The sequence below is a fragment of the Shewanella sp. SM95 genome (assembly GCF_025653595.1).
Lineage (GTDB): Bacteria > Pseudomonadota > Gammaproteobacteria > Enterobacterales > Shewanellaceae > Shewanella > Shewanella oncorhynchi.
On record NZ_JAKKSE010000015.1, the window covers coordinates 57,672 to 115,342 of the forward strand.

46 protein-coding genes (1 of these 46 only partly in view) are annotated in these 57,671 nt (G+C 45.9%); 34 read left to right on the forward strand and 12 right to left on the reverse strand.

Annotated features, from left to right (window positions below; all coding sequences use genetic code 11):
* Window positions 1–199 precede the first annotated feature (199 nt).
* Complete coding sequence (locus L5M29_RS15815; RefSeq protein ID WP_263168679.1) at window positions 200–1,099, reverse strand: radical SAM protein; 900 nt, start codon at window positions 1,097–1,099, stop codon at window positions 200–202.
* Window positions 1,100–1,168: 69 nt separating this feature from the next.
* Between L5M29_RS15815 and L5M29_RS15820 the strand changes: the two genes are divergently transcribed.
* Complete coding sequence (locus L5M29_RS15820; protein WP_263168681.1) at window positions 1,169–1,960, forward strand: hypothetical protein; 792 nt, start codon at window positions 1,169–1,171, stop codon at window positions 1,958–1,960.
* Here L5M29_RS15820 and L5M29_RS15825 read toward each other — a convergent pair.
* From L5M29_RS15825 to hsdR, 3 genes are read right to left on the reverse strand one after another with little or no spacing between them, the layout of a single operon-like run.
* On the reverse strand, window positions 1,949–4,948 hold the full coding sequence (locus L5M29_RS15825) for a glycosyltransferase family 2 protein (protein ID WP_263168684.1): 3,000 nt from the start codon (window positions 4,946–4,948) through the stop codon (window positions 1,949–1,951). The genes L5M29_RS15820 and L5M29_RS15825 overlap by 12 nt on opposite strands.
* Entirely contained in the window at window positions 4,926–5,762 is an 837-nt protein-coding gene (locus L5M29_RS15830; protein ID WP_263168685.1) for a glycosyltransferase family 2 protein, read from the reverse strand. Before L5M29_RS15830 ends, L5M29_RS15825 begins: the two co-directional genes overlap by 23 nt.
* A gap of 6 nt (window positions 5,763–5,768) precedes the next feature.
* A complete protein-coding gene (hsdR, locus tag L5M29_RS15835) occupies window positions 5,769–9,341 on the reverse strand; it encodes a type I restriction-modification system endonuclease (RefSeq protein WP_263168687.1) in 3,573 nt (1,190 codons plus the stop codon).
* Window positions 9,342–9,697: 356 nt separating this feature from the next.
* Between hsdR and L5M29_RS15840 the strand changes: the two genes are divergently transcribed.
* Genes L5M29_RS15840 through L5M29_RS15850 form a run of 3 tightly spaced genes read left to right on the forward strand, consistent with a single transcriptional unit; the run spans window position 9,698 to window position 14,395 of the window.
* Entirely contained in the window at window positions 9,698–11,821 is a 2,124-nt protein-coding gene (locus L5M29_RS15840; RefSeq protein WP_263168689.1) for an AAA family ATPase, read from the forward strand.
* Between the two features lie 10 nt (window positions 11,822–11,831).
* On the forward strand, window positions 11,832–13,490 hold the full coding sequence (locus L5M29_RS15845; RefSeq protein WP_263168691.1) for a VWA domain-containing protein: 1,659 nt from the start codon (window positions 11,832–11,834) through the stop codon (window positions 13,488–13,490).
* Between the two features lie 23 nt (window positions 13,491–13,513).
* A complete protein-coding gene (locus L5M29_RS15850) occupies window positions 13,514–14,395 on the forward strand; it encodes a hypothetical protein (protein WP_263168694.1) in 882 nt (293 codons plus the stop codon).
* Window positions 14,396–14,711: 316 nt separating this feature from the next.
* On the opposite strand, the gene yjjG is transcribed toward L5M29_RS15850, so the two are convergent.
* Window positions 14,712–15,392, reverse strand: a complete 681-nt coding sequence (yjjG, locus tag L5M29_RS15855) for a pyrimidine 5'-nucleotidase (RefSeq protein WP_263168696.1) — start codon at window positions 15,390–15,392, stop codon at window positions 14,712–14,714.
* A gap of 295 nt (window positions 15,393–15,687) precedes the next feature.
* Between yjjG and L5M29_RS15860 the strand changes: the two genes are divergently transcribed.
* Together L5M29_RS15860 and L5M29_RS15865 are read left to right on the forward strand one after the other, a co-directional pair.
* On the forward strand, window positions 15,688–16,587 hold the full coding sequence (locus tag L5M29_RS15860; protein ID WP_263168697.1) for a LysR family transcriptional regulator: 900 nt from the start codon (window positions 15,688–15,690) through the stop codon (window positions 16,585–16,587).
* A 165-nt stretch (window positions 16,588–16,752) separates the two neighbouring features.
* Window positions 16,753–17,112 carry a hypothetical protein gene (locus L5M29_RS15865; protein ID WP_263168699.1) on the forward strand — a complete coding sequence of 120 codons (360 nt, stop codon included), beginning with the start codon at window positions 16,753–16,755 and terminating at the stop codon, window positions 17,110–17,112.
* On the opposite strand, the gene L5M29_RS15870 is transcribed toward L5M29_RS15865, so the two are convergent.
* From L5M29_RS15870 to L5M29_RS15885, 4 genes are all read right to left on the reverse strand, one after another.
* The gene (locus L5M29_RS15870) at window positions 17,095–19,422 is read right to left on the reverse strand and encodes a restriction endonuclease-like protein (RefSeq protein ID WP_263168700.1); all 2,328 of its coding nucleotides are present in this window, start codon (window positions 19,420–19,422) and stop codon (window positions 17,095–17,097) included. The genes L5M29_RS15865 and L5M29_RS15870 overlap by 18 nt on opposite strands.
* A 33-nt stretch (window positions 19,423–19,455) precedes the next feature.
* Window positions 19,456–21,318, reverse strand: a complete 1,863-nt coding sequence (locus tag L5M29_RS15875) for an McrB family protein (RefSeq protein WP_263168702.1) — start codon at window positions 21,316–21,318, stop codon at window positions 19,456–19,458.
* Between the two features lie 9 nt (window positions 21,319–21,327).
* Window positions 21,328–22,578, reverse strand: coding sequence for a DNA cytosine methyltransferase (locus L5M29_RS15880; protein WP_263168704.1), 1,251 nt, complete (start codon window positions 22,576–22,578; stop codon window positions 21,328–21,330).
* 665 nt (window positions 22,579–23,243) lie between these two features.
* The gene (locus tag L5M29_RS15885) at window positions 23,244–24,365 is read right to left on the reverse strand and encodes a Fic family protein (protein ID WP_263168706.1); all 1,122 of its coding nucleotides are present in this window, start codon (window positions 24,363–24,365) and stop codon (window positions 23,244–23,246) included.
* Between the two features lie 429 nt (window positions 24,366–24,794).
* On the opposite strand from L5M29_RS15885, the gene L5M29_RS15890 reads away from it, so the two are divergent.
* Window positions 24,795–25,628, forward strand: a complete 834-nt coding sequence (locus L5M29_RS15890) for a sulfotransferase (RefSeq protein WP_263168708.1) — start codon at window positions 24,795–24,797, stop codon at window positions 25,626–25,628.
* Window positions 25,629–25,676: 48 nt separating this feature from the next.
* Here the strand turns inward: L5M29_RS15890 and L5M29_RS15895 are convergent, their stop codons facing one another.
* The 3 genes from L5M29_RS15895 to L5M29_RS15905 all read right to left on the reverse strand — a co-directional run bounded on the left by L5M29_RS15895 (window position 25,677) and on the right by L5M29_RS15905 (window position 29,485).
* Entirely contained in the window at window positions 25,677–26,741 is a 1,065-nt protein-coding gene (locus tag L5M29_RS15895) for a phosphotransferase enzyme family protein (protein ID WP_212600297.1), read from the reverse strand.
* On the reverse strand, window positions 26,734–27,606 hold the full coding sequence (locus L5M29_RS15900; RefSeq protein WP_263168710.1) for an NTP transferase domain-containing protein: 873 nt from the start codon (window positions 27,604–27,606) through the stop codon (window positions 26,734–26,736). The genes L5M29_RS15895 and L5M29_RS15900 overlap by 8 nt, the downstream gene beginning before the upstream one ends.
* A gap of 166 nt (window positions 27,607–27,772) precedes the next feature.
* Window positions 27,773–29,485, reverse strand: coding sequence for a hypothetical protein (locus L5M29_RS15905; RefSeq protein ID WP_263168711.1), 1,713 nt, complete (start codon window positions 29,483–29,485; stop codon window positions 27,773–27,775).
* A gap of 252 nt (window positions 29,486–29,737) precedes the next feature.
* Between L5M29_RS15905 and gmk the strand changes: the two genes are divergently transcribed.
* The 27 genes from gmk to L5M29_RS16040 all read left to right on the forward strand — a co-directional run.
* Window positions 29,738–30,361, forward strand: a complete 624-nt coding sequence (gmk, locus tag L5M29_RS15910) for a guanylate kinase (RefSeq protein WP_105251162.1) — start codon at window positions 29,738–29,740, stop codon at window positions 30,359–30,361.
* A 58-nt stretch (window positions 30,362–30,419) separates the two neighbouring features.
* Window positions 30,420–30,698: a DNA-directed RNA polymerase subunit omega gene (gene rpoZ, locus L5M29_RS15915; RefSeq protein ID WP_007651394.1), complete on the forward strand. Its 279-nt coding sequence runs from the start codon at window positions 30,420–30,422 to the stop codon at window positions 30,696–30,698.
* A 42-nt stretch (window positions 30,699–30,740) separates the two neighbouring features.
* Window positions 30,741–32,846, forward strand: coding sequence for a bifunctional GTP diphosphokinase/guanosine-3',5'-bis pyrophosphate 3'-pyrophosphohydrolase (spoT, locus tag L5M29_RS15920; RefSeq protein WP_105251161.1), 2,106 nt, complete (start codon window positions 30,741–30,743; stop codon window positions 32,844–32,846).
* Between the two features lie 25 nt (window positions 32,847–32,871).
* Window positions 32,872–33,255, forward strand: coding sequence for a RidA family protein (locus L5M29_RS15925; RefSeq protein WP_006079838.1), 384 nt, complete (start codon window positions 32,872–32,874; stop codon window positions 33,253–33,255).
* A gap of 224 nt (window positions 33,256–33,479) precedes the next feature.
* Window positions 33,480–35,144 carry an AMP-binding protein gene (locus L5M29_RS15930; protein ID WP_263168713.1) on the forward strand — a complete coding sequence of 555 codons (1,665 nt, stop codon included), beginning with the start codon at window positions 33,480–33,482 and terminating at the stop codon, window positions 35,142–35,144.
* A 181-nt stretch (window positions 35,145–35,325) separates the two neighbouring features.
* Window positions 35,326–36,270 (forward strand): calcium/sodium antiporter, encoded by a 945-nt coding sequence (locus L5M29_RS15935; RefSeq protein WP_105251158.1) that lies wholly within the window; start codon window positions 35,326–35,328, stop codon window positions 36,268–36,270.
* Window positions 36,271–36,520: 250 nt separating this feature from the next.
* Window positions 36,521–37,225, forward strand: coding sequence for a hypothetical protein (locus L5M29_RS15940; protein ID WP_263168715.1), 705 nt, complete (start codon window positions 36,521–36,523; stop codon window positions 37,223–37,225).
* A 118-nt stretch (window positions 37,226–37,343) separates the two neighbouring features.
* A complete protein-coding gene (locus L5M29_RS15945; protein ID WP_263168716.1) occupies window positions 37,344–38,423 on the forward strand; it encodes a sensor histidine kinase in 1,080 nt (359 codons plus the stop codon).
* Window positions 38,423–39,019, forward strand: coding sequence for a DNA-binding response regulator (locus L5M29_RS15950; protein WP_113941110.1), 597 nt, complete (start codon window positions 38,423–38,425; stop codon window positions 39,017–39,019). Before L5M29_RS15945 ends, L5M29_RS15950 begins: the two co-directional genes overlap by 1 nt.
* A gap of 191 nt (window positions 39,020–39,210) precedes the next feature.
* Window positions 39,211–41,286, forward strand: coding sequence for an ATP-dependent DNA helicase RecG (gene recG, locus L5M29_RS15955; protein ID WP_263168718.1), 2,076 nt, complete (start codon window positions 39,211–39,213; stop codon window positions 41,284–41,286).
* Between the two features lie 203 nt (window positions 41,287–41,489).
* Entirely contained in the window at window positions 41,490–42,386 is an 897-nt protein-coding gene (locus tag L5M29_RS15960) for a DUF3014 domain-containing protein (protein ID WP_219255063.1), read from the forward strand.
* A gap of 337 nt (window positions 42,387–42,723) precedes the next feature.
* On the forward strand, window positions 42,724–43,461 hold the full coding sequence (locus tag L5M29_RS15965) for a beta-ketoacyl synthase chain length factor (protein ID WP_113941113.1): 738 nt from the start codon (window positions 42,724–42,726) through the stop codon (window positions 43,459–43,461).
* The gene (locus L5M29_RS15970) at window positions 43,454–44,329 is read left to right on the forward strand and encodes a lysophospholipid acyltransferase family protein (protein ID WP_263168719.1); all 876 of its coding nucleotides are present in this window, start codon (window positions 43,454–43,456) and stop codon (window positions 44,327–44,329) included. Before L5M29_RS15965 ends, L5M29_RS15970 begins: the two co-directional genes overlap by 8 nt.
* A complete protein-coding gene (locus L5M29_RS15975) occupies window positions 44,313–44,567 on the forward strand; it encodes a phosphopantetheine-binding protein (protein ID WP_011787697.1) in 255 nt (84 codons plus the stop codon). The genes L5M29_RS15970 and L5M29_RS15975 overlap by 17 nt, the downstream gene beginning before the upstream one ends.
* 9 nt (window positions 44,568–44,576) lie before the next feature.
* Window positions 44,577–44,825 carry an acyl carrier protein gene (locus tag L5M29_RS15980; RefSeq protein WP_011787696.1) on the forward strand — a complete coding sequence of 83 codons (249 nt, stop codon included), beginning with the start codon at window positions 44,577–44,579 and terminating at the stop codon, window positions 44,823–44,825.
* Window positions 44,825–45,373, forward strand: a complete 549-nt coding sequence (locus tag L5M29_RS15985; RefSeq protein WP_263168721.1) for a hypothetical protein — start codon at window positions 44,825–44,827, stop codon at window positions 45,371–45,373. The genes L5M29_RS15980 and L5M29_RS15985 overlap by 1 nt, the downstream gene beginning before the upstream one ends.
* Window positions 45,370–46,734: an AMP-binding protein gene (locus L5M29_RS15990; RefSeq protein WP_263140738.1), complete on the forward strand. Its 1,365-nt coding sequence runs from the start codon at window positions 45,370–45,372 to the stop codon at window positions 46,732–46,734. Before L5M29_RS15985 ends, L5M29_RS15990 begins: the two co-directional genes overlap by 4 nt.
* Complete coding sequence (locus L5M29_RS15995; RefSeq protein WP_263168722.1) at window positions 46,727–47,113, forward strand: thioester dehydrase; 387 nt, start codon at window positions 46,727–46,729, stop codon at window positions 47,111–47,113. Before L5M29_RS15990 ends, L5M29_RS15995 begins: the two co-directional genes overlap by 8 nt.
* The gene (locus L5M29_RS16000; protein WP_263168725.1) at window positions 47,107–48,984 is read left to right on the forward strand and encodes a glycosyltransferase family 2 protein; all 1,878 of its coding nucleotides are present in this window, start codon (window positions 47,107–47,109) and stop codon (window positions 48,982–48,984) included. The genes L5M29_RS15995 and L5M29_RS16000 overlap by 7 nt, the downstream gene beginning before the upstream one ends.
* Entirely contained in the window at window positions 48,981–50,555 is a 1,575-nt protein-coding gene (gene hutH / locus L5M29_RS16005; protein ID WP_263168726.1) for a histidine ammonia-lyase, read from the forward strand. Before L5M29_RS16000 ends, hutH begins: the two co-directional genes overlap by 4 nt.
* Window positions 50,552–50,986 (forward strand): acyl-CoA thioesterase, encoded by a 435-nt coding sequence (locus tag L5M29_RS16010; protein ID WP_263168728.1) that lies wholly within the window; start codon window positions 50,552–50,554, stop codon window positions 50,984–50,986. Before hutH ends, L5M29_RS16010 begins: the two co-directional genes overlap by 4 nt.
* Complete coding sequence (locus L5M29_RS16015; protein ID WP_263168729.1) at window positions 50,983–51,732, forward strand: LolA family protein; 750 nt, start codon at window positions 50,983–50,985, stop codon at window positions 51,730–51,732. The genes L5M29_RS16010 and L5M29_RS16015 overlap by 4 nt, the downstream gene beginning before the upstream one ends.
* Before the next feature lie 2 nt (window positions 51,733–51,734).
* A complete protein-coding gene (locus tag L5M29_RS16020; RefSeq protein WP_263168730.1) occupies window positions 51,735–54,176 on the forward strand; it encodes an MMPL family transporter in 2,442 nt (813 codons plus the stop codon).
* 23 nt (window positions 54,177–54,199) lie between these two features.
* Window positions 54,200–55,489: an NAD(P)/FAD-dependent oxidoreductase gene (locus tag L5M29_RS16025; RefSeq protein WP_263168731.1), complete on the forward strand. Its 1,290-nt coding sequence runs from the start codon at window positions 54,200–54,202 to the stop codon at window positions 55,487–55,489.
* Window positions 55,490–55,493: 4 nt separating this feature from the next.
* Window positions 55,494–56,258: a DUF3261 domain-containing protein gene (locus L5M29_RS16030; protein ID WP_263168733.1), complete on the forward strand. Its 765-nt coding sequence runs from the start codon at window positions 55,494–55,496 to the stop codon at window positions 56,256–56,258.
* A gap of 28 nt (window positions 56,259–56,286) precedes the next feature.
* Window positions 56,287–57,504 (forward strand): beta-ketoacyl-[acyl-carrier-protein] synthase family protein, encoded by a 1,218-nt coding sequence (locus tag L5M29_RS16035; protein WP_263168735.1) that lies wholly within the window; start codon window positions 56,287–56,289, stop codon window positions 57,502–57,504.
* A gap of 4 nt (window positions 57,505–57,508) precedes the next feature.
* Window positions 57,509–57,671: the 5' end (the start) of a hotdog family protein gene (locus L5M29_RS16040; RefSeq protein ID WP_263168737.1), read on the forward strand. Its footprint extends 371 nt past the window's final position; 163 of the gene's 534 nt are visible here — the first part of the coding sequence; the start codon lies at window positions 57,509–57,511; its stop codon lies off the right edge, out of view.

Sequence of the window (57,671 nt, forward strand, 5' to 3'; positions counted from 1 at the left end):
ACATAAATAGAGATTGCGGTGAGCTTATGTCGATTCAATCGACATGTAAAGAAAACATGTTGACAAAACCTAGTTTAATCGACATGTTTGGATTATTTTGGGACTCATGTCGATAGCGTCAATATCAAAGGAGCGTTAGGACTGCCGTTTTGTGTTCAGTGACATGTAGAGAAATACTTATTTCTACAAGTCACTCATATTATTGGATGTCTATTCGTCTTTTAGCCCAATCTTGGTAATGCTTATCCCAAGAGCGAGAATTCTTTTGAACTTCCAAAGATGGACGTAATTTTTCAGGTACGTAGTGCCCATCATAAAATCGACCACACAATCGACAAGCAATGTCCATCAAATCTCTCATCTCATCACTAGGAGAGGGGAGCGATTGTCGGCCTCTGTGTAAGCCCAACACTCGATCTATTCCACCAGCAACTGCACAAGGATAATAACCTTGCGGAGTGAGCCCCATACCGCAGCTGCTTGCTATATCGCACCCGTTGCTATAATCGGCAAATTTGTATAAAACACTGTCCTGCGGAGCCATATTGAATGGCCCAAAACTCGGCTGAACATTACCGGTTTTATATGAGTTTTCAACCCATATACCTTCTGGTAGGTTTTCTAGCGCGGCATTGACCTTTCGACCATAACCGTTTGTGACCAACTCAATAACCGTGTCAGGATGATGGGTTTTCAGAACTAATAGTTGTTCAATTATGGATTGAAACTCTGGGTGTAAAGTCGGCTCGCCACCTAAGATCCTAATGCGTTTCCATGGTGTTTTTCGTTGTAATGATTGCTCAACAAAATTAACTATCTGGCTTAAATTTATATGAATATTATCAGGTGCTTGGGCGGAGGAACGATTGCAGTTATTACATTTTAAGTTACATTGATATGTAATATCGATTTCAATTAACTCATGCGAGGTATGATATTGCCCTCCCAGCATCATTGTGGAAAGCTTTTGAACCCTCACCCAACGTAGTATTTTTTTCACTGCAAACTTCGCGCGAACCAATGCGATATACTTAGTTGGGTAATCTTTCGGGTATCGAAAAGTTGTTTGATTGCTCTTTTGTAAATTCCAAATTTTCACGATGTACTTTTGCTCCTTGCTTGTAACTCATACTATGTGAGTTACGTAAATTGAAACTCGCGATTGATCATGCCCAACAGAAATGACTACCAACCATCAATGCCTTGGCAACTCATTGGAAATGGGCCTAAGAATGACACTTTTCATACGTCGTCATTACAATTTCATACTAACGTAGTGGTGTTTAACCATGGCTTTGAAGAGCTGACCACCGCAAGTCGCATTTATAATGCAATGCTAGCGAAATCCGATTCTCCTCGTTGTATAAATGGCATTCTGGCAACCAAATCATTTTCAATGCAATTAGCACAAAGCTATCTAGAGTTAAGTTCTGCTTTGAAGCAAATAGCATCGGTTGGACTAACTACACTGCATGCGCTCACTCAGACATCAGAAAAATATATTAATGTCATTGGTATGACATTACTTCCGTCGTTAGTGAAAACAACCTGTTGGGCACCTAATCAAGTTGTCCCAAGCCATTACCATAATTGGCTAGGTGAACGTCGCATTGCCCTTAATCTATGCCAACAGTTTCCCATTACATGGCCAGACTTAACGCTTAAATCGAATCCTATAGGGCATGATTGGATTGCAAATCCTGATCGCTTATTACTCGAATTACAGCAACAGCCTGCCAATACCAAAGCACTTGTTCGGCTATCAACTATCTCTGCAAAATGCTGGTTAGAGCACCTCTCCATAGACACATTGACTGCACTTGAGCCCTTATTCCATTTAGATCGTAAATCACATCGTTCCAAAAACTGGTGGCTATTCAACCATGAAGCATCTTTCGAAATCGCTCGGATTCAATATACTCTTGCATGGTGTCAACAATCCCTTTTGCTAAGTACCTAAGGGCGCTTTCGCAAAGATCTCTTCGAGTAGTTTGACTTGCTCGACCTTCAATGCTTTGGGGTATTCGCCTCGCTGGTGAAAGTATGTATAGCCCTGGTCCACGAACATAGGGACTTTTGCCAATTCAGTCATCGGCAACATAGTCGCATAATCCGTTACTGATGATATCCATTCGTTACCGTTCTTAAAGTAAGTGAGAGGGACTTTATCAAATAATGACTTTTTAAAAGCTCGTTGATGGGCCCAAACGTTACCACCACCTTTATACCTCACTTCGGTATATTCAGGTTTGTACAGCTTTAACGGTTTATTTGGCCTAAACATCGGCATATGCACTAGATCGGCCCCCTGATTCGCGGCGTTATAGATATTTTGCACTACGTCTTTACGCATTAAGCAATCATCTTGATCTAAGATCACTATCATGCTGTCATCGTTGGTGCATATTTCAGATATGGCGTAGACAAAGTTAGGTATATGTCCTTGGTGTTTTTCGCGACGAATGAGGGTCGTTTTAGACTTCAATGAGCCCAGAACTAGCGGGTAGTGCCAATTGTTAACATAGCCACTAGCATCATCGATTAACACAATGCCGAACGACTGAAGTGTCTGCGCTCTTAAGCTATCAAGGCATCGTACCAGCTTTTCAATAGCGGTATACCGCCCCTTTACTAAAAAGATAACGGGTTCATTTCTCGGCGGGTACCGCCAATCGGCATTGGCAACTAAGTCAAACTGTTCTTGTTGTGTGTTTGGATATAAACCTTGAGCTATACAATCTCGAACAACAGCAAAATCAATAAATGCCTTGTCTTCATTGCGAGGGTGAATGTAGAAAGCGTTAGGATCACCGCCACGTAACGAACACAAGTCATCTAGCTGCTGCCTAGCTTGCAATGCTCTATGCCAAGTTAAGGTATATTTGCCATTAGCAATTGGGTTGGCTATCGGCTGTAGCGCTTTCACTTTTTCGAGATCCAACAATCCCATTCTCACTTCGGGTGCAAACTCCCCGCTTTGCCCGAAATAAGGTAAAAAGTTATCCGTTGACTTAGGTATATTGAAGCCGACACTAATCACTTTTGGGTCTAGTAATTCGGTTTTCATTTCTGCCAAGTAATTATGTTGCCAATCTTTTCGCCCCACTAGTACGTCACAATCACACTGCAAAACATAACGCGTTTCAATTTGATCAAAAGCCCACAGTTGAGAAAAAAGAGGCGCTAGTTTCTCTGTGTGAGAGTGGGTGATCTTAGAGGTTCCAAACCATTGGCCGTAAGTCTCCTGTATTTGTGACTTGCAAGTTGGCGCAACAAGAATCTCATCAATAAGCTGCTCCCTAAGTAGTGTGTTGGCAGCAAGATTCAGTGTATTGAAATTACCGGGGTGAAACTGGCGTAAAAAAGGCCCCCGATAACTATCGAGCAGTAAGATGACTCGTTTAAATCTCAAGGGGTAGTTGAGCTGAGTAACAATATGACTGACTTGTGAGAATAATATCTCAGCATCTTGCGCACAGGCTTTAATGAGTAGAGTGGTCTCTTTGTCGTGGCAAGCTTTGAACCCTGTCAACGCTTGGGTGTTTACTAGGTGAACATGAGGATGCAATGCCTCAATCAGTGCCAAATAGAAGTCTGAAAAACCTGTCAGTTGCTGCAATGTTTTATCTTGAGCAATATATGATTCGCGCCTGACTAATTCTTCATCGGGTAGTTGTAATATGGCAATCGCATACAGGCGCGCCGCCATGTCCAGAAACTTACTTGATGTTAGGGGCTGAATGTCACTGCCTATATCAATATAGTGAAGGCTACCATCCGGTAGTTGACGAATATTATCTCTTTTAATATTCATACCGCAGATCCCTGCGGTGTACATTCCCTGCAGAAATTGGCCAATCACAACAGAGGACAAGGGCAGTTTGAGTTCTGTAGAGCCTAAATCTGGTGTACTGTAGCTCCAGCATTCCTGGTGCTTTCTCCACTCGACTTGCGGTACAAGGCTATTGTTGGGTAATGCCTGTTTAAGCCAAGCGACGTGCTCATCATTAATCGCCCATGGATAAAACTGTTTCTCTATTTTATTCCCATTTTGAATCACAATCCCTTCTTGCCCTGAGCCTAAATAGTCGTCATTGGACTCTATCGCTAACAACCATTGCTTTGCAACATAAGCCAAACGCTGGCGTTGCTCTTTCCAAAGATCTTTTTTCTTATTACTTTGGGTATCAGTCCCCCCCAAAGTATATATCGCATAGCAAGGATAACTGACAACTTCACCCGTAAACTGAGGTAATAACAACAATCTAGTAACAAACCAATGATCCTCAGCACTGCGAATATTTGGATAGCGCTCAGTGACCTTGGTGCTGATGAGTAAGTTACATGAAGGGAGTTCATTGCTCACTTTCCCCCGGCAAAAGTCGTCGATAAAAGCGACAAGTTTGTGAGGATTTAATAGCAACTCTGGGTCAGCTATGTTTATCTGAGGTAATGTCTTCCCATCGAGGATTAATCTATTACTCCCCAAGACGAAATCAACCTGTTTCGCCTCTCCTTTGACCCATAATGACTCAACACTTTTGAGATTGTCGAAGGCATCATCGGCATCAAGTCTAGCAACCCATTTCGCCTTGGACGTTGCTGCATAATCAAGTATTTGATTCCTCATCCTCGCTGGTGAACCACAAAAAGCACTTATTACCGTTACCGAAGGATGAGATCGCAGTTCTGCACAACAGCTCTGCCAGTTATCTGTTGATTGGTCGTCCACGATAATGATTCGTGCTTTGCGTTCAATAACGACGGTTTGAGATATCGCACTTATTAATGCTCTTGCTAGAGTATCTGCCTGATTGTGTAAGCCTATACCTATTATAATCGGCGCATTAACATATTCTGGGGCGCATAATTTATGCTTTACGATTTGACGTAATACTAAACCGACCGATGACTTGCGAGTAGTTTTAAGAGAATGTTCCAGCAACAATTCTAATATCCTTATTAGTGTTTATTTCATTCAATATTGTTTGCTCTGTGATATCGAACATCGATGACACTCTTTCAAAATACTGATGTTTTTGATTTTCATCCATGAGATAACCATGAAGCGCCATGAACTGAGCACAACCGATTAGTTTTTGTAGAGACCCCTTAGCGGATAACGCACTAGTGTGAACACCAACACTCCAAGCGACTGTAACTGCCTGTGTATAGGTCATTTCAACTTCTGGCAATGCCAATATCCTGATGGCTAAATCTTTATCATTGCTGCTCACCAGACCATCACTGAAGCCTCCGACGTTCTTTAAAAGTTTCAATCGACAAAAAGTATTTGAACCTTGCCAGCCAGGGTTACCAACTAAGAAGTCACTCCGCTGAACATTATTAGGAATGTTAGCGGAAACAAATTTTTCATCTCGAACAACAGAAATGCCTGATAACACAACATCAGCTCGCCCCTCCTTAGAGTGATTAATGCATTTTTCTAAGTGGTTTGGATGCCAATAATCATCGTCATCTAATATAGCGACATAGCAATCTTCGAAATGTTGATCAATGTAGGTTAACCCGGTATTCCAAGCACCAGCTGCGCCTTGGGCGCGCTGATTCACAAGAACTGTAATGTGAAAAGGTGCAACCACGACCTTAACGGCGGCAAGCTCTTGCTCTGTTAAGGCTAATTTATCAGTTACTAGTACGATTTTATTCGGTTGATAAGTTTGCGCTATAACTGAAGGCAATGAGACAGTTATAAGTGATTCAAAGCGCGGAATTGACGCGATTAATACAACGATGTCCATCAAGCGCTAGCCCACTTGCCACAGGTAATTGTTAAGCTCGTCCAAAATGGTATCGAGTTGGTCATTCAGCACGCTGTTAAAGCGTTTGGCACCACCGTCACTGGCAAAACGATTATTCACAAAGGCTTTATCAATCACAGCCTCATGCACCAATTGTTTTGCTAGGCGGTCTAGCCACTTACGTTGGTTTGGGTTCCAATCATGTTCGCTGTAAATGCGTTGCATGGCGTTATTCACCCGCTGGGCAAAGGGGACTAAGGCTTCATCCAATGCGGCTTGGCGAATATAACCGATAATACTGGCGGCGATATCTTGGTTAGTGTTTTTACGCCACGCACTTTGCAGGTGGGCTTCGCTATAGCCAGCCTCATCAAGCAGTAATTTGACCTCTTTTAGCTGAGCTCGGGTGAGATCTTTAGGTCGATTTACCACCACGGACAAGGCTGCTGATTGGTTAATATTTTGCTTAATGAAGTGACTGAAGCTTTCAAGGTAATCAGCGGGCTTTTCGTGTACACCGTAATTTTGCTGACGCTCTATGAACTCATCACGCCCTTCATAGATGATCGGCATATTGTCGCTGCCCACCAGATAACGGACTTCGGCTAACTGATTAATCAAACTTTGGTGCTGCTTAAAAAATTGTGCCGCTTCTCTGGGGCCAATTTGATGTAGATGCTGGTGGAGTTTCTCTGGTGCTACGCCCCATAACTCTTCAAGTTGCTCGAGCTTGGCTTTAAGCTCTGGCTTATTTTCGGCTTTTTTGGTCGCTTTTCGCATCACCCGCATCACTTTCTGCCCAAGTTGATTAAGCACGTCGTGGGCATGGCTATTGGTGTGACTATCTGCATCTGCACCAGAACCGACTTGTTCACCTGGGGTATTAAGTGCGCGTTCTAAAAAAGAATCGTCACTTAACTCGTCCACCAGCTGCTCAAGGGTGATGTTGGGATCTTTAACTATCGGCTTCATAGTGTTAACGGCTTCAAGCGCGCTGTAAATATCAACCGGATCGTAAATCTTAAAAGCCGTTTTACCTATGTCGTCACAGCGGCGAGTGGCACGGCCCATCATTTGCTCATACAGAATGCGTGATTTGACTCGACGTAAAAACACTAAATGACAAATCTTAGGCACATCGATACCGGTTGATAATAGGTCAACAGTAATGGCGATATTAGGGTAACGCTCGTTTTTATATTGGCGTATCAACTGGCTGACTTTATCACTTTGACCGGTGATTTTAGCCACTGCCGCTTGATTGTAGTCATCGCCATACATATCAAGAAAGGCTTTATCTAATAAGCGTTTTACCATGTCTGCATGCACATCGGTTGCACAAAAAATCATGGTTTTCTCATCGCCAAAAGGGTCTAACTCTTTGATTAATTCTTGGCAGATGACCTCATTAAACGACTCAGTTATCACCCTTTTATTAAAGGATTCAACATCGAACTTTAATTCGTCTTCTAAATCGGCCGTTTCAATTTCACCAGTTTGGGTGTTGATGGAGGTGACGGTTTCGCCTTTTTCAAACTTAATGCCGTGTTTGTTTAACAGCGTTTCATAGCGGATCGGTGGCTCATGGTCGATGAGCCAATCGTCGGCAACCGCTTCGCGATAGCTGTAGGTATAAACTGGTTTACCGAAAATCTCACTTGTATGCTTGGCAGGCGTTGCGGTTAAGCCGATACGCACCGCATCAAAGTAATCGAGTACCCGCCGGTAACTGGACAGATATTGGCTGGCATCGCGAGTGGCAAGTTCACCTTCGGTCATTTGCTGATCTAGGGCATAACCTCTATGCGCTTCATCGACAATAATGCAGTCAAACTCGTCCAGCGGCGGCCGGTTATCCGACATACAAATCCGTTTGACCATGGCTTGTACTGTCGCGACTTGAATGCGAGTTTCGGCTGCACTTTTCATATCGCCAAGCTCGGCAATATTGTAGATAGACGACAGCACTTTGTTTTGTTCAAGCTTGGCTTCGTCAAAGGAGTCGCACGCTTGCTCACCCAAGGCGGTTCTATCAACAAGAAACAAGATACGCCTAAAACGCTCGGTCTTTAAAAATCGATACATCAAACCAATAATAGTGCGGGTTTTGCCTGTACCTGTGGCCATTGCCAGCAGACATTGAGTGTTATCTTGCGCTAAAGCCGACTCTACAGCTGCGATAGCTTTTTGCTGGTAATCGCGCAGGCCGAGGTAATCAAAGCCTTCCTGTTGCAGTTTTTGCTCGGCGGCTTCGCGGCTGCGCTTTAGCTTATCAAGCAGGCCATCGGGCGAGTGAAACTGTTGCAGCGCCCGCTTGGTGTTACTGGGTTTACGGGTATCGCGAAACCAAGTGCCTGATAACTCCGCCAGTTGCTTACTAAACTCGCGGCCATTACAGGAGTAGACAAAGGGTATATGGTAATGGCCGTCTTCGTCATCGGCCCATGCAACGGTGCGTCCCTCAATTTCCCATGCACCTTGTTGAGGCGCTATCAGTTTATAGCCTTTGGAGTAACGCTCGGCTTGGGAAATTTTACCGGCAACGTTGGTGTTTTCTTTTTTTGCTTCCACCACTGCAACGGGGACTAAGCCGCAAAATAGGACATAATCAGCGCGGCCTTGCTGGCCTTTATGCCATGTTGGCCACTCTGCAATCGCGAGGTTTTTACCTTTTTCAGGCCGAGCGCCTTTGCGGTAATCCAACCTTTGGGTATCCGCTATCCACTTGGCCTCATTTAGTTGCTGATCAATCAGCACTCGAGTTAACTCTTCGCTTAACTCAATGTGATTACCCGCTTTACTCGCTTGCTGACTAAGTTGTTTCTTGTTTTTTGTCGCCGCTTGGTTATCGACTTGAGCAAGCAGTACTAATTCAGCTTGTAGCGCTTTAATGCGTAATTCGAATTGATGCTTTTGCTCTACGAGAGCTTGCTCATGCTGCGCGGCCAACTTTGACAACGCTCGCGCCTCTGCATCCATTTGCTCAGCTAATACCGCGTACTCTTCTTTCTCACGGGCCAGTAATGTTGTTAATTGCTGATTATCTGCTAATTGCTGGTGGTTATCGTTAAGTTCGCTACGCAATAATTCAATTTGAGTTTGTAACTCTTGCAGTTGCTTACTGGGATCTTCAGGTGGGACAAACGGGCCAGCTTTAAATGCGGTCTTTTGATCGCCAAATGTATGATGGAACCAAATCGCTAGGCTACGAGCTAGCTTTAAGCCTTCTAATGCTTCTTTATGTTGGGTTCGAAATTGGTGAGTTGCTTTATTGCCTTCAATCCTTAAGGCATGAAATAACTGGCGGACCACAGGCTCTAAGGTTAACTCACGATTAATTTTGAAGAGTAAATCTGCTTGAGTCGTTTTGTCATCAAACTCTATGCCGCACCGAGCCGCAATATCTTGCGCCATCGCTTCCCCTAACTGGCGCAGCTTAATTAAGGTGGTGTTGGGATCGCTGGTAAACGCACGTTCAGCACTGCTGGCTAAATCGATAAAAATAGGGTCGTATGGTTTGAGAAAACTAAAGTTAGCAGAGTCCTTTTCAGTACTCTGACTTTGTGTGTCTAATGCCATCATTCCCTCGTAGCGCTACTGCAATTCTTCTTTAGACAGCCATCATACCTTGCCAAAAATGAACAATCACGTGGATTGTTAACGAAGATGTATATAGAGATCAAAAAGATAAGATTCTAATATTCAAGCGAATGAGGCTGTCCTGTAAAAGGCTACAGCCAAGCCGCTTTTCTATTCGTCCAAAAAGTAGTGAACTGAGTAATCAAGACCTCCAACTCGTAAAACCTGTAAATGGTTGTTTAGCAAGGTATTAAATAAGATTGGCCACTGGTCGATATTTGTTGCCCGTGTTAGCATCGTCAATACAAAACAGTTAAATCCCCATTTTTTGTTTTCATTACATGGATGTCATTGATATGACAAAGATAAAAGCCAAATTAGCATTACTTTTAGAGCAACTTAATCATGGATTAGTTGACCGTGAAGCGACAATGAAATCAGCTTTACTTTCCATCCTAGCGGGCGAAAACATCTTGTTGATTGGCCCTCCTGGCACCGCAAAAAGCCTTGTAGCTAGACGCATATCTAAAATTTTTAATGAAAATAATCTAGCAGATACAACAACCTACTTTGAATATCTGTTAACTAAGTTTTCTACACCTGAAGAAATATTTGGCCCTCTCTCAATAAGCGAGTTAAAAGCTGACCGATTTAAGCGTAATACAGATGGGTATTTACCTTCGGTGAAAATAGCCTTTCTGGACGAAGTGTTTAAAGCCAGCTCATCCATTCTCAATGCACTCCTCACCATCATGAATGAGCGTATTTATCATAATGGTACTGAAGCAGTAAAAGTCCCGTTGAGAGCATTAATCGCTGCATCAAATGAACTACCTACAGGGCAAGAAGAGCTTAGTGCTCTCTACGATAGATTTTTAATCAGAAGCTTTGTTGATTATATTAGTGCTAATAAGTTACTGCACTTTTTTGATTTAATTGAAGAAGTAGAAATTCAGGACCCGCTCACCCAAGAAGATTTAAATTGGCTGAATGATACCATTAAAAACATCACTATTTCTGCTGAAATTAGAAAGGCCATATTAGAAATCTGGGAAAAACATAAAGACACTTTTAAAGAAGACCGCCGTGAAGTATTGTCAGATCGTCGTTTTACCAAAGTTATCAAGTTACTCCGAGTATCTGCCGCAACCAATGACCGAAGTGAAGTAGATCTTTCTGATTTATTACTCCTTAAAGATTGTTTATGGAATCATCCGGATAATGCTGAAAAAATACGAAAAATAGTCCTAGAGGCATTAAAGTTACATAATTTTTTAGGAGAGAAAAAGAATAACCCCAAAAGTATAGATAGAGAAGAAACCAAAAAAACTCTACCACCAAGTAATATAAATATAATAAAAGGGTATAAAGGTTGCGGTACTGAAAGTGATCCATTATTGATTCACAACCCTGATGAATTGCTAGGGTTATTACGTCCTGAGATTGGTCTGAAAGGCTATTATTTTAAGCAAACAAAAGACATTGACTGTACGGACTTCAATACCTGGACTCCGATTTCATTAATAGGCCACTATGACGGCGGACTTAATCTCGTTAAAGGAAATGATGCAGCACTTTTTCTGGAAATAACGTCATCATCCAGTGTGAAGGAATTAACTTTGCTCGGGATGGCGTTGACAGAAAACATTAAAGAAAGCAAGGTGAAAAACTGTAAAACAAATCAAAAAATGGTAATGAATAATGCTATATCTTGTGAGTTTGAATCATCAGAAAGTATCAAAAACTTTATTGGAGGTGATGCGAGAGATTGTCATTTTAATACTTGCAGAACGGGATCAAGCTTAATCGGGGAATTTGCTGATAATTGCTTTATTACACAGTGCCTAACAGGTTCATTTCTAATCGAACAAAGTGATGACTTGCTAACCAATAGTATTAGAGGATGCAAAATTTCAGACTGTTTAATACTAGTTGACTATCAATATAATTATTGCGAGTCTCCGGCTAAGTGCGGTTTAGCTTATACTCTCGATGGCTGTGAAGTCACACGCTGCTTGGTCACGGGGAAATTAAGGCGTCCTAACGAACTAGGAGGGGATTGGCATTTCAATGGATTAGCAGATGAACTTTGTTGTAGCCAAATTACAGCTTGCGCCCTAGGCCCTGTAGAGATAAGTGACAATATACAAATTAACTCAGGTATATATAGCTCTTTAGACTATAGAAGTATCGTAAATTCTAATGCCTCTATTGATAGTGTTGAAATATACAACAGAAAAAATGATCTTGATGGCAAGGATGGAAGAGCTGTCTCAGCCACGCAATTTAACCAATATTTCTTTGAGCACACCTTAAATTGGGACTTTGAACAAGTATGGCAATGGGATGAAGACACTAACTTACCATTTCTACGAAAAGTTGGTATCAATGCTGAAATTTTATCGAACTCTGAAAGCGGGAGCGCAATTAGCAACTTAGATTTACTCACTATTCAGGTCAAAGCCAATATTTGGCTATAAAGGAGCTGCAATGCTTAATGCTGTTTATGACACGCTTAACTGCCTGTATAATATGCGAAAAGCCAATTTTTCGATTGTCGTAAAGGCAATTAAGTATTTTGTCGATAGCACATTTAGAGACTCCATTATCCCTGTGCCAGGAAGTGCTTTGTATTGCGACTTATGGGTCGCAATAGAGCATTCTGGCATTTATGTCGATGATGGGAAGATATCTAATATCATCGTCGATGGTATAGCGGAAAGCTCTGTTAGTTATAGTGACGCAGCCGATTTTACATCTAAGAGTACATTAGGCCGTAAAATTTATGTTTCCTGTAATAAATATGGTGCTGTTGGGCATTCAAGCGTGGCTCATGGAGCAGATCTTCATATTAGTGAGAGAGCCTTTTATGGCCTTGTGTTTAAAAACTGCCATCAGTTTTCGGCTAAATGTGTAAATTATGCTGACCAAGTGCTACAAGACAGTAGCCTTATAGAAAAGGGCTTTAGTGCTATCACATCGCTAGTGCCAATTGAAACATGGGAACCGACCCTCGCAGAGCTTAAAAATACCGCACGCAAGCAATTAGGCGCGACGAAGTGGCGCTTATGGGATTGGGACAACTCTCTAGCTAAAAATCCAGTGACTGAACCTGATTGGCCAACACAAGAACAGTATTTCCAACATCTGCCGCTGAATGAAAAAAGTATTGAACTTATCCGCTCTGAACTCAATGAGCTACAAGATTACCAAAGCGAATTGGAAGACGAAAATATACCTCAACACATCACAAACAAGCTAACTTCACTCAATAGCACTCTGACGCAGATTTCTGATAAATACGAGGAGGTTAAAGAGTTTCTAGCTAAATGCCCAGGCGCTAATTTTTCCTATACAGACATTATTAATAGTCAGGATGATTTCACTGTATTAGCTAGACTATTACATGATAATCAACGAATTAAAGACCTTGCTCATAAAATGGGGCGAATCTATATTTCGGAAGAGAAAAAGAAAGCGACTAAAATCCCAGAGGCGAGTAAAAACGAAGTTCATGGTACTCATAGAAGCAATGATTTGATGCGAATGCTCCCAAGTGAGCTGGTAAACCTTGAAGATGAAACGTTAGAAGTACTGTTTTATGCAAGACTGTTGGAACACAACTTACTAACTTACGAACTTCAAGGCGTCACTTATATTAATGGTGAAGAGCAACAAACTAGTCAAAAAAGAACGGGCCCAGTTGTGGCTTGTTTAGATACTTCGGGCAGCATGGCTGGTGCGCCATTATTAAAAGCTAAAGCCTCATTGCTGGCCATAGCGAACATTCTCAAGCAAGAGCAACGATCACTCCATGTACTGCTTTTTGGCTCAAATGGTGAGTTAAAAGAGTTTTCAATGAATGAAGTAAACAACTCGTCTGGTTTACTGAGCTTCTTACAACAAAGTTTTGGTGGCGGCACTGATTTTGAGACACCATTAAAACGTGCGTTGGAAATAATCAAGAATGATGAAGACTTTATTAAGGCAGATATCCTGATGATTTCTGATGGCGACTGCATTTTATCGACAGAATTTATTGGTTCCCTAGATACTGAGAAAAATCTGTTAGATTGTTCTATCTACTCAGTATTATGCGATGGGAAAAGGGTCGAAGATAATTTCAGTGATGAGATTATTCTGTTGTAGGTTAATTTTTAAGAGGCGCTGCCATGGATCTCGATTGCATTCCAACTATTGAATCACTGCTAGAGCAAAACGCCATCTGCTTTACTGGGCGTCCGGATTTAATTGACCGCTATCTGGTTTTAATGGATTTAATAATACCAATAGAAACGATGGCACTGCTTGATGAAATAGGCAGCCCTTTCAAATCTTTTGAGTGGAATTCGTATCACATTTACGGCTCTGAAACGAAGAACAGCAAAGTGAGAGAGTCTCCAACACTAGATTGCAATGACCTTTCTCTAAAGGGTTCGATTACGTTACCTAATAGACCTATTTATACCGTTCATCTTGATGAGGATTTCATCGTAACAGCACATGTCCGGTGTAATAATGGTTATTTTGATAAGCTAATCCACCACAAAATTGGCGTGAACCCTAAAAGGTTAACGCACAGTCTAAAAGCGGTAACGCGGGCAATAGACCAGTCACCAGCATTCTTTATCTGCACTAAGTGCAATAAATTAATTGATGCCAATTTTAAGTCTCAAGATGGAACGGCCACATGTGCCTACAGCGCTTGCGGCAGGTTTGTGGAACAACACTTTGATGTTCTATCCGATAAAGTCACAAGCTCCTTATATAATAAAGATATAAGTATCGATATATTTGACGATTACATAGCCATCTCCATTGGTTTAATCACTTGGCCGCATCCGCATGAACCGAGCTTTGAATGGGTTATTCAACGGAAAATGGCTCTTAGTTCTACACCGCGACAGGTTAAGTCTGCAGCAAAAGCTATCCACGATAGTAAGATTGCCCGTGGAAAGTGTAAGCACTGTAATGAGTCTATGAATGCAGGGCATATGTTCGATGATGATATCTGCCAAAGTTGTGCTACGGGCGTATATGGGGTTGTTTATTAGAACCTATATATTAAGCCGCATTATTTAGAATCAAGCATGTTAACGACAACAAAGTGGTTACTAAATCGGTTACTAAAACCAAAAAACAAACGTAAAAATATAATCAAATTATTGATTTTAAATAAAATAAAATTACCAATCAACATTCAGATCCAAAACGTAGAGTGATGATAGTTAACGTGTTTTAGATACCAAAAAGCCCTTAATATAAGGGCTTTTTGTATTTTATGACACTGAGAGAATATCAGTTAAAGCACTCACTCTGATTCACTAATATCGAGTGCGAAGTGCTGAGCGAGGCTCAGTGAACAATTGTTTACGGTAACAGGATTTTTTGCAGCTCTTGGTGCGAGCTCACTTGATAGTGCGGGACGATACCGGCGGGCACATCGTGGCCGTGGACGTTATACCAACAAGTATGAATACCGGCATTGATGCCGCCTTGGATATCTGAATGCGGGTTATCGCCGACCATGAGCACAGCATCGCGCTCAGGATGGCCCATGAGTTCGAAGGCGTGCTCGAAGATACCTACATCGGGTTTAGCTATGCCGACTTTTTCTGAAATCACTAAAATATCAAAATGATGCTGCAAGCCTGTACGCTCTAATCGCACGGTTTGTAGTTCAGTGAAACCGTTGGTGATGATGCCTAGTTTAGCTTTACCTTGCAGCGCGGCTAATAACTCGCGAGCACCAGGTAGCGGCGAACAAATTTCGGCCATTGCTGATAAAAATGCACTATTGAGCGTCATGGCCGTGACAGATAATTTGGCTGCCCAAGGTTCGAAACGTATGGTTTGCAACTCGGCGGCAGTTATCTTGCCATCTTGATAATCAACCCAAAGTGGTTTGTTAACTAACTGATACTCGTCAAAATCGGCTTGGGTAAAATCGACCCCAAACTCACTAAACATCAACTTAAGCCCTTTTAAAGCATCGAAATAAAATAGGGTTTCATCGGCATCGAACAAAATCCATTGGTAAGGCAAGGACATAGGAACTCTCTTTCTGACAAAATAGCTAAGACCCATCCCATGCCGTTCAGTGGCATAGAGAATGGTACATCGGCGATTGCGGCAACACTGTGGCTAACTACCTAGCAGTAATCAAGATAAGCGATAAACATGAGCGATGAGAGTGAAAATAACTAGGCTTCACAGTCGACACCCGCAATCAGCAAGTGCATTAGTCTACCTTGCATCAAGGGCGATGATAACCACGATAATAAAAACTGACTGTTGAGGTATCATCAACAATAATGGCAGGGGAACGCGATAATCTAAGGACACCATGGAGCACTTTTCAGCACTACCTATCTTTGTCACTGTAGTGGAATGCGGTAGCTTTTCGCTGGCCAGTCAAAAGCTTGGACTAAGTAAATCGGCTGTGAGTAAACGCATTACCCTATTAGAACAAAGTCTGGGTATTCAACTTTTGCACCGTACCACTCGCAGCTTAAGTCTTACCGAAGCGGGCGCCCGCTATTTTGACTATGTTCGTCCTGCCGTTAAACTCGCAGCAGACGGCTTGGACGCCATTTCTGAGCTACAACAAGCGCCTCAGGGCAGTCTGCGCATCGCAGTTCCTATGGTATTTGGCCGCTTACATATCGCCCCTTTAATCCCCGAGTTTCTGCGCCGTTACCCGAAAATACAGCTGCAAATGCAGATGGATGATAAGACAACCGATTTAATTGCTGGCGGATTCGATCTGGCAATTCGCATCGGCGAGCTACCAGATTCCAGCCTGATTGCCCGTAAAATCGCCCCTTGTTTAAGTGTCATTTGCGCCTCACCCGAGTATCTTGCTCGCCACGCTGCGCCACAAACGCCGCAGCAACTCAGCCAACATAACTGTTTGTTCTACTCATATTTTCGTGATGGTGTTGAATGGACCTTCTTAAGCCCGCAGGGCCCCACTCGCATCCAGCCACTCGGCAATTACCAAGTTAATAATAGTGACGCTATCCACCAAGCCACACTCGATGGTCTAGGCATAGCCAACCTGCCCCGTTTCATGGTCGACGCCGACTTACAAGAAGGCCGCCTACAAGCCTTGCTCACAGACCATCCCCTCCCCGAACATGGCATTTATGCGGTTTATCCACAGCGAAAACATTTGCCGACTAAGGTGAGTGTATTGATAGCGTTTTTGATGGAGTTGTTAGTAAAGAGATTGGGCAATGATTAGATAGGGTTAACGATAAAAACAGCTTTAAAAAAGGGTTATAACGAATACAACCACAAAGCTAAAAAAGACTAACTTAAAACGGACTTAAGCCAAATAAAACAGCACATTAAACAGCCTACTCAACTATAATGATAGTCAGTCTAGCTGACTATTTAAGGCAGAAATATGAGCGCTTATCATCAAACATTTGGCTATGAATTTGATCTTGGTTTCGACCTGAGCCAATACCCATTCCTTATCGACAAAAACTATCAAAATGACATGTGTCCAAGCTTTTATTTCAAGCTAAAAAGCGACTACTTTATTCTTTGGGTAGACTATGCCAACCCCATCTGTCGCGAAGAAGATTATCCCCGCTACACCATCATTTCGGCCGTAAATGACGGCGACAATCTACACCCAGAAATCCGTACCGCTTCTCAGCCAACACTGCAGCTTGAATTCGAACAACCCAGTGAACTGATTGATTATCTAGAGCAGATAAAACTGCAACTGAATGCCAATGTATTACCAATTCAAGTCTAGGTCGGTATAGAGCTGATAAGCTTCTTTCACATCATCCCAGTGGCTAATTTGTTGCAAATACTCTGCTTTAGTAAGCTTAAATTGAAAGTTTTCAGAATACGGTTTTACGATTGGCGTTGTTAACACTTCAGGCTCACCAACAAAATCAAACACCCAATAATGGTGATTGTCATTACTGAGCTTTCCAGTTAACTGCCGATCAATATCATGCCTTGGTAGTAACTTTACATTCGCAACACGATATAGAAATTTACCCAATTGATTTGGGTCTGATGGATTAACACGTACTGTCAGTAACAGGTAGCGAACTTCACGCACAATATTGCGATGAACATTCTGCCGATTAGTCGCCAAAAGCTGAGTATGGTAGCCCAACAATTTACCTGTATTTGCCTGCGTTAAATAGCTAGCATCACGTCCAATCTCATTTATCGGCGCCACCATTGTCAACCCATAGTGACGAACCAAATTGCCGCCATATGGCGCTATCCGTGCTGAGTCCTCAACAAAGTAATAATCATTTGATCGAGGATCCGGGTAACTTGCTTTGACACCTAACTTATTCGTTAAGTAGCTTAGCAACCATTGATTGTGCGAATTTGATGATTCCGCAGATGGTAATAAAGCAAATGCACCAATACCAATCTCTTTAATAGCCTCATCGTAAGGATTTTGCTGAGTAGTTTGGTCGAAAAAACCAGGATACAAAGCAAATGCTCCCATTACAGGACGGCTTTTTAGCGGCCTTTCATTCGCCATTGTTTGCTGATGAATAATCGCGTCACGATAACGGTGCATTTGATTAATAGCATCTTCAGGGACACCATCTTGCTGAGTCAAAGGTTTGGTATCGATACGATATTTAGCATCGAAAAGGATAAAAAATGACTCATTGTTAGACAGTGTCACCCGTAACACGATATCGGGTCGCTGATTTGCCAACCAAGTACGATTCACTTCACCTTTTGGTGTGAATGATGGCTCATGGGCTAACTCAATTGTCATACCATCGCTTTGGCGAAAATAGACAAATGCGGCCGCCATTTCATCATCACGAAACTGCCGCTCAAACTGAACTTGCTTTAAACGACTCAGTTTATGCTCTTTTTCAACAAAGCCTAATGCCTCAATAATCGATTTTACCTCTAAAAAACACCACACCTCATAAATATCAGCAACTGACTTAATCGATAACAGTGCATCTCCATTTGTTTGATTCAGATAATGTTTAAGTTGCTGCCAAACTTTATACACTTTCGAATATCCAGCTCCTTGCTGTAGCACCTTCGATTCGGAGCTTTGTCCTTCAAACTGTCCGACTTCTTGCCACAACTGATGTTTTGAAAATTTACCGATTTGATCTTGCCAATCCTGCAAACTTTGACAAAAAGATACTGATGCTTTGGCGTCAAATTTAGCCAAGGCTTGAATAAATTGTGATAGGTTAATTTTAGTTCGCTTTAACACCATTTTGATAAAGCGGTTTTCAGGTGTATCAACATTTAAACGCTGATGACTAATACGCATACGAGTCGATAAGCGTTTGGACTCAATTAACTCCTTAGCATGCTCTTGTTGTTTAGCGTTCAGTTTTTTGTTTATACGGTCTAATTTTTGCTGCACCGTAAACGACTGTAAGCGATTGTGAGGTGCATATAAAATCCGCTTTAAACCTTGTTCAAACTCATCCTTTAAGCGTTCAAATTGAGCTAACCAAAACAACTCAAACTTCTCGGGCTGCTTTATCGATTGTCCCTGTGATTGAGTTGTTTTACTGCTAATGGCATAGCGCCACAGAGGATAAACCGTATCAATTTGCTGGTTCATCAAACCTAAATCTTGGCTCTGAACCATTTTGGTCGCCAATACTGTAAATTCCACTGGCACGGATTTACGCACACTGCTAACTGTGTAGTTAATCTTAAAAACGCATCTACCTACATCATTACCAAAATTGATCATGGCCTGTAATACGCCACTTCTTGGGCTGACAGTAAAGCTTTCTTCGATTAAACGATATTTATGGCTAACCAATGCAGAGTCAGGCTCAACATGATCCGAAAACGCCACTTCAAACCAATACTGGCGGTTTTCAAAAAAGAACGGTCGACGAAGCTCATCACCGGTATCAATCAGCACAGGCTTACCATCAACCAAAACAGCAATTTCTTCGTCAACTGGTTGTGCAAGTCCTCGTTGAGCATAAGTATGAGCTAACTTTTTTCTTGGGACACCTAACTCTTCACAAGAAACGTAAAGCTCAAAATCACAGTGCTTAAAACAGATAGTTTCGCGGTTATTTTTAGCCATTATTTATTACCACCTAAAAATAAACTGCGCGATTTAAGGCCAAAAAGAAGTAAAGCCACGAGCTAACAACTGATTCATCCTGGCTAACTTTGCACGCGAACGACATGGTATTGAAATCACATCGTCAGGAAAACCACGTTTCTCGCGAAGTAAATCCGGTCGTTCTTGATCCCAGATAACAGCCAATTGCGATTCCAATACAGAACTTAACTGTTCTAAAATATTTTGTCCCGCACTCCCCATTAACTTGTCATCATCCCCTTCGATGCGCGGCAACACTTTACACATTAAGAAGTCATCGAATACAGCGGCTAACTCAATATCATCTTTAGGGGCAAAACTGATTACCGCTAAACACAGCTCATTAAAAGCACGATACGCCAACTCAAAAGGCGTATTTTTTAGCACGCTATTCATGGTATTGAAGAATGCTTTAGTTTTAACGGCATCACTATCAGCGGCTACTGTCTCAAATTGCTCAAATTTAGCGTGACTAAATAATGGATAACTCAAGGCTTTAGGCTTTAGAGTTTCATCAAAAAATTCCTCAACGGCGTTGGGGAAGAACTCACCAAAATCGAAGCTTAAGGCACGATCAATCACCTTACGAGAAAAACCATGAGTAGTTTCATCCATGTTAACCGTACCGGCTACAATTAGGTTAAATGGTATTGCAATACCATGATTTATAAAATATTTCCACAGATCATCATGATCTTTTAATCCTAGATCTTGTTGTAACTTAGTTAGTGCAGGTTCTTTAAGTTGCTCAAATACATCCTTCTTCAACAAGGGGTCGCAACTATATTCACCGTCTTTCCATTCCCGAGTTTCAATGACAGATAAATAATCTGCGAAATATTGTTCCACCGGAGCAAGGTTCATTTCATCCAGACACAGCCAAAATGGACTAATCTGAGAAAAAGGTTTCTGTGACCAGCTATCTGCATCAACATTCTCAACGATATTCAACCACGCCTTAACCATAAACTTTAAGACGTTAGTCACCACGTATTCAACGCCATCACTATTTAAACGTGAAATATAGCCCAATAAATCGCTAGGCTCATGCCAGTCTGGTCGCACTGATACTAACTCAAAATTAGTTTTACCATCGCCACTATACTGCGCTTGTTTTCGTACAAAACGGCTTTTACCAGTTCCCGAGATACCCGCAAGAAGGAGGAACGGCTTAGATAGCTTCTGAAAAGTATTTGCCGGTAAATCCATTCGAGAACCGTTATACAACACACCTTCTTTTACTATATTATCAGGCTTAAAAACTGAATATGTTTGGACGAGCTTATTGTAAACAGAAGGGTTAGCACTCAGGTCAAAAACAAGACGTCCGAAGATACTAGATGATACATCGGGTAAATTAATTTCCTTTAATATAACTGAACCAAAACAATCTTTAGACCCTCTTCCCTCTCCTTGATCATTAATCAATCTTTTTGAGCCAAGACGGAACTCAGAACTGTCTTTATCTAAAAACTTAGCAAAAAGAACAATATCAGCATCATTTTCAAAAGCATCGCTTATTTCCACATTGGATCTAATATATTCCTCAATCTGTTCACTATTACCAAGCAACTGACTAACATATGGTTTCAGACGATCGTATATTTCAAAATATTTATATAACTCTATTGCTAGCACATGCATTTTTGCAGCAAAAACAAAATATTGATTAGGAATAAGGGCATAATTAGCAGGTTTATCTGCCTTTGCTTTATCAGTAATTGCATATGAAGTATAGAAGTTAAATCCATAGCCCAGTTTTCCCATTTCCGCAGCTAAGCTTTCTTGAGCATCTTTTGATAATTTATAATCAGCTAAACTCGTCTCAAATACTAAAGGCTTTTCTATGGAAATTGTATTTAGAGGCTTCAACATATTGTTCCCTTAATTAATGTTTCTTACTAACTGAAGTGCTACTGCAGTTATAACATCGACTGTAACACTATTACCAAACTGCTTATATGCCTGCACTTTAGAGTCACTTGGTTCAAATTCTTCTGGGAACCCTTGTAATCTTGCCGCTTCTCTAGGACTAATTTTTCTAGGGTTTTTATTGCCCTGGTCAATTAAAATTTCACTACCGTCTTTATAATATCTTGCAGAAATTGTATTTGTATAAGCTGAATCTACCGAAACTAAACCATACCCAAAACCTTTACCGTTTATCTTATTCTGCACTTTTCGGCGTTGGTGGCCTTCCCAAAGACGATCAGAAATAGTTAAACTCTCATCAGGTTCGACATCTAATATATCACCAACTCTTGTGTCGACATTGATTGCTTTTGGATATTCAAACTTCTCAAGTTCACCATCTTTCCAAAGAACAATATAGATTCTTTGTCGATTTTGAGGTATGCCAAAATCGACTGATTTCAATACCATTTCTTTGGCCAGAGTTTGAATCTCTTTAGTCGTACCATGCTCAATGATTTCTCTTGGAATATTACAGCTATAACCTATTCTAGTAAGAGTTTTTAACACGACTTTAAGGGTGTAGCCTTTATCATGACTGATAAGACCTTTCACATTCTCAAGCAAAGCAAACCTAGGCTTTTTCTTTTCAATAATTTTGGCAATATCATGAAATAATGTTCCTCTTGTATCCTCGATACCGAGCTTTAAACCCGCATGAGAAAAAGGCTGGCAAGGAAACCCAGCAAGTAATACATCATGATCAGGAATTTCTTCAGGCGAAATAAGTGTTATGTCCCCAAAAGGAAACTCACCGTGATTTTTTTTGTATGTTAATTGCGCATGCTTATCAAATTCAGACGAAAAGACACATGCCCCCCCTGCCTGCTGAAAACCTAGCCTTACACCACCAATGCCAGCAAATAGGTCAATAAAACGAAACACAGCATCTTTTGCAGGTTTGAGCTTCAAGTCAACGAAAATCGCCTCATAGAAAGATTCTCGATTCACATATAAATCATTAACTTGCAGTGCTGAAATAACCGATAATTTCAGTTTATTCGAATTAGTAACTGATTGGTTACAGTAAAAATCGCTATTGGTAGCTATGGCATGTAACCACTGATCAACAACAGCTTCAATCGTTGAACCATCTGGCACATGTGGTTCCGCTATTGGCCTGATCAATTCTGCTGCTTGTTGTATATTCGTTTTACTTTTCATTATTCACTACTAAAAATTCTTGATGAATGACTTTGGGACGCAGCTTTGTCTTTATCTTCGTACTCTGCAACTCAACCAATTTATGTTTGCTCAATGTGTTCAATGCCCGTTACACATAACTCACAGTCAGCCTTGTTAATCTCCTACATTCAGTAATCGATTGTAGCTACTGCACTATCACTTTTGATAGGTATCTGTTTTCAATTGAAAGCATATTCGCCACTGACTGCAACAAACCAAATATTCATTTGCGAATCAAAAACCTCTTAACCATGCATGCCGAGCAGCGATCTAGAAGCAAGCTTGCAACCCACAGGATGGGAGCCATGACGAGCCGAATACCAAAAAATGAGATATGCCTGTGGGCAGGCATCTTATCAGCCCGAGATTATTGAGCAAACAAAACTAACTTAATTCTGCTCCCTATTTCCCACTCGGCAATAAGTACCTTGTACTTCGGCCGCCGACGTCGGCTTTGGGCCAGTATCTATCTCAAATGTCTATTAAGCGATTGGTTCTACTGGCTAACAGATATGCGCGAAGGCTAACAGGATTAGGCACTCGCATGGAAGTGACCATCCGTGACAGGACGTCACGGTTGAGCATCCAGGGATGGACTTGCTGCGAGTCACTGGAATGCAAGTGCTTGATAGCATGCCTAACCCTTATCGTTTCAAACTGAGTGGCAATAAGTACCTCGTACTTCGCCCGCCGGCGTCGGCTTTAACTAAAAACCGCTGTTCAACCATTTGCGCAAGATGACGAGTAGCGGTGGCGCGGCTCACCTTAGCGACTTTTTGATACTGGCTACTATTAATCCCTAACTCAAAATCGCCGTCTAACATGCAATTGAGTACTTTGGCTTGCTCTTGACTCAATAAAGATTGGTCGACACTTTGCCAATACTGAGTTTTCGACAGCGTTCTGCTCACATCTGCCATCGCATTGAGTAAGCAATCATTGAGGGTCTCAAAAAACCATACTAACCAAGGAGTAATATCGACATCCCCCCTTTGAGTGGACTCTAAAATGTCATAGTAAGTTTGGCGACGGGCAAGAATACTGACCGACATAGCGTAAAAACGAATCGAGCGTTTCTCCGCTTGCGCCAAAGCTAAATCAGTCAATAAACGCGTGATGCGCCCATTACCATCATCAAGTGGATGAAGAGTAACAAACCAAAGATGTGTTATCGCCGCACGGATAAGCGGATCTAAAACCTGCGCTTGCCGTGAAGCATTAAACCATTCGATAAACTGCGAGAGTTCAGCATCCAATGCCGCTCTAGAGGGTGCCTCAAAATGTACTGTTGGTTTATCAATGCGGCCAGAGACAACCTGCATAGGTGTATCGCCACGCAGCGCTCCGCCAATAACAGGGTTAAACAGCGTATAACCCTGGGGAAATAACTGTTTATGCCAGCCCAATATCCGTTCAAGGGTTAACTCTGTATCTAAATTTTTTAAGGCATCGAGCATAATGTCAGCCAAACCATCGGTTTGCGCTGTTGTCGGATACGGTGTATCTTCAGTCACGCCAAGTTTTTTAGCTAAGGATGAGCGCACCGAAGCCGCATTGAGCTTTTCACCTTCAATGGCACTGGAATGGATAATGTTAGCGAGTAAGGTGTCGAGTGCAGCGTCTGACGTTAATAGGCTATCGTCGTGACTTAGCATTTGCTTGCCAAGCAACTGGCCCTGATTGAAATAGACCTGACGCAGCAAGGCATCAATGCTGCTGGTGTTCCAATGAAACTTAGGCCAATCGGCTTGCTGCCAAATCCACATATCTACCCCATGAGTCGAATAACAAGCCTATTCTACTCACATAATGAGGCGATTAACAAACCTATTCGACTCACTTTATGAGTCGAATAGCACTAATAATCGCCTCATCAATACCAACATGGCTATGCAATGCAGAGAAATGAGCCTTGTTGGTAATCCGGGAGCTCTGTTTCTAAGCCTTGCGGTCAGCCACTTGCTATTATTGTGCAGCTACAGTGCAGCTATCATACAACTTAGTGGCGCCTTTACTGTGGTGCATTGGCGTTGCGCGTGACTTTTATGTATAGCCACCGACAAATATGTATAGCCACCGACAAAGCCTTCGCGCTGAGATATAATACCGCCGCTGATTTGACACGCCAATGTGAAACGCCGAGGTGAAAACTTACGGCTTTACCGCACCGCTGACACACATTCTGAGCCTAACCTATGCCTGATAACGCCAACAATTCACCAACCTCTACTCACGTACAATGTACTGCTAATGCACAGCGTATCGGCAATGTTCAACCTACTGGTCATTCACCGATTGCGACGCCAGATGCAATGCATCCAGTCCAGTCGAATGCGTTCAGTGACGAACAGATAAAGGTGAAAAAGCAGAAAGTCTTTATCATAGGTTTACCACGCACGGGCACCACGAGTGTGAGTGTGGCGCTATTGGAGCAAGGGCTAAAAGTGGCGCACATGGCCTTTACTAAGCAGGCGTTTATGCTGGCCGACGCCGTGTCCGACACGCCTTGTTTCAGCGATTATCAGCAGTTGGATTTATTATTTCCCGAGGCAGTGTTTGTCTATCTCGACCGCGATATCAATACTTGGTTGCCTTCGATGCAGATGTTACTTGGTAAAATGGCACCCCATTTAGATGAAAAAACGGGCCGCTTCCATCCAATATTAAAGCGCAGTTTTAGGCATACTTTCGCCATAGATAAAGTGGCGGAACCTGCCAGCAGTGAGCACTTAATTGCCTGTTATCAAAAGCATCAGCAAGAAGTGTTCGCTTACTTTAGTGGGCGGGAAGACTTTATTTCAATCGATGTGAGCCATGCAGGAAGCTTGAGTCAGTTACTGCAATTTTTGGGAATGGAAGCAAACGCGGAGAATAGCGATGTCGCATTAAGTTTAAGCGAGCCACTGAGTTTCCCTAAACTTAACGTGGGCCGCAACGTAGCAAGTTGGGGCGAATATAAACACCCCAACAAGGTCAACACCAATAGCGCAGGCCCACAAAGCCGTAAGTTTTTCGACTACACGCTTTAACATTGACTCAGTACACAGATACCAATGCACAGATATCCAAGCGCTGAATTAGAAGTTAGCTTTAAGCACAGTCTCTTGGTCGAGCAAGCTTTGGTACAAGGTAAACTGGTTGGCGGCGCGGTCTAAATTATGGCCTTCGCGGTGAATGTGGAAATACACATCACCGTTAAGATAATCCGTTAAAAAACGCACACCTATCATCAAACAAATCACCCGAGCACCGAGCCACAGACTGCGCTTTTCGTCTTCCGTTAAAACGTCACCCAACTCGCTCAAGTAGCCACGGCAAATCGCGGCGAAGATGTCTTGGCGCACTTGGACTTTATCCAAGGCCGTAGAGTCTTCCTCCTCTGGCGAGCAGAAAGTGCGTACCATGTCGCCAAAGTCATACATAAGATGACCTTTCATACAGGTATCTAAATCGATAATCGCCATGCTGGACATGTCGCGTTTATCAAAAAGCATGTTATTGATTTTAGTGTCGTTATGACAAATTCGTAGCGGCAGCTTTGGCGATATTTCTGCAAGTTCATCCAGCAAAGCCTGCTGAGATAACGCGTAATCAACCCAATGACGGCAGAGCGCTAAGCGATGTTGACTATCGAGTTCAGCGGCCTGCTTTAGTAAGGCCATGCGTCCCGGTAAATGGTGAAATTGGGGGATCACATCTTCAAGCTCTGTCGCATCAAAATCACTCAAGGCAGAGGCAAAATGCCCAAAGGCCTTGGCCGCCATTTCCGCTTCTTGTTCCGACTTAACCACTTCAATGCTAAGACTATGGGGCAAGTAACTGATCGCGCGCCAAAATCCTTGCTCGCCTAAATCGATAGCCAGCTCACCCTCTTGGGTTAAACATGGGCTAACGACTTTAAGGCCGTATTGTTGCTGCAATGACTTAGCGCATAAATGATGGCTAATTTTATCGGCATTGCAGACCAAAGCGTTGGGTGTTTTAAATACCTCAGTGTTAATTCGCTGCAATACCAATTCGCCCGCAGGCCAACGCACTAAAAGGGTGTCATTGATGTGGCCATTACCGAGGGCAGAAATTTTCGCCTCGGCAGATTCAATACCAAAATGAGGCAACACTGACTGCCTGATGAGTTTAATCACTCAATAACTCCGTTAATTTTTGTTTTACCCAGACAGTGTCCTGCGGATAAGTCACGCCAAGCCATGGCTCACAGGCAACATCGACATACACAGGCAAACCTTGCTCAATTCCCGCTTGTACTATGGCGGGTAAATAGCATTCAGACTTAGGTTGTTGCCCCTGTTGCCCGATAAATTCGGTTAATTCACGTTTAATAACATCAAATATGTTTGGGGAGAAGCCCCAGCATGTCATAGAGACCAAGGAGTGCGCCGGCAAATTAGCATGACCCTGCGGGCCATCACCCATTAAGTGGCCAGCTTGCTCGGCGATATTGAGCCATTCGGCGACCGATTTAAGCTGACCATTTTCAACCTGACACAAACCACGATTAACGCCACCGTGTTCCGACAACGTGAGTTCTATGGGATAGGCCACCATCATCCACTCAGTTGGCCTAGTGCTTAAGCCTTTGGCTAAGGAAGCAAAAGCGCTATCACCATAAAAATCATCGGCATTGATAACGGCCATTGGCCCTTTAACGAGATGGCGCGCACTCCAGAGTGCATGGGCCGTGCCCCAAGGTTTAAGCCTGTGGCTAAGATCCGCCAACTGCGCCGCTTCGGGTAAATCCGTTAAGACTTGATAGCAAAAATGATATTCAAAATCGGCTGGCAAAAATCGTGTCAGGATCTCAGTTAATTCACTTTCTAATTCTGGGCGGATCACCAGCACAGCACGCTGAAAACCACTGCGAATGGCCGACATGATTGATAGCACCAACATGGGTTCACCCGCGGGGCCGAGTGCCGCCAATTGCTTATCGCCGCCGAAACGACTACCTAGCCCCGCAGCCATAATGACTAAGGTCAATTCTGTATTCATGCTGGATTGATATATTCAGTTCAAATTTAAAGGTGTTTCCCCAAACCGCAGCGACCTAAACAACCTAAAGTACGGTTTGAGAAAAAGAGGAGCAAAAGTGTAATCTACCCCTCTAATTGTGACTAGCATTTAAGCAGAATTTTTATCGACTTAGCTGCAGACTTTTTTAACGAGCAATATAATCGCCAAAGGTGCGATTTTGTTCCAATATCGCTTGGCTGCCCTTAAGACTGAACTTATAACCACACAGGCTAATATTACCTCGACGGGCGAGATCAATAATGATGGCCTGAGTATCGAGTGGTGAGAATCGCGCCTCTGAAGCGGAATCCGCTTTCAGATCCACAGTCACAGGGCGATAGTCAGTGCCATTGTTAAAGGATAAGACGCTGCAAGTTTTATCTCCCTTTGCCGTCGCTAAGGACCACAGATTTTGTGCTTTACCTTTCTCACCGAGCCAACGCATGATCAAGATGTCATCCTCCAGCGCCACAGAAAAACCGTCCGGTAACGCGAGCGTCACCCGCTCACCCGCATAGGGCGCAATCGCGTTAACCGTGACAACTTCTGCACCATCACCTGTCTCAGAGTCGCCATTTGGCCAAAGGCCCCACACCAAGGCAATCAAGAGCACCACGCCACAGCCAATTCCTGCTGGGCGCCAATAACGGCGTTCCACTTTCGGCAGTTTAATCTTAGGCAACACCAAGAAACGCTTTAGTGGCGCCAAAAACTCAAATAAACCGCGAAATAGCTCAGTCATCGAACCAGAATCTTTTGCTTCGGCGCGGCGCTGACGCACTTCTTCGGCATGATCTCTATCGTTAAAGCTGTCAGGCTCGTCATCTTCTTCGGCGGTAAAACGCCAACCGGGTGCAGCACTACGCTCGGCAGGATCTAATTGCGCCGCAGTAAAGTCGACATGTTTCAAATTAACATTGTCCACATCGACATCGACCAACTCAATGTGGGTCTGTTCAACGCGGCTAGTATTAGCAGGACGGAAATCTGCATGGCTGTCTGGTATCACAAAATCGGCAGGATTCTGCGTCATTCGAGTTAACGCATCAAAGCGCAGCTCATCTTGACGCAACGCCTCTCGCTCTGCCTCCGCCGCGCTAACACTCGGCTCAACCCTCGCCGATGTTAAAACAGATTCAACATGGTTCGATAAATCGACCTCTGGCTCAGACACAGTCTCAGCGCTAATGGTTTGGGCATGAAGCTGCTCAACATGCGGCTCATGCCTTTCAGCTTGAGGTTGTGCTTGAATATGAGAGGTAGATTTTGCCGATTGTCTTACGGCAACGTCTTGATCAACAATAGGTTTAGGGTCAATGATGTTAGGATCTATGGCAGTTTTAGATGCCATGGCTTTAGGGTCTATAGTTTTAGGATCTACGATTTTAGGATCTATGGTTTTAGGTGCGATGGTTTTAGGAACGATAGTCGGTTCCACACGGCGCCTAGGCATGGCCTGTGATGTTGGTGCATCCAGCTCAGGACCGAAATAACCGTAGCGATAATCCACTATCGTTGGTGCAGGAAAGCGCCAGCCCCAAAATGTCAGTCCCGCGGCTAACACTAAACTCAATCCAATTAAGGCAATATGCACACCGGCCGCTAACAGGCCGATAAAAATTATTAACGGCAATAGAAATACGCCAATCAAGCCTTTTGACTTATCGGCATCGGCCAAACGACGCAAACTGGTGAGCCCTAATAAAGGTAGACCCAACAATGCCAGCAAATACATCAGAAAATTAGCCCCAAAAGCAGCGGCTGCAAATGCAATACAGACGTAAACGCCAACACTGATTGCGACAAAACGGGGACGAGAATCACGCCCGTGAAGGCAGAAAAGAGATTTTAACAGCACGACCCTTCCTTTATTGTTGTAAAAACGAGATACAAAAAGACACTCATTGCCTTATTCGCACGAGCGTAACCAATTTACCCGCAATTGTCAGTGCCTACGACCCAAGTCGGATAAAAATGCACATAATATCGAAGTAAATCTAAAATAGGCTTAAATTGCCAGCCAACAAGCCCTAGTATTTCTATGGTCAAAATCGGTATAATACTCGGCTTTCTGGGCCCTTCTTGCGTTAACCCATTGGATATTTAGCTCATGACCGCACGCGGAAATTTATTTATTGTGTCGGCGCCAAGTGGCGCAGGTAAATCCTCGTTGATTTCAGCCTTGCTTAAAGACAAGCCAGCCGACATGCAGGTTTCGGTATCTCATACCACCCGCGCACCACGCCCAGGTGAAGTTGATGGTCAACACTATCACTTCGTTAATGTTGAGCAATTCAAAGCCTTAATTGCTGAAAATGCCTTTTTTGAATGGGCAGAAGTGTTTGGCAATTATTATGGTACCTCGCGCCATGTGATCGAGCATACGCTCACCCAAGGTATCGATGTTTTCCTCGATATCGACTGGCAAGGTGCCGAACAAGTTAAAGCCGTGATGCCAGAAGCCGTTGGTGTGTTTATTCTACCACCCTCTAAAGCCGAGCTAGAACGCCGCCTCACTGGTCGCGGACAAGACAGTAGCGATGTTATCGCCAGCCGTATGGCACAAGCCGTATCGGAAATGTCCCACTATAAAGAATATGATTTTATTATCGTCAACGACGATTTTGACACTGCCTTAGCCGATTTGCGTGCCATCATTCGCAGTCAGCGCTTAACAGGTGCTAGTCAGATCCACGCGCAAAATGATATGCTTCACGATCTGTTGGCAGGATAGCTGTCATAGTGTACAATTTTGCGTCATTTTTTCCCTAGATAAACTGGAGTTTCAACACATGGCTCGCGTAACTGTAGAAGACGCCGTAGAACAAATCGGCAACCGTTTTGATATGATCTTGGTTGCGGCGCGTCGTGCTCGCCAAATCGCCGTGCAGGGTAAAGACCCTATGGTTGAAGAGATGAACGACAAACCCACGGTTATCGCCCTGCGTGAAATCGAACTAGGTTTAGTTAATGCTCACACCTTAGATGCCGATGAGCGTCAAACGGTACGTGAACGTGAAGCCGCTGAAATTGCAGCGGTTGCAGCCATTGCTGAAGGTCGTTCATTATAGTTTTTGAGTAAAAACCTATTTAGGTAAAGGGAGAGCTGCCACTTGTATCTGTTTGAAGGTCTAAAGGAGTCTGCTTCCGGTTACTTAGAACCTGAACAGGTAGAATTGCTCAAGCAGGCGTACCAGATTGCGCGCGATGCCCACGAAGGGCAAATGCGCACGAGTGGCGAACCTTATATTACTCATCCGGTTGCGGTTGCCCGCATCCTTGCTGACATGCGTCTTGATCATGAGACGCTGATGGCAGCACTGCTCCACGACACTATCGAAGATACCCATGTCACCAAAGACGATTTAGCCGAACTATTCGGTGTCGCGGTGGCCGAACTCGTCGAAGGCGTGTCAAAACTCGATAAGCTTAAATTTCGCGACAAGAAAGAAGCCCAGGCTGAAAACTTCCGTAAAATGATGATGGCGATGACGCAGGATATCCGCGTTATCCTCATCAAGCTTGCCGATAGAACCCACAACATGCGTACCTTAGGCGCACTGCGTCCCGACAAACGTCGCCGTATCGCCCGCGAAACCTTAGAGATCTACGCACCTATCGCTAACCGTCTCGGTATCCATAACATCAAGACAGAGTTAGAAGACTTAGGTTTCCAAGCTTATTATCCCATGCGATATCGGGTGCTTAAAGAAGTCGTTAAAGCCGCCCGTGGCAATCGCAAAGAATTGATCCAAGGCATCGAAGCCGCTGTGTATACGCGCTTAAACGATGCGGGTATTCCGGGAAAAGTCAAAGGTCGCGAGAAAAACCTCTACTCCATCTATAACAAGATGCAGAGTAAAGAGCTGCAATTCCAAGAAGTCATGGATATCTACGCCTTTAGGGTGATAGTCGATTCCATCGACACTTGTTATCGCGTACTCGGTGCCATGCACGGACTGTACAAACCTCGTCCCGGTCGTTTCAAAGATTATATCGCTATCCCCAAAGCCAACGGTTATCAGTCTCTCCATACCTCTTTATTTGGTCCACACGGCGTGCCCGTTGAGATCCAAATTCGTACCGAAGATATGGATCAGATGGCCGACAAAGGGGTCGCCGCACATTGGGCCTACAAAGGCGGAGCACAAACAGGCCAAGGCACGACGACTCAAGTACGTGCCCGTAAGTGGATGCAAAGCTTGTTGGAGCTACAACAAAGCGCTAGCACCTCATTCGAATTCGTTGAAAACGTGAAGACTGAACTCTTCCCTGAAGAGATTTATGTGTTCACCCCTGAAGGTCGCATTCTGGAATTACCCGTCAATGCCACCGCGGTAGACTTTGCCTACGAAGTGCATACGGACGTAGGTAATACTTGCGTCGGCGCCCGTGTTAACCGCCAAGCGTATCCGCTTAGCCAACCGTTAATTTCAGGCCAAACCGTTGAAATCATTACAGCTAAAGGCGCGCGTCCTAATGCCGCTTGGCTGAACTTTGTGGTAACCGGTAAGGCCCGCGCTAAAATCCGGCAAGTGCTGAAAAGCCTTAAGGGTGATGACGCAATTGCGCTCGGTCGCCGCCTGCTCAACCATGCGCTCGGCAAGACTAAGCTCGACAGCATTGCGCCTGAGCAGATTGAAAAAGTGATCCGCGATACTAAACATACGACGCTCGATTCGCTGCTCGCCGATATCGGCCTTGGCAATGCCATGAGTATTGTTATCGCCCAGCGTTTGATTGGCGATAATCTTGAGAATCAAGAGAGCCGCGACGGCCACATGATGCCAATTCGTGGCGCCGAAGGCATGCTCGTTACCTTCGCTAACTGTTGCCGCCCCATCCCAGGTGATGCCGTGATAGCGCACGTGAGCCAAGGTAAGGGCTTAGTGGTACACATGGAAAACTGCGCCAATATTCGTGGTTATCAAGGCGAGCCAGACAAATATATTCCCGTACAATGGGATAATGTTGAAGGCGTTGATTACCAAGCCAATCTGCGGGTCGAAATCGTTAACCACCAAGGTGCACTGGCGAAGATCACCTCGATCATTGCCGCCGAAGGTTCAAACATTCACAACCTCAGTACTGAAGAACGTGATGGCCGCGTGTATTTGATCAACCTGCGGATTTCGGTGAAAGACAGGATCCATTTAGCCAACGTGATGCGCCGAATTAGGGTACTGCCCGAAGTACTGCGCACGTCCCGTAATCGTTAATTAACTCAACACTAAAGAGAGCGTCATGGCAGAAAAAATCATCATAGCGACTGAAAATGCCCCAGCGGCCATAGGCACGTATTCACAAGCGGTTAAAGTCGGCAGCACAGTGTATTTATCTGGCCAAATCCCGCTCGTGCCAAGCACAATGCAAATTGTCAGCGATGATTTTGAAGCGCAAGTCGTGCAAGTATTTGAAAACCTGACGGCGGTTTGTACTGCTGCGGGTGGTTCAATCAACGATATCGTTAAGCTCAACATCTTCCTGATTGATTTAAGCCACTTCGCTAAAGTGAATGAAATCATGAGTCGTTACTTCAGCCAGCCATATCCAGCCCGTGCTGCTATCGGCGTGAAGCAATTGCCGAAGGATTCTCAAGTTGAAATGGACGGCGTGATGGAGCTGTAAGCGCTAGCATTTCACCTTCTATAAACGAAAAGGCGCTACGGCGCCTTTTTGTTGCCAACACAATCCCACCCGCTCGCCACTCTCTTCATCTTACTTTCACACTCAACTTGTAGGCTTTGCGCTCCATTCTCATATTTTACAATCTTGTAAACTATTTGCGCGAGCTCACAAAACTCGCCATACTGGGTACAGCCAAAAGAACAATAAATAACAGGGAATTGCCAATGGATACAGCGATTAAGACGCCAATTGAAATGCTGGCGCACTGGGCTAATACTCAGGGGGACCAAGTCTATTTACGCCAACCGATCAAGGGTCAATTCCTTGATTTTACTTGGGCTGAAGTTCAAGAAAAAGTTCAACAACTTGCCGGAGCCTTACATCACTTAGGCTTAGAGCGTGGTGATAAAATTGCCGTTCTCTCTAAAAACTGTGCCGAATGGTTTATCACCGACCTCGCGTTGATGCACGGCGGTTATGTCAGCGTACCTATTTATCCTACCGCCAACACAGACACGATTCGCTATGTACTGCAACACAGTGGCGCAAAAGCCATTTTTCTCGGCAAGCTTGACCATTGGGCAGACCAAGAAGCCGGTGTCGGCGGCGAGCTACTACGCCTTGCCATGCCCTATGATACGATGCCAGCACAATATCAATGGGAACAATTGCTTAAGCTAGGCTACCCCTTAGTTAACGCCCCGTTGCCTACTCCAGATCAAGTGATGACACTCATCTATACCTCTGGCTCGACTGGCCAACCTAAGGGCGCGATTCAAACCTTCGCCAGCTATGGCTGGACTTGCCAAGCGGTCGTCCGTGACCTGCGCACCGATGGCGACGATAGACTGTTATCCTATTTACCCTTAGCCCACATCACAGAGCGCGTTGCGATTGAAGGCTCATCCTTCTACTCAGGTAGTGTGGTGGCTTTCGTTGAAAGTCTCGACTCCTTCGTTGTCGATGTTCAACGGGCAAAACCAACGGTATTCTTCTCGGTACCACGGTTATGGAGCCTGTTTCAGAAAAACATTATCGACAAAATTGGGGTCAGTAAACTTAATCTATTGCTGAAAATCCCACTGCTTAGCAGCTTTGTGAAATACAAAATCCATAAGGGTTTAGGTTTAAACTATTGTCGTCTACTCGGCTCTGGCTCGGCGCCAATTCCACCATCACTGATCCACTGGTATCACAGTATTGGTCTTAATATCTGCGAAGCTTGGGGTATGACAGAAAACTGTGCCTATTCGATCATCAACTATCCTTTTGATGCGCGTAAAATTGGTACTGTTGGCCGCCCAGTTGAGGATTGCCAGATCCGCCAAGGCGAGGATGGTGAGCTACTGCTCAAGAGTCCGGGATTAATGACTGCTTATTATCTACAGCCTGAAGCTACTGCAGCGGCATTCGATGCTGATGGTTTCTTCCACACAGGCGATTTGTGCTCAATTGATGCCGATGGTTGTGTCACTATTACTGGCCGAGTGAAAGACAACTTTAAAACCGCCAAGGGCAAATATGTAGCGCCCGTGCCTATCGAACGTAAACTGGCACAGGATCCCCATGTTGAACTGATCTGCGTGATTGGCTCTGGTCTGCCACATCCCGTCGCACTAGTGCAGTTATCCGAAGGGGCCAATCTACAAGCCCGCGAAGAAGTCCGCACCTCACTCAAAGCGACACTCGATAGCGTTAATCCGCACTTAGAGTCACACGAACATGTCGATGCGATTGTCGTGGTCAGTGATCCTTGGACGATTGAGAATGATGCGCTCACGCCTACCCTCAAAATCAAACGCCATGTGCTTGAACAAGCCTTTAGCGAACGAGTTGACGGCATTCGTGGCGCCCAAGTCCGCTGGGAAGATGAATTAACTCAAAAATAACTAGGCCAAACAATCAGTTGGCGAGCATGGTCATCAGCTAAAACTAAGCACGCCTAGGGTGTGCTTTTTTATGACATATTCTGTCAAAATCCGATAAAACCACGTATCATGTGCGCCAGTCGGCCAAGGGGCAATTCCCTTGTACTTTTCCATTCAATATTAGGTTTAACAGAGTCTAACGATGCTAATTACACTATCGATTATTGGCGGTTTTATTATTTTAACCTTAGGCGCAGAAGCCCTAGTGCGTGGCGCGAGTTCTATCGCTCTACGTTTAGGTATTACGCCACTTATCATAGGCTTAACTATTGTAGCCTTTGGTACTAGCGCACCAGAACTGGCTGTGAGTGTAAAATCTGCTCTAGCAGGAAACAGCGGTATCGCCTTAGGTAACGTTATTGGCTCTAACATTGCTAACATAGGTTTGATTTTAGCCATCACGGCACTTATCCGCCCTATTCAAGTGCAATCTCAAGTCGTAAAGCGTGATATCCCTTTGATGATATTGGCTTCCATGTTGTTCTGGGCACTCTTGTTAGATGGCGAGCTCAGCCTAATTGACGGTGTGATATTACTGTCACTACTGTTCGGTTATTTAGCCTTTAGTTACATCAGCTCGAAAAATGGTAATGAAGAGGAAGAGATTGAAGCAGGTCCAAATAATCCGCTACTTTCAGCCCTATTTATCTTAGTCGGTATTGGTATGTTAGTCGGTGGCGGTATTTTGTTTGTCAACGGCGCGGTAGATTTAGCCAAGACCTTCGGTATCAGTGAAGTCATTATCGGCTTAACGATCGTGGCGATTGGTACCAGTATGCCAGAGTTAGTAACTTCTGTTCTAGCGGCACTGAAAGGTCAGAGTGACATAGCCATAGGTAACGTTGTCGGTTCTAACATATTCAATATTTTGGGTATTTTAGGTATTACTGCAATAGTACAGCCAGTATCATCACTTGGCTTCCAACCCTTTGATTTCATAGTGATGTTGGCATTTGCCATCATGATTTTACCTTTCGCTTGGACAGGATTTCGTATTGGCCGCCGCGAAGGTTCAGTATTACTACTGTGCTACTTAGGTTACTTGGGCTACCTAATAAACCAAGCGAGCACTCAAGCTGTGGTATAACACTTAGCTGATCATTTGCGATAAAAAAAACACCGGAGCCTCTCCGGTGTTTTGCTCTCTAGGTATTGCTGTCCTTTATTCATCACGCACCTTCTTTAAAGCACACCTCATAAAGAATATAAGCACACAACTCAACTGATGACATTTGTCATGCCAAAGCCATGACCTTTGTGTCTGCAGTTCTTCTATCGAATTTCTGATAATGAGCCCGTACCCAAACATTGGGAAACTCACTCAATAAGGAAATACCATGAAAACATTACTCCTCGCCTCCAGCTTTTTGCTTATCAGTACTCACTCGTTTGCAGCAACGTCATCAAACACTAACATCACCAATGTAGACGCGGCCTCGAATGCGATGAATCTAACGCAATTACAACAACTGAGCGGTAGCACTCAAGATTATGATAAAGCCTATGCGAACTATCGCTTAGCCATCAGTGCCAATGTAATGGGGCAGAAAACACTCGCTAGCAGCGCACTGACTACAGCGCAAACCACATTAGAAGCACTCGAAACCAGCCAAGCGAATGCAGAATCCCTTGCCCTGTTATCGTCGGTTTATGGCATGCAAATCGCCTTAGATAATAGTAAAGGTGCAACGCTCGGCATGAAATCCGCCAAGGCGATTGCCAGTGCCGAACAATTAGAACCACAAAATCCACGGGTAGCGCTTCTTAAAGCCATCGCCGCCTATAACACGCCAGCCATATTTGGCGGCAGCATGCAAAATGCTAAGACCTTAGCCACTACAGCCATAGAAAGATTCGCCCAGCCTTGCGACAACATTTGCTGGGGTGAAGCCGAAGCTTACACGTGGCGCGGGCTCGCTAAACAGGAATTAGGCGATAGCCAAGGCGCGATTGAAGATTGGCAACAAGCGATCAAAGTACAAGCAGATTATGGTTGGGCAAAATTTTTGCTTCAACAAAATCAGCAATTAAGTGCAAAATAGACAAAGTTGTTAACGGGGATCTATGGCGCTGACGATAGCGCCAATCCCTAAAAAGAATAAATTAAAACAGATGCCATCGGTGGGCATTCAACAACCAACTCAGTGACACAGAGGCATCATGATAAGCACTCCCCTTCAGCTCGAACGAAAACTTGCTTGGGTGTATTTGATAAACTTAGTGTTTTATCTGATCCCACTTGCCATTAATCCCTATCCAAGCTGGAAAATCGCCCTCAGTTTTGCCGTGTTAATCCCTTTTATTGCCAGTTATTTTTGGACCTATAAGTGCAATAGCCGTAGCGCCTATCTGCCCATTCTCATTATGGTGGCCATAGCAATAGCGATCACACCAATCAACCCAGGCTCTATCTCGCTATTTACCTTTGCCGCTTTCTTCATTGGCTTTTTTTATCCTCTCCGGACCTGTCTGTTGGCTATTGCAGCCCTCATCGGCCTGCTGTTTGCCCTCAATGAGATTTACCACTTTAACAGTTACTACTTTCCGCTTTACGGCTCGGGATTAGTGCTCGGCGTGGGCATGTTTGGTGTCGCCGAACGCAGACGTTATCGGCATAAATTGAAAGAACAGCAAAGTGCCCAAGAAATTACCACCTTGGCCACTATGCTTGAGCGTGAACGTATCGCGCGGGATCTACACGACATTATGGGGCATAGCCTTTCTTCCATCGCCCTTAAGGCCGAGCTAGCCGAAAAGCTTATCGCAAAACAAGAATATGAACTCGCATCAACCCAATTGATTGAGCTAGGACAAATTGCGAGGGAAAGTTTAAGCCAGATCCGCCACACAGTGTCAGACTACAAACACAAAGGTCTAGAGAGTTGCGTGACGCAGCTTTGTAAATCCTTAAGGGATAAAGGCTTAAGTGTCGAGCTCAGTGGTGAGCTACCCAAGCTAGGTGCAACCACAGAAAGCCAACTGAGTTTGATCCTCACCGAACTCATTAATAATATTCTTCGCCATAGCGGTGCAAGTGAATGCTCTATCCACTTTTCTAAGCAATCAGACCGCCTGCTGCTCGAAGTCAAAGACAATGCCGCGGCCAAACCTTTTATAGAGGGTAATGGCCTCACTGGTATACGCGAGCGTCTCGACAGTTTAGGCGGCAGCTTGAGCTATAATCTCGAACAGGGATATAGATTTACCGTCAGTTTACCTTTGCAGGGAGCAACACATTAATGAAGATTTTATTGGCGGAAGATCAAGCCATGGTGCGAGGAGCACTCGCCGCACTCCTTACGCTTGCAGGGGGTTTTAGTATCACCCAAGCGAGTGACGGCGACGAAGCTCTAAGCTTACTCAAACAGCAAAGTTTTGATCTCTTACTAACAGATATCGAGATGCCCGGCCGCACAGGTTTAGAGCTGGCCACATGGTTAAAGGAGCAACATAGCCAAACCAAGATAGTGGTCATTACCACCTTCGGCCGTGCAGGCTATATAAAACGTGCCATCGAAGCGGGTGTGGGCGGCTTTTTGCTTAAAGATGCGCCCTCGGAAACCTTAGTCAACGCGATTCAACAAGTAATGGCGGGAAAACGAGTGATCGATCCTGAACTTGCGATGATGGCGATTGGCGATGTCGACCCACTCAACGACAAAGAACGCCGCGCTCTTCGCCTCGCTAGCGAAGGCAAATCCACCTCCGACATCGCCGAAACTCTTTTTATCGCCGAAGGGACTGTTCGCAACTACCTCTCTGAAGCCATAGCCAAACTCAATGCCAGTAATCGAATCGATGCAGCCCGCATTGCCAAGCAAAAAGGCTGGTTGTAATAACACTCACAGTTAACCACGCTTTCAGCCTAACGATATCTTATCAACAATTTTGTGGTCTTAAGGCCACAGAAGGATATTAGCTATGCTTCCAAACAAAATTTGATAACACCCTAATTCCCCTTGAGATTGCCTTACGCTTATTCTCTGTTAATATATGTATAAATTCACAGTGATTGAGTGCTAACGACTTGCAGCAATTGGATCTTGTTCCGATCACCGACCTCAAAGGCGTCGCCAAAAAGGTCGCGGAGAAACTCGCAAAGCTCGGCATCACAACAGTACAAGATCTGCTGTTTCACTTACCCCTGCGCTACGAAGACAGAACCCAAATCTATCCCATTGCCGCCCTCAGCCTAGGCGGTTATGGCACTATAGAAGCTGAAATCCAATCGACACAAATCATCCAAGGCCGCAAGCGCATGCTGGTCTGCAATGTGCGCGACGATACGGGCAGCTTAAGTCTGCGCTTCTTTAACTTTTCTGTCGCCCAGCGTAATGCCATGCAAAATGGTTTAATGATCCGAGCCTATGGTGAAGTGCGCCGTGGTAGTCATCAAGCTGAGATAGTGCATCCAGAATATAAAGTCGTCTATCCCGGTGAAGATGTTCACCTAAGCGATACCCTAACGCCGATTTATCCCACGACTGAGGGCTTAAAACAGGCGAGTTGGCTAAAGCTGACCGAGCAAGCTTTGGCATTACTGGAAGATGGCGGTTTAACTGAGCTGCTACCACCTCAGTTGCAACCGAATAACATCAGCCTTAAACAAGCGCTGCAGACGCTACATCGACCTCCTGCGGGGAGCTCTCAGTTCGATTTAGAGTTAGGCCAACACCCAGCCCAGCAGCGACTGGTGCAGGAAGAGTTGCTCGCCCATAATCTCAGCATGCTACGCCTAAGGCAGCGCAGTAATTTAGATGCAGCAGTGACCATGCAGGCCACGGGGCAGTTGCTCAATCCCTTCCTTGCCGCTTTGCCCTTTAAGCCCACAGGCGCCCAGCAAAGAGTGGTGGCCGATATAGGCAAAGATTTAGAAAAGCCGCACCCTATGATGCGCTTAGTGCAAGGGGATGTGGGCTCGGGTAAAACCTTAGTCGCGGCGATGGCTGCGCTGCAAGCGATTGAAAACGGTTATCAAGTCGCCATGATGGCGCCGACCGAGCTATTGGCCGAACAGCATGCAACTAACTTTGCCGCTTGGTTTGAACCACTCGGGCTTAAAGTCGGTTGGCTAGCGGGTAAACTTAAAGGCAAGGCAAGAGCGCAATCCCTTGCGGATATTGAATCCGGCGCAGCCCAAATGGTGATTGGCACCCATGCCATCTTCCAGCAGCATGTGGTCTTTAATAAACTCGCGTTAATTATCATAGATGAGCAGCACAGATTCGGCGTACACCAACGCTTAGGTCTGCGGGAAAAGGGCGTGAGCCAAGGTTTCCATCCGCATCAATTGATCATGACGGCAACGCCGATCCCGCGCACGCTAGCGATGACAGCCTATGCGGATCTCGACACGTCCATTATCGATGAATTGCCGCCGGGACGAACTCCAGTAACCACAGTGGCGATTGCCGATTCACGCCGCAACGAAGTGCTTGAACGGGTGCGTAACGCCGTCATCACAGATAAACGTCAGGCCTATTGGGTGTGTACTCTGATTGAAGAATCCGAAGTGCTCGAATGCCAAGCCGCCGAAGACACGGCCGAAGAACTGCGCCTCGCCCTGCCCGAGCTCAATATTGGCCTAGTGCATGGCAGATTAAAGAGCGCCGAGAAACAGCAAATCATGGCCGACTTTAAGGCAGGCATTATTCATCTACTGGTAGCGACAACCGTGATTGAAGTGGGCGTCGACGTGCCTAATGCCAGCCTGATGATCATTGAAAACCCTGAACGTTTAGGTCTAGCACAACTACATCAACTGCGCGGACGAGTCGGTCGAGGCGCCATCGCAAGCCATTGTGTGTTACTCTACAAGGCGCCGTTGAGCCATACCGCCACCCAAAGACTGAGCGTACTCAGACAAAGCAATGATGGTTTCATCATAGCGCAGAAAGATTTAGAAATTCGTGGCCCGGGTGAAGTGCTTGGCACTAAGCAAACAGGACTGGCTGAGCTCAAAATTGCCGATCTGGTGCGCGATCAAGCTTTGATCCCACACATTCAGAAATTAGCGAGCCATGTAATGGCGCAAGCTCCCGAAAAAGTCGATGCAATTATTTTACGTTGGCTCGGGCACAGACAGCACTATGTGCAGGCTTAGGCCGCAAATATTAAAGGGTAAAGAACGAGGCGTAACATCAGCCTTTACTCGAAATAAATTGTTTATGTTCAGCTAAGCGCTATAGACAAGCGCATGGAAACTTGCAAAATGAACCTGCGGCCTTCAAATAGCCCGCTCTTGCACTTTAATGTTAGCTGCATGTATTCACCAAGTTACCTTGACACTCAAGCGAAGGATGTAAAATGCAAGTTAATCAAGATGATAGAATAACACCTCAAGAGACGTCTTCTAGCAGCAATCGCTTTGCGCTTTTTGCGATAGTGCTCGTCGTGCTACTTTCTGCCGGAGGATATTATTACTACAGCGGTGATTCTGACTCACCTAAACTCATTCCTAACGCCCCTATTGTATTGCCTGAAACACCGCCATCTGAACCTATGACGCTCGAAAGTGCGCCAGAGCCTGAAACCACTGAGACGACGCCTGCCGTTACAGAAACGAACACCAATAGCACTGAAACCACTGCAGTGGCAGAGCCTGAAGTTGTCGTAGAACCTGTGCCTGTGCTGGCTGAAAGTGATGCATTTGTGCAACAAAAAGCCCTCGCCATGATCAATAACAATGTGTTGAGTTCTTCGTTAGTGCAGCAAGATCTCGTCCGCCAATTTGTGGTATTCGTGGATAACCTAGCTCAGGGTGAATTAACCCGTAAAGTTAGCCCACTTAAAGGACCAGAGAAGCTGTTCTCAGTCTCAGAAATCACCAACAAAGTGTATTTAAATCCTGAGGGGTTCCACAGATACGACGCCTATGTTGACTCGATTGCCAAAATGGACGAACAGAGCTTAATCACAACTTACAAGCAACTGACGCCGCTCCTAGAGGAAGCCTTTACCGAACTCGGCTACAGCAACGCCAAATTTAACGACAGAATGCTGCAAGCGATTAAAATGTTACTCGCAGCACCTATTATTGAAGATCCGATTGAGCTGAATTCAATTAGCGTTAACTATCAATTCGTTGACCCTAACTTAGAGGCACTACCCAGTGCCCAAAAACTGTTGATCCGTATGGGTCCAGAAAATACTCGCAAGTTGAAAGTAGCGCTGCGTAAAATCGAGAATCAATTGTCGCAATAGGTTATCAAGCTCATGCCAAAAGGCGCTCAGTGCGCCTTTTTTCATTTTAACCTGTAAGTTAAAGTGTATGCGAAATCAGATAGCCACTGCGATATTTGTTACTCAATGTCGAATAAGTGCTGTAAATCACAGCACTTGATCCCATTCCGTTAACCCGCACAATGCAAATGGCTTCATAAAAAGAAGGGGCATAGTGTAGAATGACCACGCTGTAGAGGGCATTTCGAGCGTCATTCTTCTAACGCGTATACTCCTCACTATGGTATGACAATCCATTAATGTTCTAACTTAGTTAGGGATAACTAAGACAGCTTAAATTTAGTGTCGAGGCAAAGTAGTGCAACTAACATTCAGCATTCTCTCTTGGGGCGCTTGGGCCCCCCAATATCAGCACCATCAAAGTTGGCAAACTTGGTGCGAGAGTTCGGCTGAGCTCAATCTCGATACGCCACCACAGTCGGATACCACCGCTCCCGCACTCAAACAAATTCCCGCCATGCAGCGCCGCCGTTTTAGTCGCTTGACTAAGATGATGTTAGAGGTGAGTTTTCAGTGCGAAATGCCTGCAAATTGTCGCTCTATTTTTGCCTCGCGCCATGGAGAGTTGCAGCGCACCATTGGCCTGCTCGAAGACATTATCGCCAAACAGCCCTTATCGCCCTTAGGTTTTAGTCAGTCGGTGCACAACACCGCCAGCGGCATTTTTGGCATAGTGGCGGCCAATACAGCGCCTTCAACTTCAGTTGCGGCGGGCACAGAAACCCTGTCCCAAGCTATGGTCGAAGCCTTCGCCCAATTACATCAATCGCCAGAACCATTGTTATTGGTGTTCGGTGATGATCCAGTGCCTCCTGTGTACGATGAGTTTACCCAAGAATTTGAATTACCTTTGGCCCTAGGCCTACAGCTCGCGCCCTTCGATACACCCGCTTCGGCCAAGCTCACGGTGAGCCGCATTTCTAAAGCAACAGCTTTAAATCCGCTGACCTATGGTGCATTTATCCACGCCCTAGCGACGGCACAAAATATTTCAGGCTGCTTATCCCAATGGCATTGGAGACTTGAGCATGTTTGATGTAGCCCACAGCCATGACGCCGCTAAGGATCATCAAGATTCAATGCTCAATGCCGCTTATACCTTGCCGGAAACTCGCCGCAAAGGGCTGAATTATGTGCCACGTTGGCTAGGTGGCGTGAGTTGTTATATCGCCTTTGGCTTAGGCGGCTTATTAAGCTCCTTGACTATTCTGCCGCTACTGCGTTTTTGGCCAGGCACACCAGAGGCGCGGATTATTCGGGTACAAAAGGCCGTGCATTTAATGTTCAAAGGCTTTGTCGCCATGCTCACTTGGGCTGGTGTGATTAAGGTCAGCAGCCACGATGCCCAAAAATTACATGATGCCAAAGGCGTTATCGTCATTGCCAACCACCCCAGTTTAGTGGATGTGGTGGTATTGATAAGTCTCATGCCCAATGCGGGCTGCATAGTCAAACAAGCTTTGTGGCGTAATCCATTTTTGCGTGGTGTGGTGTCCTGCGCGGGTTATATTCCCAATCGCGGCGCCGAACTCATGCTAGAGGATTGCCGCGAAGTGCTCGCAAGAGGCACCAATTTGATTATCTTCCCCGAGGGGACGCGCACGGTTGTCGGCGCGACCATTAACCACTTTGCCCGCGGCGCTGCCAATATCGCCTTAAGGGCCGAAGCGGATATTTTACCTGTGGTGCTACGTACCAATGTGCGTGGTTTGACAAAGGAGCAACCTTGGTATGAAATCCCAAGGCAAACCATGGGAATGGCCGTTGAAATCGGCACAATCGTTTCTTACCAGAAGTACCAAGCGGCTTTAGGTGAGCATGCAAAAATGGCCCGGCAGCTGACGCGGGATCTTGAACATTACTATAAACAACAACTCGAAAATAATTATGAACTTAAACAATGAAATAAAGCAGTTAATCATCGACTGTCTCGATCTAGAAGACGTCAGCATTGATGATATTGAAACCGATGCACCGCTATTTGGCGAAGGTTTAGGCTTAGATTCTATCGACGCCCTCGAGCTCGGCTTAGCCATCAAGAAAAAATTTGATGTCAAAATCGAAGCCAATTCGGATGCCACTAAGGCCCATTTCCACAGTGTTGCCAGCTTAGCTCGCTTTATCGAATCACAGCGTCCATAGGAGAGGAATATGCAAAATCGTGAACAAATCCTCGCTATGCTGACCACTATTTTAGTGGACGAATTCGAAATTGATGCCGAGGCGATTACGCCTGAGGCCAACCTGTATGAAGAGCTCGATCTCGACAGTATTGATGCAGTCGACTTAGTGATAAAACTGCAGCAACTGACAGGTAAAAAGATCCAACCCGATGAATTTAAATCAGTTCGCACAATCAACGATGTGATTAATGCTATCGAAGGTTTAGTTAAAACCTAATGCGAGCCTTGCTACAGGTCTTAACCGCCCTAACTTTGCTGGCCTACCCCGTTGCCGTGTATTTAGGGCTCAGTTACTTGCCTGCTGGCACCATAGCGCTCGTGCTGTGTTTATTGCTGATAATGCGGCTAATGCTACAAAAGCAAAAGGTTAAGACATTAGTTTTACCACTATTGGTGGGGATTGTGCTCACGGCAGGCAGTTATCTTGCCAAGCGCAGTGACTGGCTGCTGTATTACCCAGTAGTGATAAATCTCACTATGCTGGCGCTGTTCAGTTATTCACTGCACACTGGCCCTAGCATGATCGAACGTTTAGCCCGTTTGAAAGAACCCGATTTACCGGATGAAGCCACTGGGTATCTTAAAAAAGTCACGCTACTTTGGTGCGGCTTATTTATCTTCAATGGCACTATGGCGGCTTACACCGCTGGCTTTACTAGCTTAGCAACCTGGACCTTGTATAACGGTTTGATTGCATACGTACTCATGGGACTGCTCCTCGGTGGGGAGTGGTTATATCGCAGCTTTTGGTTGAAGAAAACATGACACAGCTACTCAAAAACTGGTTAACCCAAGGGCCCTTTGCCCAACAACTGATCAGCTTTAATCACCACGACATAGTCACAGGTGCCTTATTTACCAATCAGGTGGCGTATTTTTACGAGCAACTGCTAGCAGCGCCAGAGAAAAAATGGCTGCTCGCGAGTGATACCAGCGATCTGTTTGCTGTGGGTTTATGTGCGGCGCTGTTAGCAGGCAAGGAAATTATCTTACCAGCCAACACCCAAACGGGCACGCTGAGCGAATTAACCCACCAGTTTGAAGGTATATTGTCGGACAAGCCATTGTGTGAAAGTCAGGCCTTTATTCTACTGAGAAAAGAGCTGAGCCTGCCGAGTAAACCTTGGCCGGCGAGCGAGGCTATCGGCGAACTTGTGCTATTTACCTCCGGCAGCAGCGGCGAACCTAAGGCGATCCGTAAAACACTTCAGCAATTAGACGTTGAAGTCTCAGTGCTCGAACATACCTTTGCCGAACATTTACCCCATTGCAGTGTGGTTTCCACGGTTTCCCACCAGCATATCTATGGCCTGTTATTCAAGATTTTGTGGCCACTCGCCGCCAGCCGGCCGTTTTTAAGTGAACAGATTGAATACCCAGAAACCTTAAGCTATTACACTGCCTTACTGCCAAACCTGTGTTTGATCAGTAGCCCTGCCCAGTTATCGCGTTTACCTAAGGCTTTAGAGCACGAGCGGCAGCTGCGCTCACCTAGCTTAGTGTTTAGCTCTGGCGGGCCCTTAAGTTTTGCGGCGGCTCAAGGGATCAGCCAATGCTATGGTCACTTGCCCATCGAAATTTTTGGTAGCACAGAAACGGGCGGCATCGCCTATCGCCGTCAGCATGAGGCCGATGAACCTTGGCAAGTGTTTGACAGAATATCGATAGATCAAGATCCTAGCGATGGAGCCTTGCTACTTAAATCACCCTATTTGGCCGACGATGAATGGCTGCGCTGCGAAGATAAAATCGAACCAACCGAAAATGGCCAGTTTAGACTCAAGGGCCGACTCGATCGCATTGTTAAGATAGAGGAAAAACGTCTATCACTGGCACAAATGGAAACGCTGCTCTGCAGTCACGCCTATGTTGAGCAAGCGGCACTTGTCGTATTGCCGCAGTTTAAATCCCAACTGGGCGCGGTAGTGACCCTCTCCGCACTTGGCCGCAGTGTGCATCAAGAGCAGGGAAAACTCAGTATCAACAATGCGTTAAAAGCACATTTACTGACGCAATTTGAGCGAGTCACGCTGCCACGCCGCTGGCGTTATCCCGATATTTTGCCGCTGAACACTCAGGGTAAGCGTGTCACTGCCCAGTTAGTCGAGTTATTTGATCATGATTAAATCGAGTTTACCGCCGATCCTGCATTCCAATATCGGCATGGATAATATTGAATTACGTCTGTTAGTGGCGGCCGACCTTGAATCTTTTAAGGGACATTTTCCCGAGCAAGCCGTACTGCCAGGCGTGACGCAATTAGATTGGGCGGTGCGTTTAGGCTGCCAATATTTTGGTTATTCAGAGGCGGTTGCTAACTTAGAAGTGCTTAAGTTTCAGCAACTCATACTGCCGGGGCAAGAAGTCACCCTAAGCATTAGCAATAATGCGGCTAAGGGGAAACTCACCTTCGCCTATAGCGATGGTGAAAACCGCTACGCCTCAGGTCGTATCGCCTTCGATATCTCGCCAGTTAACAGCAGCGATGGGGCGAGCCAGTGCTAACACCTCCCAGCGACTTAGTTGAGTCGGCGCCCATTAAGCTCGCCTTAGTGATCCCCAATTACAATCACAGTGCCGCAATTGCCCAGACCTTGGCCGAACTCGCCCAATTTAATCTGCCCTGTTATTTAATTGATGATGGCAGCAATGATGAAACCCGTTATCTGCTGCAATCCTTAGCCCAAACCTATCCTTGGGTGACTTTGCTGCTGCATCCTTACAACCGTGGTAAAGGCGCTGCTGTGATGACGGGCCTACGCCGAGCCTACCGCGATGGCTTTAGTCATGCACTGCAGGTCGATGCCGATGGTCAACACAATCTGGCCGATATTCCAGCTATGGTAGCCAAGGCGCAGGCTAAACCCGATGCGCTGATTTCAGGCAAACCCGAGTACGATGAATCCGTGCCTAAGGGCAGGCTTTATGGCCGTTATATCACCCATTTTTGGGTGTGGGTCGAAACCTTAAGCTTTGATATTCAAGATTCTATGTGTGGCTTTCGCGTTTATCCCCTCGCCGCCACCGAGCGATTACTGTGCCAGCAAGCCTTAACGGAGCGAATGGATTTTGATATTGAAATCCTCGTCAAACTCTACTGGCAAGGGGTGGAAATTTTATTCCAGCCGACTAAAGTGATTTATCCCGAAGGTGGTGTTAGTCACTTTCAAGGTGTGGCCGACAATGTGCGCATCACTAAACTGCATACCAAGTTGTTTTTCGGCATGCTCAAACGCCTGCCTTGGCTATTGAAGCGTAAATCACAGCGACAAGCCGCGCAAAACTCCCATTGCTCGTCAGCAACATCATCGACTTCAGCAACATCATCAACTTCAGCCACCCATTGGTCGGGCATGAAGGAGCGCGGCAGTTACTGGGGCATCAAACTCCTCGCCGAGAGCTATCGTATTGGCGGCCATTGGTTGTGCCGCGCCATTATGTATCCGGTGATTTGCTATTTCTTTCTCACGGGCAAAGTCACCCGCGAAGCCTCGTTAGATTTCCTGCGCCGCGTGCAAATGCTTGAGCCGCAACACCCTAAGCTCAATCAGCCCATAGGCTGGCGCGATAGCCTGAATCACTTTTTAGCCTTTGGAAATGCCGCACTCGATAGAATCGATGCATGGTGCGATCGCATCCAATTGAGCCAAGTGGATTTCCCCGATCGCCAAGTGCTGGCCGACCAACTCGAAAGCGGTAAAGGCGCCGTGTTATTGGTGTCGCACCTTGGCAATTTAGAACTCTGCCGCGCCATTTCGATCCACCAGCGCAAAGTCAAAGTGAATGTCATGGTGTTAACGAGCCATGCGGAAAATTTCAATAAGGTACTCAAACAGTTAAATCCAGATAGCACGCTTAATCTTATTCAAGTGACCGAGCTTAACCCCGCGACGTCTATGCTGTTGCAGCAAAAAATAGAAGACGGTGAACTGGTGGTGATAGCGGGCGATAGAACCTCACCGAATACCCAAGGTCGCGTCCTGTACGCGCCCTTTATGGGGCAAGATGCAGCGTTTCCCCAAGGGCCGTTTATTTTGGCAGGTTTACTCGATTGCCCTGTATTTTTAATGTTTTGCCTGCGGGAACAGGGCCGTTATCGGGTGCATTTAGAGCACTTCGCCGAAACACTTAAAGGCCCAAGGGCGGGCAGAATGGACAGATTACAGCAGGCGGTAAATCGCTACAGCGAACGTTTAGAATACTTTGCCAGACGCGAGCCTTTGCAATGGTTTAACTTCTTCGATTTCTGGCGTAAAGACAGCGAGTTAGAACGCGCATCAGCCAATTCAGTACAAGCCGATGCTGTAACAACAGAATCAGCATCATCGCAGATCCCAGAGCAGGATCATAAGACAGACAGGACAAGTCATTCATGAGCCACACCCAAGCCGCCGACTCAAAGAATCAATCAGACTTAAAAACTGTTGAGTTCGGCCGTCAATTTCTTACCTTAGAACAAGTGGTTGCCATCGCCAAGGGCGCACCAGTCAAGCTCTGTGACGATGCGGATTATCAAGAATACATTCAAAAAGGTGCGCGCTTTATCGATAGCCTGCTGCACGAAGAAGGCGTGGTTTATGGTGTAACAACTGGTTATGGCGACTCTTGCACAGTCAATGTGAGCTTAGATCTGGTCCACGAATTGCCACTGCATTTAACCCGCTTCCACGGCTGCGGTTTAGGCGAGACCTTAAGCATAATGCAGGCCCGCGCGGTGATGGCTTGCCGTTTAAACTCCTTAGCCATTGGCAAATCTGGCGTGACCTATGAGCTATTAAAGCGCATCGAAACTTTGCTCAATCTCAACATAGTCCCTGTAATCCCAGAAGAAGGTTCGGTCGGTGCCAGTGGTGATTTAACACCGCTGTCGTATTTAGCCGCCGTGTTAGTCGGTGAGCGCGAAGTGATTTACCAAGGTGAGCGCCAAGCGACTCAAGATGTCTACGCTAAGCTCAACATTATCCCGCATGTCCTGCGTCCAAAAGAAGGCTTAGCCCTGATGAACGGCACGGCTGTGATGACGGCCTTGGCCTGTTTAGCCTTCGATCGCGCCCAATATCTTGCCCGCTTAAGTAGCCGCATTACCGCTATGGCTTCGTTAACGCTAAAAGGCAACTCGAACCATTTTGATGAAATCTTATTTGCCGCCAAACCGCATCCGGGACAAAACCAAATCGCCACTTGGATACGGGAAGATTTAAATCACCACGAACATCCGCGCAATTCGGACAGGCTGCAGGACAGATATTCCATCCGCTGCGCACCGCACATTATCGGCGTATTGCAGGATGCGCTGCCCTTTATGCGTCAGTTTATCGAAACCGAAGTCAACAGCGCCAACGACAACCCGATTGTCGACAGCGAAGGCGAGCATATTCTCCACGGAGGCCATTTTTATGGCGGCCATATCGCCTTTGCGATGGATTCACTGAAAAATACTGTGGCTAATTTAGCCGATCTTATCGATCGCCAAATGGCACTGGTAATGGACCCTAAGTTTAATAATGGCTTACCCGCTAACTTATCCGGCTCAACCGGCCCGCGCCGCGCGATTAATCATGGCTTTAAAGCAGTGCAAATTGGGGTATCGGCGTGGACAGCAGAAGCGCTCAAGCACACTATGCCCGCCAGCGTATTCTCGCGCTCGACCGAATGCCACAATCAAGACAAGGTGAGCATGGGCACTATCGCCGCCCGCGACTGTATGCGCGTGCTGCAATTGACCGAACAAGTCGCGGCGGCAGCCTTGCTCGCCATGACCCAAGGTATTGGTTTACGTATCGCCCAAAATGAACTGGACGAAGCCTCGCTCACCCCGTCATTGGCGAAAACCCTCGCTCAAGTGCGCGGTGATTTTGAGACCTTAATCGAAGACCGACCACTTGAAGCCGTGCTGCGCCACACCATAGCGAAAATCCAAGCGGGCGAATGGGAAGTGTGCCGATGAAATCATTGCTCACTATCGATATGGAAATGCAAATTCCCTTCCACGATGTGGATTCCATGGGGATCACTTGGCATGGCAATTACCTGCGTTATTTCGAGATTGCTCGCTGCAAACTGCTCGATGAGCTGGGCTATAACTACCGCCAAATGCAAGCATCTAACTATGCGTGGCCTATTATCGATTTGCAGATTAAATACGTCAAAGCCAGCACCTTCGAGCAAAAAATCACAGTGCGCGCAGAGTTAGTCGAGTGGGAAAACCGCTTAAAAATCAATTATCAAATTCGCGATGTCGAAACGGGTGCGCGCATCACTAAGGGTTATACCATTCAGGCAGCAGTAGACATGAGCACCCAAGAATTGTGCTTTGTTACCCCAGACGTGTTCCGTGACAAAATCGCCACCCTGCTTGCAAAGGCTGAAAACCAATGAACCCTGTGCTAGCAAAGTTTGCATTACTCCTCAGCCTTGCTTGCGGCTTGGCTTGTACTTTGATAACCCTGCCACTCAAGGCAGAAACCTTAGCAGAGCCCAGCGCTTATCAAACACTCTTTAGCCAAACTGCGGATACCGCGCAGCTTGTCGCCTTAAGCCAAAAGCTTAACTTGGGCGAAACGGTTCGTGGCAACTTTGTGCAATCTCGGCAGTTGAAGGTGCTCAAAAAGCCGTTAATCAGCCAAGGTCAGTTTATCTTCGATCAGACCCAAGGGCTGATATGGCAGCAGATAAAGCCCTTCGAATCCCTGCTGATTTTAAAAGATAAGCAGCTTATTCAGCGCGATAGCCAAGGTCGAGTCCAAGTCAGCAAGGCCGATGCCTCGGCGAGCACCGCCGCTATGGGCGATTTATTACCCAGCCTAGTGCGCGCTATGCTCGGCGGTGATATTTCCGGTTTAAGTGAAAACTTTGAACTGCACTTCCTCATAACAGAAAGCTTGAACACAGACGGCCAATGGCAATTAGGCCTAACGCCCAAAGATCCCTTAATGAAAAAAGCCATCGCCAATATGGTGTTAGAGGGTGGCGATACCTTGCAATCCTTAGTGCTGCTGAGCGCAGCGCCGAGTGTGAGCCCACAGGATATGACCCGCATCGACTTTAGTGCGCTTTCCCAAGGTAAACTCAGCGAAACCGAATTGACGCAGTATGCTGTGGCGATAGAGGCGAATAAACCTTAACCATGGCCGCCAATTTCACCGCGCGCGCCAATCAAGCGCTAATACAATCATCCCCTAAATGGCGCCTCGCCATTTGGTTGCTATTGATGCTGTCTGCTAGTCTATGGACGTTGCAACTTTGGCAAAACGGCGCAAGGGTGCAGAGCGATATTCTCGCCATGCTGCCCCATTTACAGCAGGACAAACTCACAGAACGCGCCCTTAACCAAGTTGAAGCGACGCTCGCCGATCAAGTCTATATTGCGCTCGTCGCCAAGGATGAAACCACGGCAATCGCTGCGGCTAAGCTGTTGATGCAAAAGCTTGAAACTGACCTTGTTTCTACTGGCAAAAATGCTGCACTTACAGATATTCGCAGCGCCAATATGCAGCTCGGTGAAACCTTGGGGCAATACTATTTCCCCCACAGATTTAAATTACTGACAGTGCCACAAGCTGAGGCGTTAGCAACGAAAGACATTGGAAATCTGATTGAAGCGGCCACCGCACAGCTTTACAACGCCTTTAGTTACGCCAATAGCAACTTGCTTGCCCAAGATCCGCTGCTGTTATTCCCCGCCAATTTACTCGCCCTCGCGCCGAGTTCAAAAGTCAGAGCCAGCCAAGGTATTCTGCTGGCTAATCAAGGCGATAATGTTGCCGCGGTTGTTATGGCAAAGGGCCAAGAAAGTGCCTTTAATCCCAATGCGCAATTAGCGCAGATGACGGCATTAACAGTAACTTTGGATGCCGTTGAAAAAAACTATCCCGATATTACCGTGCTTAAGGCTGGCGCCCTGTTTCACGCGATTGCGGCGACACAAACGGCTAAGAGTGAAATATCGATCCTCGGTCTTGCATCCTTACTTGGGGTAATAGCTTTAGTCTGGCTGGCGTTTCGCTCTGTGATGCCGCTACTTTTGGCAATCGTTACCATTTCCAGCGGGCTGTTGCTGGCCGTAACTTTTACCTTAAGCGTGTTTGGCGAGCTGCATTTACTCACCTTAGTGTTTGGTACTAGCTTGATTGGCATTGCCATCGACTACAGCTTTCATTTTTACTGCGAGCGCTTAAGCGATACAGAGCGGAGCGCTCAGGCGACGGTCGCGTATATATTCCCAACGGTGACGCTTGCCTTTATCACCAGTGCCTTAGCTTATGTGGGCATAGGGTTAGCGCCGTTTCCTGGGATGCAGCAAGTGGCGATTTTCTGCGCCGCGGGACTGCTCGGGGCCTATCTCACCCTCATTCTCGCCTACCCACTGTTAGCGGGAAGTCGTTTGCCATCGGGCTCCCGCCCATTAGCGTTAGCGGGGAAGTACCTTGCCAACCTCACTCAGTTATCCAACAGATTGACCACGCCGTTAGGCATGGGCATGTTTGCTTTAGTGATAGTAATGTGGTGTCTGGTTGGCGTAACCAAGTTAACCGTCGATGACGATATTCGCCATTTACAGCAAAGCCCCGCGAGCGTGACTGAACCTGAAAATAAGCTCAGGCAGCTACTCAGCGGCGGCACAGATAATCAATTCTTACTGGTACGCGCCGCGAGTGAAGAAGCACTGCTGCAACAGCTTGAGCGAGTGTCGCCACAGCTCGATGCCGCTATTGCGAACCAAGAGTTAGGCAACTACGTCAGCCTTAGCCGGTATCTTCCCAGCCATCAAAGGCAAGACACGGCTTATCGTTTACAGGGTGAAATCTATCAAACTCAGATAGATACTGTGCTCACAAGCCTTGGTTTGGATGAGAACTTAAAGCCAGAGCTGCAAGCAAGCTACTTAGCGGCTAAAGACCAATATATCGCCCCAGCAGATTTCTTTAAGCTAGAGGCAGGCAAGCAACTCGCACCGCTGTGGTTAGCACCAAATGGCAAGGCCACCAACTATGACGCGCTAAATGATGGCGGCGCGAACGCTGAGCATGGTGCCATTGTCTTGCTTGGCGGCATTCAGCAGATCGATGCGATCAAGGCGCGCTTTGCCCATGATGAAAGCGTACAACTTATCGATAAAGTCGCGGATATCTCCGCCGTCATGGGCCATTACCGACTGTTAACTCTAAAGTTGTTAGTGCTCGCACTCGGTATCGCACTCTTGTTGTTTAGCCTGAATTTTGGCGTTAAAAAAGCCGCGGTTGTCGTTGCCGTTCCAGCCCTTGCGGCCTTGCTAACGCTTGCAACCTTAGGCTTAACGGGCTCGCCGCTGAGTCTGTTCCATGCACTCGCGCTCATTTTAGTTTTCGGGATTGGGATAGACTACAGCTTGTTCTTTGCCTCTGCTCAAAACCACGGCAAGGCAGTGATGATGGCGGTATTTATGTCCGCCTGCTCGACCCTATTAGCCTTTGGTTTACTCGCCTTTAGCCAGACCCAAGCGATTCATTATTTTGGTTTAACCCTGTCGCTAGGTATAGGTTTAACCTTTTTACTTTCGCCACTGATTTTAACGACTAAAAAGTCCTGATAACGACAAGGAACGAACTTTACATGCCTACACCCGCTCACGATTTATCGGCTATGCCAAATTCACTTGCCGTCGATGTGGCTATTATCGGCGCAGGACCTTCAGGCGCCATTGCCGCCAGCTTGCTACACCAACAAGGCAAGCGCGTGCTGGTGTTAGAAAAACAACATTTCCCCCGTTTTTCCATCGGTGAAAGTTTACTGCCCTGCTGCATGCAATTTATCGAAGAAGCCGGCATGTTAGACGCACTCAATGCCGCTGGATTCCAGCATAAAAATGGCGCAGCCTTTCGTCGCAATGGCACTTACACTACCTTCGACTTTACCGATAAATTTACCCCTGGGCCTGGCACCACATTCCAAGTGCAGCGCGCCAGTTTTGATAAACTGTTAGCCGATACCGCCCAAAGCCAAGGGGTCGAAATCCGCTACGGCGAAATCGTCGAAGCGATAGATTTAACCGAGAATCCATGCTTAATGGTGCGCAATGAACAGGGCGAGCTTTATCAAATCAGCGCCCAATATGTGCTTGATGCCAGTGGTTTTGGTCGCGTGTTACCCCGCTTGCTCGACTTAGAAAGTCCGTCTTGCCTACCACAGCGCAGCGCCATCTTTACCCATGTGGAAGACAACATCAGCGATCCTCACTTTGATCGAAATAAAATTTTAATCAGCGTCCACCCAGAGCATAAAGACATTTGGTATTGGCTCATTCCCTTTAGCAATGGCCGTTGTTCACTCGGCGTAGTGGCAGAGCCGCAATTACTTGCGCGTTTACAAGGTTCGCTTGAGCAACAATTGATGAGCATAGTCAATGAAGAACCAGGACTAAAAGCCCTACTGGCAAACGCTAAGGTGGTGCAAGAATGCGCCACTCTCAAGGGCTATTCCGCCAATGTGTCACGCCTTGCGACCGACAAGTTCGCCCTACTGGGTAATGCCGGCGAGTTCCTTGATCCGGTATTTTCCTCCGGTGTGACTATCGCCATGCAATCGGCATCGATGGCGGCAAAATGTGTGACTAAACAACTCAATGGCGAAACGGTTGACTGGCAAGCCGATTACTCAGCGCCTTTAATGCAGGGGGTGAATACCTTCCGCACCTATGTGCAAGCTTGGTATGATGGCCGCTTTCAGGATGTGATCTTCTATGAAGAACCGAATCCACGCATCAAGCAAATGATTTGCTCGATTCTGGCGGGCTACGCTTGGGACCTCAATAATCCCTTCGTTAAAGACTCGGAGCGCCGCCTGAACATGGTGGTCGAATTGTGCCAAAACCAAGTTGCCATTCCTGAATTTGCAGAGGCGTAACCGCATGTCGCTCAACTTTAACGCGAAATGGCGAGTGTTCCCCGCGCTACTGATCATCAGTCTGGGGCTGACGGGATGTAGCGAACTGCTGTTCAGGCAAACCTGTGTCGGCCTCGCTAAAGACATGCGTTATTGCTTGGCGCCACTGCCCCATGATTTTGCCCCCGCAGCCGATAAGCCTCTGACTAAGCCGAAGGCCAAACCCGCCGACATTAGCAGCCCGCAAACCGAGAGCAAAGTTAAGCTAACTTCGCCCCAGTCCTTTAGCCAAAAGGTCAGCATTAAAGTGGGTGATAAGTCCCACGAGCTGCTCACTCAATTAGAGTTAGAGGATGAGCGCATGACGCTCGTTGGCTTAGCGCCACTCGGACAGGCTTTGTTTACCTTAGTTTATGATGGTAATACACTCAGCAGTGAACAAAGCGTGCTGCTAGGGGACAATTTTAAAGCTGAGTATTTAATGGCGATGATGCAACTGATCTATTGGCCTGAGCAGAGTATTCGCGCCCATTTAGAAGGTGGTCATTTAGTCACAGGCCTTTGCGATACGGTTGGGGGAAATCAGGGCGATACGCTTGAAGGCACCCGAGTGAATACAATCCCCTGTCGCCAGATCTATAGTCAAGATACCTTGATCAGTAAAAGCGGCCAGCAAACCTATGTGGTGCAAATCCGTTATCAACAAAATATCGGCGATACTCTTTGGCAAGCCCACATCAGCTTAACTATGCCACAAGCTAAATTTGAGCTAGAAATCGAACCTATTTAATCTGTTAGCATCCGCACTTAACTGTGCCATGGTAAAAAGACACACAATAATGAACAGAGTAGCTATTACACAGATTGGATTGTGTACCTCGCTAGGGCAAGATCCCCAGCAGGTTTTAGACCGCCTGATCGCCGGTGATACCAGTGCGATGCTGCGCAGTGACACTCTCCTGTTCGAACACCCAACCTTAGTTGCACCAGTGACGGCAGCGCTACCAACCATTCCCGAAAAACTCATTCAGTTCGATTGCCGTAACAACCAATTACTGCTGTGCGCCGCACTGCAAATTGCGACCACAGTTGAACAAGCGAAACGGGATTTTGGTCATGCCCGTATTGGTGTTGTGCTAGGCACAAGCACTTCAGGGATTTCAAAAGGTGAAGCCGCGCTGAGCTACCGCAATCAACATGGATACTTTCCGGCGGATTACCACTATTTCCAGCAAGAGCTCGGCAGCACCAGCGACTTTTTACGCCAATATTTTGAGCTAGATGGCCCTTGTTACACGATTTCGACCGCCTGCTCATCCAGCGCTAAAGTGTTTGCCAGTGCCAAACGCCTATTACAGGCGAATCTCTGTGATGTTGTGATTGTCGGCGGTGTCGACAGTTTATGCCAACTCACAGTCAATGGTTTTCACGCCTTAGAGTCTGTCTCGAAAGGCCACTGTAATCCCTTTAGCATCAACCGTGATGGCATCAATATCGGCGAAGGCGCGGCGCTTTTCGTCCTGACTTTGGGCGAGTCAGAGGTCATGCTAGCGGGTATTGGCGAGTCGAGCGATGCCCACCATATGTCGGCGCCACACCCCGAAGGCGAAGGCGCGATCAAAGCCATGCACGCGGCGTTGCAAGATGCACACATTGCAGCAAAAGACATTGGTTACATTAACTTGCACGGTACAGCCACGCCTAAAAATGATGCGATGGAAAGCCGCGCCGTAGTTGAAGTGTTTGGCGTGAACACGCCCCCTTGTAGCTCGACCAAGCCCTTAGTCGGCCATACCTTAGGTGCCGCTGGCGCCATTGAAGCCGCCTTCTGTTATTTATTACTTTCAGCACATAATCACCGCCAAGCCCTGCCGCCCCATCAATGGGACGGACAAGTCGATCCACAGGATCCGCCCATTGCATTGGTCGAGCGCCATCAAGTCGCCGCTAAGGGCGCGCTTAATTATGTGATGAGCAATTCCTTCGCCTTTGGCGGCAGTAATGCCAGCCTGATTTTCTGCCGTAACGAGGCCTAGTACCATGCAGTTACTTAAGATTAACCACCCCTTTGCCGAACAGGATATTGCCGATTTTATTCCCCATAGGGCACCGATGATTTTGCTCGATAAAATCATTGGCTATCGGCGCGATAACCTAGAGACCGAAGTCACTATCACGGCCAAGAGCCCTTATTTCGATGATA

Coding starts and splice junctions, on each gene's coding strand:
- hsdR (WP_263168687.1), bottom strand. CDS start 9,341: ATGGCATTAGACACACAAAGTCAGAGTACTGAAAAGGACTCTGCTAAC.
- rpoZ (WP_007651394.1), top strand. CDS start 30,420: ATGGCTCGCGTAACTGTAGAAGACGCCGTAGAACAAATCGGCAACCGT.
- L5M29_RS15900 (WP_263168710.1), bottom strand. CDS start 27,606: ATGAATACAGAATTGACCTTAGTCATTATGGCTGCGGGGCTAGGTAGT.
- L5M29_RS15935 (WP_105251158.1), top strand. CDS start 35,326: ATGCTAATTACACTATCGATTATTGGCGGTTTTATTATTTTAACCTTA.
- L5M29_RS15980 (WP_011787696.1), top strand. CDS start 44,577: ATGCAAAATCGTGAACAAATCCTCGCTATGCTGACCACTATTTTAGTG.
- L5M29_RS15995 (WP_263168722.1), top strand. CDS start 46,727: ATGATTAAATCGAGTTTACCGCCGATCCTGCATTCCAATATCGGCATG.
- L5M29_RS15865 (WP_263168699.1), top strand. CDS start 16,753: ATGAGCGCTTATCATCAAACATTTGGCTATGAATTTGATCTTGGTTTC.
- L5M29_RS16035 (WP_263168735.1), top strand. CDS start 56,287: ATGGTAAAAAGACACACAATAATGAACAGAGTAGCTATTACACAGATT.
- L5M29_RS15860 (WP_263168697.1), top strand. CDS start 15,688: ATGGAGCACTTTTCAGCACTACCTATCTTTGTCACTGTAGTGGAATGC.
- L5M29_RS15990 (WP_263140738.1), top strand. CDS start 45,370: ATGACACAGCTACTCAAAAACTGGTTAACCCAAGGGCCCTTTGCCCAA.
- L5M29_RS15830 (WP_263168685.1), bottom strand. CDS start 5,762: ATGGACATCGTTGTATTAATCGCGTCAATTCCGCGCTTTGAATCACTT.
- L5M29_RS15885 (WP_263168706.1), bottom strand. CDS start 24,365: ATGTGGATTTGGCAGCAAGCCGATTGGCCTAAGTTTCATTGGAACACC.
- L5M29_RS15950 (WP_113941110.1), top strand. CDS start 38,423: ATGAAGATTTTATTGGCGGAAGATCAAGCCATGGTGCGAGGAGCACTC.
- hutH (WP_263168726.1), top strand. CDS start 48,981: ATGAGCCACACCCAAGCCGCCGACTCAAAGAATCAATCAGACTTAAAA.
- yjjG (WP_263168696.1), bottom strand. CDS start 15,392: ATGTCCTTGCCTTACCAATGGATTTTGTTCGATGCCGATGAAACCCTA.
- L5M29_RS15820 (WP_263168681.1), top strand. CDS start 1,169: ATGCCCAACAGAAATGACTACCAACCATCAATGCCTTGGCAACTCATT.
- L5M29_RS15870 (WP_263168700.1), bottom strand. CDS start 19,422: ATGGCTAAAAATAACCGCGAAACTATCTGTTTTAAGCACTGTGATTTT.
- L5M29_RS15930 (WP_263168713.1), top strand. CDS start 33,480: ATGGATACAGCGATTAAGACGCCAATTGAAATGCTGGCGCACTGGGCT.
- L5M29_RS15845 (WP_263168691.1), top strand. CDS start 11,832: ATGCTTAATGCTGTTTATGACACGCTTAACTGCCTGTATAATATGCGA.
- L5M29_RS15850 (WP_263168694.1), top strand. CDS start 13,514: ATGGATCTCGATTGCATTCCAACTATTGAATCACTGCTAGAGCAAAAC.
- L5M29_RS16025 (WP_263168731.1), top strand. CDS start 54,200: ATGCCTACACCCGCTCACGATTTATCGGCTATGCCAAATTCACTTGCC.
- L5M29_RS15925 (WP_006079838.1), top strand. CDS start 32,872: ATGGCAGAAAAAATCATCATAGCGACTGAAAATGCCCCAGCGGCCATA.
- L5M29_RS16015 (WP_263168729.1), top strand. CDS start 50,983: ATGAACCCTGTGCTAGCAAAGTTTGCATTACTCCTCAGCCTTGCTTGC.
- gmk (WP_105251162.1), top strand. CDS start 29,738: ATGACCGCACGCGGAAATTTATTTATTGTGTCGGCGCCAAGTGGCGCA.
- L5M29_RS15975 (WP_011787697.1), top strand. CDS start 44,313: ATGAACTTAAACAATGAAATAAAGCAGTTAATCATCGACTGTCTCGAT.
- L5M29_RS15840 (WP_263168689.1), top strand. CDS start 9,698: ATGACAAAGATAAAAGCCAAATTAGCATTACTTTTAGAGCAACTTAAT.
- L5M29_RS15890 (WP_263168708.1), top strand. CDS start 24,795: ATGCCTGATAACGCCAACAATTCACCAACCTCTACTCACGTACAATGT.
- L5M29_RS15880 (WP_263168704.1), bottom strand. CDS start 22,578: ATGAAAAGTAAAACGAATATACAACAAGCAGCAGAATTGATCAGGCCA.
- L5M29_RS15875 (WP_263168702.1), bottom strand. CDS start 21,318: ATGTTGAAGCCTCTAAATACAATTTCCATAGAAAAGCCTTTAGTATTT.
- L5M29_RS15940 (WP_263168715.1), top strand. CDS start 36,521: ATGAAAACATTACTCCTCGCCTCCAGCTTTTTGCTTATCAGTACTCAC.
- L5M29_RS16010 (WP_263168728.1), top strand. CDS start 50,552: ATGAAATCATTGCTCACTATCGATATGGAAATGCAAATTCCCTTCCAC.
- L5M29_RS15970 (WP_263168719.1), top strand. CDS start 43,454: ATGTTTGATGTAGCCCACAGCCATGACGCCGCTAAGGATCATCAAGAT.
- L5M29_RS15985 (WP_263168721.1), top strand. CDS start 44,825: ATGCGAGCCTTGCTACAGGTCTTAACCGCCCTAACTTTGCTGGCCTAC.
- L5M29_RS16020 (WP_263168730.1), top strand. CDS start 51,735: ATGGCCGCCAATTTCACCGCGCGCGCCAATCAAGCGCTAATACAATCA.
- L5M29_RS16030 (WP_263168733.1), top strand. CDS start 55,494: ATGTCGCTCAACTTTAACGCGAAATGGCGAGTGTTCCCCGCGCTACTG.
- L5M29_RS15960 (WP_219255063.1), top strand. CDS start 41,490: ATGCAAGTTAATCAAGATGATAGAATAACACCTCAAGAGACGTCTTCT.
- L5M29_RS15945 (WP_263168716.1), top strand. CDS start 37,344: ATGATAAGCACTCCCCTTCAGCTCGAACGAAAACTTGCTTGGGTGTAT.